At 73.2% G+C, this 57,671-nt stretch carries 40 protein-coding genes and 1 pseudogene (1 of these 41 running past the window's edge); 20 read left to right on the plus strand and 21 right to left on the minus strand.

The genetic code is table 11. From position 1 onward, the window contains the following. The 6 genes from ACZ4VW_RS26315 to ACZ4VW_RS26340 all read left to right on the plus strand — a co-directional run. Nucleotides 1–887: acyl carrier protein (locus tag ACZ4VW_RS26315; protein ID WP_467966510.1), on the plus strand; the 887-nt coding region annotated here is incomplete at its 5' end. A gap of 102 nt (nt 888–989) precedes the next feature. Further along, a complete protein-coding gene (locus tag ACZ4VW_RS26320) occupies nt 990–2,531 on the plus strand; it encodes an MFS transporter (protein ID WP_467966512.1) in 1,542 nt (513 codons plus the stop codon). A 194-nt stretch (nt 2,532–2,725) separates the two neighbouring features. Continuing rightward, nucleotides 2,726–5,623: a helix-turn-helix transcriptional regulator gene (locus ACZ4VW_RS26325; RefSeq protein ID WP_467966514.1), complete on the plus strand. Its 2,898-nt coding sequence runs from the start codon at nt 2,726–2,728 to the stop codon at nt 5,621–5,623. 137 nt (nt 5,624–5,760) lie between these two features. Further along, nucleotides 5,761–6,261: a flavin reductase family protein gene (locus tag ACZ4VW_RS26330; protein WP_467966806.1), complete on the plus strand. Its 501-nt coding sequence runs from the start codon at nt 5,761–5,763 to the stop codon at nt 6,259–6,261. A 40-nt stretch (nt 6,262–6,301) separates the two neighbouring features. Then, nucleotides 6,302–7,072, plus strand: a complete 771-nt coding sequence (locus ACZ4VW_RS26335) for an AfsR/SARP family transcriptional regulator (protein WP_467966516.1) — start codon at nt 6,302–6,304, stop codon at nt 7,070–7,072. Nucleotides 7,073–7,141: 69 nt separating this feature from the next. Further along, complete coding sequence (locus ACZ4VW_RS26340; RefSeq protein WP_467966518.1) at nt 7,142–8,197, plus strand: LLM class flavin-dependent oxidoreductase; 1,056 nt, start codon at nt 7,142–7,144, stop codon at nt 8,195–8,197. Here ACZ4VW_RS26340 and ACZ4VW_RS26345 read toward each other — a convergent pair. From ACZ4VW_RS26345 to ACZ4VW_RS26380, 8 genes and pseudogenes are all read right to left on the minus strand, one after another. Next, nucleotides 8,137–9,216 (minus strand): LLM class flavin-dependent oxidoreductase, encoded by a 1,080-nt coding sequence (locus ACZ4VW_RS26345; RefSeq protein ID WP_467966520.1) that lies wholly within the window; start codon nt 9,214–9,216, stop codon nt 8,137–8,139. The two genes, ACZ4VW_RS26340 and ACZ4VW_RS26345, sit on opposite strands and share 61 nt — an antisense overlap. Nucleotides 9,217–9,230: 14 nt before the next feature. Beyond that, on the minus strand, nt 9,231–10,037 hold the full coding sequence (locus tag ACZ4VW_RS26350; RefSeq protein WP_467966808.1) for an ABC transporter ATP-binding protein: 807 nt from the start codon (nt 10,035–10,037) through the stop codon (nt 9,231–9,233). Between the two features lie 462 nt (nt 10,038–10,499). Beyond that, nucleotides 10,500–11,288 (minus strand): annotated as a pseudogene (locus tag ACZ4VW_RS26355) (ABC transporter ATP-binding protein); the annotation flags it as partial. After that, nucleotides 11,278–12,069 (minus strand): ABC transporter permease, encoded by a 792-nt coding sequence (locus ACZ4VW_RS26360; protein ID WP_467966522.1) that lies wholly within the window; start codon nt 12,067–12,069, stop codon nt 11,278–11,280. The pseudogene ACZ4VW_RS26355 and the gene ACZ4VW_RS26360, both read right to left, overlap by 11 nt. Before the next feature lie 266 nt (nt 12,070–12,335). Beyond that, nucleotides 12,336–13,271, minus strand: coding sequence for an ABC transporter permease (locus tag ACZ4VW_RS26365; protein WP_467966524.1), 936 nt, complete (start codon nt 13,269–13,271; stop codon nt 12,336–12,338). Continuing rightward, on the minus strand, nt 13,271–14,902 hold the full coding sequence (locus tag ACZ4VW_RS26370; protein WP_467966526.1) for an ABC transporter substrate-binding protein: 1,632 nt from the start codon (nt 14,900–14,902) through the stop codon (nt 13,271–13,273). Before ACZ4VW_RS26370 ends, ACZ4VW_RS26365 begins: the two co-directional genes overlap by 1 nt. Next, the gene (locus tag ACZ4VW_RS26375; RefSeq protein WP_467966528.1) at nt 14,899–15,153 is read right to left on the minus strand and encodes a ferredoxin; all 255 of its coding nucleotides are present in this window, start codon (nt 15,151–15,153) and stop codon (nt 14,899–14,901) included. Before ACZ4VW_RS26375 ends, ACZ4VW_RS26370 begins: the two co-directional genes overlap by 4 nt. Before the next feature lie 5 nt (nt 15,154–15,158). Beyond that, the gene (locus ACZ4VW_RS26380; protein WP_467966530.1) at nt 15,159–16,394 is read right to left on the minus strand and encodes a cytochrome P450; all 1,236 of its coding nucleotides are present in this window, start codon (nt 16,392–16,394) and stop codon (nt 15,159–15,161) included. A 351-nt stretch (nt 16,395–16,745) separates the two neighbouring features. Here ACZ4VW_RS26380 and ACZ4VW_RS26385 point away from each other — a divergent pair, with 351 nt between their 5' ends. The 4 genes from ACZ4VW_RS26385 to ACZ4VW_RS26400 are packed head-to-tail and all read left to right on the plus strand — an operon-like array spanning nt 16,746 to nt 20,956. Then, complete coding sequence (locus ACZ4VW_RS26385; protein ID WP_467966532.1) at nt 16,746–17,513, plus strand: 2-oxo acid dehydrogenase subunit E2; 768 nt, start codon at nt 16,746–16,748, stop codon at nt 17,511–17,513. Continuing rightward, on the plus strand, nt 17,510–18,631 hold the full coding sequence (locus ACZ4VW_RS26390) for an alpha/beta hydrolase (RefSeq protein ID WP_467966534.1): 1,122 nt from the start codon (nt 17,510–17,512) through the stop codon (nt 18,629–18,631). Before ACZ4VW_RS26385 ends, ACZ4VW_RS26390 begins: the two co-directional genes overlap by 4 nt. Then, the gene (locus ACZ4VW_RS26395) at nt 18,628–19,506 is read left to right on the plus strand and encodes a TIGR03621 family F420-dependent LLM class oxidoreductase (protein ID WP_467966536.1); all 879 of its coding nucleotides are present in this window, start codon (nt 18,628–18,630) and stop codon (nt 19,504–19,506) included. Before ACZ4VW_RS26390 ends, ACZ4VW_RS26395 begins: the two co-directional genes overlap by 4 nt. Before the next feature lie 4 nt (nt 19,507–19,510). Then, entirely contained in the window at nt 19,511–20,956 is a 1,446-nt protein-coding gene (locus tag ACZ4VW_RS26400) for an FAD-dependent monooxygenase (protein WP_467966538.1), read from the plus strand. Nucleotides 20,957–21,276: 320 nt separating this feature from the next. On the opposite strand, the gene ACZ4VW_RS26405 is transcribed toward ACZ4VW_RS26400, so the two are convergent. Beyond that, nucleotides 21,277–22,311 carry a 3-oxoacyl-ACP synthase III family protein gene (locus ACZ4VW_RS26405; RefSeq protein ID WP_467966540.1) on the minus strand — a complete coding sequence of 345 codons (1,035 nt, stop codon included), beginning with the start codon at nt 22,309–22,311 and terminating at the stop codon, nt 21,277–21,279. Between the two features lie 214 nt (nt 22,312–22,525). On the opposite strand from ACZ4VW_RS26405, the gene ACZ4VW_RS26410 reads away from it, so the two are divergent. The 3 genes from ACZ4VW_RS26410 (at nt 22,526) to ACZ4VW_RS26420 (ending at nt 38,310) form a co-directional block, all read left to right on the plus strand. After that, nucleotides 22,526–34,471 carry an SDR family NAD(P)-dependent oxidoreductase gene (locus tag ACZ4VW_RS26410; RefSeq protein WP_467966542.1) on the plus strand — a complete coding sequence of 3,982 codons (11,946 nt, stop codon included), beginning with the start codon at nt 22,526–22,528 and terminating at the stop codon, nt 34,469–34,471. After that, entirely contained in the window at nt 34,468–37,677 is a 3,210-nt protein-coding gene (locus tag ACZ4VW_RS26415; protein ID WP_467966544.1) for a type I polyketide synthase, read from the plus strand. The genes ACZ4VW_RS26410 and ACZ4VW_RS26415 overlap by 4 nt, the downstream gene beginning before the upstream one ends. A gap of 87 nt (nt 37,678–37,764) precedes the next feature. Beyond that, nucleotides 37,765–38,310: a TetR/AcrR family transcriptional regulator gene (locus ACZ4VW_RS26420; RefSeq protein WP_467966546.1), complete on the plus strand. Its 546-nt coding sequence runs from the start codon at nt 37,765–37,767 to the stop codon at nt 38,308–38,310. A gap of 45 nt (nt 38,311–38,355) precedes the next feature. On the opposite strand, the gene ACZ4VW_RS26425 is transcribed toward ACZ4VW_RS26420, so the two are convergent. Beyond that, nucleotides 38,356–39,111: a thioesterase II family protein gene (locus tag ACZ4VW_RS26425; RefSeq protein WP_467966549.1), complete on the minus strand. Its 756-nt coding sequence runs from the start codon at nt 39,109–39,111 to the stop codon at nt 38,356–38,358. A gap of 564 nt (nt 39,112–39,675) precedes the next feature. On the opposite strand from ACZ4VW_RS26425, the gene ACZ4VW_RS26430 reads away from it, so the two are divergent. Then, a complete protein-coding gene (locus ACZ4VW_RS26430; RefSeq protein WP_467966551.1) occupies nt 39,676–39,894 on the plus strand; it encodes a hypothetical protein in 219 nt (72 codons plus the stop codon). A gap of 56 nt (nt 39,895–39,950) precedes the next feature. Here ACZ4VW_RS26430 and ACZ4VW_RS26435 read toward each other — a convergent pair whose 3' ends face one another. The 4 genes from ACZ4VW_RS26435 to ACZ4VW_RS26450 all read right to left on the minus strand — a co-directional run bounded on the left by ACZ4VW_RS26435 (nt 39,951) and on the right by ACZ4VW_RS26450 (nt 43,152). After that, nucleotides 39,951–40,445: a DUF6099 family protein gene (locus ACZ4VW_RS26435; RefSeq protein WP_467966553.1), complete on the minus strand. Its 495-nt coding sequence runs from the start codon at nt 40,443–40,445 to the stop codon at nt 39,951–39,953. A gap of 215 nt (nt 40,446–40,660) precedes the next feature. Further along, the gene (locus ACZ4VW_RS26440; RefSeq protein ID WP_467966555.1) at nt 40,661–42,115 is read right to left on the minus strand and encodes an AAA family ATPase; all 1,455 of its coding nucleotides are present in this window, start codon (nt 42,113–42,115) and stop codon (nt 40,661–40,663) included. A gap of 55 nt (nt 42,116–42,170) precedes the next feature. Then, the gene (locus tag ACZ4VW_RS26445) at nt 42,171–42,593 is read right to left on the minus strand and encodes a cell division protein SepF (RefSeq protein WP_467966557.1); all 423 of its coding nucleotides are present in this window, start codon (nt 42,591–42,593) and stop codon (nt 42,171–42,173) included. A gap of 103 nt (nt 42,594–42,696) precedes the next feature. Then, the gene (locus tag ACZ4VW_RS26450; protein ID WP_467966559.1) at nt 42,697–43,152 is read right to left on the minus strand and encodes an Lrp/AsnC family transcriptional regulator; all 456 of its coding nucleotides are present in this window, start codon (nt 43,150–43,152) and stop codon (nt 42,697–42,699) included. Nucleotides 43,153–43,278: 126 nt separating this feature from the next. Here ACZ4VW_RS26450 and ACZ4VW_RS26455 point away from each other — a divergent pair, with 126 nt between their 5' ends. Beyond that, nucleotides 43,279–44,340: an asparaginase gene (locus ACZ4VW_RS26455; RefSeq protein WP_467966561.1), complete on the plus strand. Its 1,062-nt coding sequence runs from the start codon at nt 43,279–43,281 to the stop codon at nt 44,338–44,340. 241 nt (nt 44,341–44,581) lie between these two features. Further along, on the plus strand, nt 44,582–45,991 hold the full coding sequence (aspA, locus tag ACZ4VW_RS26460) for an aspartate ammonia-lyase (protein WP_467966563.1): 1,410 nt from the start codon (nt 44,582–44,584) through the stop codon (nt 45,989–45,991). 45 nt (nt 45,992–46,036) lie between these two features. Here the strand turns inward: aspA and ACZ4VW_RS26465 are convergent, their stop codons facing one another. Further along, nucleotides 46,037–46,966: an NADP-dependent oxidoreductase gene (locus ACZ4VW_RS26465; protein ID WP_467966810.1), complete on the minus strand. Its 930-nt coding sequence runs from the start codon at nt 46,964–46,966 to the stop codon at nt 46,037–46,039. Between the two features lie 205 nt (nt 46,967–47,171). Between ACZ4VW_RS26465 and ACZ4VW_RS26470 the strand changes: the two genes are divergently transcribed. Further along, entirely contained in the window at nt 47,172–48,140 is a 969-nt protein-coding gene (locus tag ACZ4VW_RS26470) for a GlxA family transcriptional regulator (RefSeq protein ID WP_467966812.1), read from the plus strand. A 149-nt stretch (nt 48,141–48,289) separates the two neighbouring features. Then, nucleotides 48,290–48,985, plus strand: coding sequence for a type 1 glutamine amidotransferase domain-containing protein (locus ACZ4VW_RS26475; protein ID WP_467966565.1), 696 nt, complete (start codon nt 48,290–48,292; stop codon nt 48,983–48,985). 167 nt (nt 48,986–49,152) lie between these two features. Here ACZ4VW_RS26475 and ACZ4VW_RS26480 read toward each other — a convergent pair whose 3' ends face one another. Beyond that, nucleotides 49,153–49,545 carry a nuclear transport factor 2 family protein gene (locus ACZ4VW_RS26480; protein WP_467966567.1) on the minus strand — a complete coding sequence of 131 codons (393 nt, stop codon included), beginning with the start codon at nt 49,543–49,545 and terminating at the stop codon, nt 49,153–49,155. Nucleotides 49,546–49,634: 89 nt separating this feature from the next. After that, the gene (locus ACZ4VW_RS26485; protein WP_467966569.1) at nt 49,635–50,198 is read right to left on the minus strand and encodes a TetR/AcrR family transcriptional regulator; all 564 of its coding nucleotides are present in this window, start codon (nt 50,196–50,198) and stop codon (nt 49,635–49,637) included. A 113-nt stretch (nt 50,199–50,311) separates the two neighbouring features. On the opposite strand from ACZ4VW_RS26485, the gene ACZ4VW_RS26490 reads away from it, so the two are divergent. Beyond that, nucleotides 50,312–50,998: an SDR family oxidoreductase gene (locus ACZ4VW_RS26490; protein WP_467966571.1), complete on the plus strand. Its 687-nt coding sequence runs from the start codon at nt 50,312–50,314 to the stop codon at nt 50,996–50,998. Nucleotides 50,999–51,047: 49 nt separating this feature from the next. Beyond that, nucleotides 51,048–52,049: an NADP-dependent oxidoreductase gene (locus tag ACZ4VW_RS26495; RefSeq protein ID WP_467966573.1), complete on the plus strand. Its 1,002-nt coding sequence runs from the start codon at nt 51,048–51,050 to the stop codon at nt 52,047–52,049. Nucleotides 52,050–52,184: 135 nt separating this feature from the next. On the opposite strand, the gene ACZ4VW_RS26500 is transcribed toward ACZ4VW_RS26495, so the two are convergent. The 4 genes from ACZ4VW_RS26500 to ACZ4VW_RS26515 all read right to left on the minus strand — a co-directional run. Then, nucleotides 52,185–53,804, minus strand: coding sequence for an MFS transporter (locus ACZ4VW_RS26500; RefSeq protein ID WP_467966575.1), 1,620 nt, complete (start codon nt 53,802–53,804; stop codon nt 52,185–52,187). Between the two features lie 173 nt (nt 53,805–53,977). Further along, a complete protein-coding gene (locus ACZ4VW_RS26505; protein WP_467966577.1) occupies nt 53,978–54,169 on the minus strand; it encodes a CsbD family protein in 192 nt (63 codons plus the stop codon). 106 nt (nt 54,170–54,275) lie between these two features. Further along, on the minus strand, nt 54,276–55,604 hold the full coding sequence (locus ACZ4VW_RS26510; protein ID WP_467966579.1) for a class I SAM-dependent RNA methyltransferase: 1,329 nt from the start codon (nt 55,602–55,604) through the stop codon (nt 54,276–54,278). A 58-nt stretch (nt 55,605–55,662) separates the two neighbouring features. Next, nucleotides 55,663–57,671: the 3' portion of an APC family permease gene (locus tag ACZ4VW_RS26515; protein ID WP_467966581.1), read on the minus strand. The gene runs 43 nt beyond the window's last position; the window shows 2,009 of its 2,052 coding nt (coding positions 44–2,052); the start codon falls outside the window, past its right edge; the stop codon is at nt 55,663–55,665.

Below are 57,671 nucleotides of genomic sequence, written 5' to 3' on the forward strand. Positions count from 1 at the left end.
ACGCCGCCGCCAACACCTTCCTCGACGCCCTCGCCCACCACCGCCACACCCAAGGCCAACCCGCCACCTCCCTCGCCTGGGGACTCTGGGACGAGCGCAGCTCGCTGACGGAGAAGCTCGGGGAGGCGGATCTGGCCCGGATGGCGCGGGACGGCATCCTGCCGCTGGACAACGCCGAGGGGCTCGCGCTCTTCGACGCGGCACTGGCGGGCCGTCAGCCGCTGGCCGTCGGGGTCGGTCTCGACCCGGCGGCGCTCCGCGCGCGGGCCCGGGCGGGCTCCCTGCCGGCGCTCTTCGGCGAGCTGGTCGGCGAGAGCCGGACGGTACGGCGGGCCGCGGGCGGCGCTCCGGGCGGGGCGGCGGACGGCGGCGCCGGGGTGCGGGAGCGCCTGGCGGCGCTGGCCGGTCCGGAGCGGCTCGATCTGCTTCTCGGGCTGGTACGCGGGCATGTGGCGACGGTGCTCGGTCACACGGACGCGGGCGGGGTCGGCACCGAACGGCCCTTCAAGGACCTGGGCTTCGACTCGCTCACCTCGGTGGAGCTCCGCAACCGCCTCAACGCCAGGTTCGGGCTGCGGCTGCCGAGCACCCTGGTCTTCGACCATCCGACGCCGCTCGCGCTGGCCCGGCATCTGCTGACGGCGCTGGCCCCGGCGGAGGAGGACCCGGTCGCCTCGGTGCTGGCGGATCTGGACCGGGTCGAGGCCCGGCTGGTGTCGCTGGGTTCGGGCGACGCGGGCCGGGGCCGGCTGACGGGCCGGGTGCGCGACCTGCTGCTGAGGCTGGAGTCGGAGGGCGCGGAGACGGAGTCCGAGGCGGTGTCCCTGACCTCGGCGTCCGACGACGAGATCTTCGACTTCATCGACCGCGAACTGGGCGTCAACTGACGCGCGCACGCCACCGATTGCTAAACGGGGACGGTCCCTGTATCTTCCCGGTAAGAGAACCGTGGAACGTCCCCGTTTAGCTTTTCGAGGAGATGCCGAATCATGAGTGAAGAGACCGTCACGAGCACCGCGGGCCAGAGCCCGCCCGCCGAGGACGGCGCGGCGAACCGCCGCCCCGGCATGGTGCTCGTCATCGTCCTCGCCCTCCAGACGATGCTCATCCTCGACGTGAACGTGGTGAACATCGCCCTCCCCGACCTCAAGGAGGCGCTCGACTTCACCCCGACCGGGCTCTCCTGGGTCCTCAGCTCCTACCTGCTCACCTTCGGCGGACTGCTGCTGCTCGGCGGCCGCGCCGGAGACGTGCTCGGACACCGCCGGGGCATGCTCATCGGCGTCACGGTGTTCACCCTCGCCTCCCTGCTCGGCGGCCTCGCCAACTCGGCCGGGATGCTGCTCGCCGCCCGCGCCCTGCAGGGCGTCGGCGCCGCCATCGCGGCGCCCACCGTCCTCGCCCTGATCGCCACCCACTTCACCGACGACAAGTCCCGGGCCCGCGCCCTCGGCCTCTACGCCGCGGTCTCGGGCTCCGGCGCCGCCATCGGCCTGATCGGCGGCGGTCTGCTGACGGACTGGCTCTCCTGGCGCTGGGTGCTCTTCATCAACGTGCCGATCGGCGTCGCGCTGCTGATCGCGGCCCCGATGTTCATCCACGAGACCGAGCGCAAGCCCGCCCGCTTCGACCTCGGCGGCGCCCTGACCTCGACCGTCGGAATGACCGCGCTGGTCTACGGCTTCATCCGGGCCGCCGAGAGCGGCTGGAGCGACACCCTGACCCTCGGCTCCTTCGCCCTCGCGATCGTCCTGCTCGCGCTCTTCGTCTTCATCGAGACCCACGCCAAGCAGCCGATCACCCCGCTGCGGCTGTTCGCCGACCGCAACCGCGCGACCGGCTACCTCTCGCTGCTGTTCGTCATGGCGGCCGGCAACGCGATGTTCTTCTTCCTGACACAGTTCCTCCAGGAGGTCCGGGGCTTCACCCCGATCCAGGCCGGCCTGGCGTTCGTGCCGCTGGCCGTGCTGATCCTCGCCACGTCCAGCATCGCCGCCAAGGCGCTGCCCAAGGTCGGCCCGCGCGTGCTGACCGCCGTCGGCGCCGCCGCCATCAGCGTCGGCCTCATCTGGTTCGCCCAGATCACGCCGGAGGCCGAGTACGTCTCCGCGCTGCTCGGGCCGATGCTCGTCGCCGGTCTGGGCATGGGCACCCTGCTCGTCGGCGTCACCACCATCCTGATGTCCGGCATCGCACCGGAGGAGACCGGCGCCGCGTCCGGCCTGCTCAACGTGATGCAGCAGATCGGCGGCGCGCTCGGTCTGGCCATCATGGTCACCGTCTTCGGCGCGGCGAGCCGGGGCGCGGCGGACGAGGTCCCTTCCGGCCTCGACGCCAAGGGCGCGGCGGACTTCGTCCTCACCGAGGGCGTCACCACCGCGTTCGCCTGGGGCGCCGGCTTCACCGCGCTGACCATCCTGCTGACGCTGATCATGCGCACCGTCCCGATGGGCGGCGGCGGTGACGAGGCCGGCGCAGAGCCGGTTCCGGAGCACGGCACGAGCCCCGCGCGCGAGGTCACCGCCCCCTAGCGCCCCTCATGACACCCACAGCGAAGCCCTGGTCGGCACCTGCCGGCCAGGGTTCGTTCGTTGTCCCTTACGCATCCCTAACGCAAAGTACTTTGTGGTTCAGACCACCGTAACAAGCCACTCGTACCATCGTGGTTAAGTGATCATCAGGGTGGAACACAAGATGTCGACTCGAGGGGGAAGGGACCGTCATCGTGAACAAGTCACTCGTCACGGAAAGTTCGTCGCACACGTCATCGGTACGCTGCAAGGAATCGTTACTGCTGCTGGGGGCGCTGCAGGATCTTCAGAACGGCCGGGGTGGCATCGTCGAGGTTCTCGGCGAACCCGGTGCGGGCAAGAGCCGGCTGCTCACCCAGCTGACCTCCGCCGCGCGCGCCCGAGGGGTCGTGACCCTCGACGGCCGCTGCTACCCGTCCGAACAACATGATCCTTTGCATGTCTTCACCCGCGCGCTGAACGGCCTGATGACGGCGGAGCGGTTGACCGCGCTCTCGCCCGACCACGCCGAGCTGCTGCGGGCCGGGCTCTGCGCCCGGCTGGGCGGACGGGGCGCCGAGCTCCCGCCGCTCCAGCTCTCCCAGGCCGTCCACGCGCTGCTCAACCAGGCCGCTGACGGTGGACTGCTGCTCGTCCTGGACGACTTCCACTGGGCCGACCCCCAGTCCCTGGAGCTCGCCGACCACCTGGCCCGCTGGACGTTCCGGGCGCCGGTCCTGCTCGTCATCGCGCACCGGCCGCGGCAGGCGGCGCCCTCCTTGCTCAGCACCCTCGCCCAGGGCGCCGAGCAGGACCGCGTGAACCGGATCGAGCTCCAGCCGCTCAATCTCGAGCAGGCGGCCCGCCTGCTCGGTGTGCGCCCCGAGACCAGCTGGCTCCCCTCCCTCCTCCAGGAGAGCTGCGGCAATCCGTTGTACCTGCTGGCCCAGGGGGATTCGGCACCGCTGGGCCCGGGTCTGACGACCGATCTGCTCAGCGGGCGGCTGGCGCCGCTGGCGGCCGAGCTCTCCGCGCTCGACCCGGCGGAACGACTGGTGGCCGAGTCGGCTGCGGTGCTCGGCGACCGGTTCAGCCGGGACGAGCTGTCGGCCGTCTCCGAGCTGCCCGTCGACGAGACCTGCGCGGTCGTCAACGCGCTCATCCAGCTGGACGTGATGCGGCCGTTGCGCCGCTCCGCCACGCAGCTGGGCTTCCGGCACCCGATTCTGCGCCGCGTGCTGCACGACCAGGCCGACCGCTGCTGGCGATCGCAGGCCCACCGCAGGGCGCTGACCGTGCTCAACCGCCGGGCCGCGTCGGCCTCCGAGCGGGCCGTGCACATCGAACTGTCGACCAGTTCCTTCACCCCGGAGGACCTGGAGACCCTGGCCCGGGCGGGCCAGGAGACGGAGCAGAGCTCCCCGTACGACGCCGTGCGCTGGCTGCTCACAGCGCTGCACGGGCTGCCCGCCGCCGAGCAGGCCACCGGCCGGCTCCTCGGCCTGATTCCGCCGCTGGCACGGGCGCTGCGGGCGGCGAACTACCTGGCCGACGACGCCTCCCTGCGCATGCAGCTGACGCAGGGTTCGGCGCTGGGGCCCGGCGAGGCGCACCGGGCGGCGGTGCGGCTCTGCGTGATAGTCGAGTGCCTGCACGGGCGGTTCAGCGAGGCGGCGGAGCTGGTGACCGCCGAGCTCGGCACCCTGCGGAGGATGGAGGCCGACAACGACCTGCTGGCGCAGCTCACGATCTACCAGGGAATCGTCTCCTCGCTCCGGGGCGACGACGACCTGCCCAAGGTGGCGGCCCAGGCCCTGGTCCTGGCCCGGGCCGGCGGCCGGCGCACCACCCTGGCCGGGGCCATGGCGCTGCACGCTCTGGGCGAACTCGCCGCCGGCCGCACCGAGCAGTGCCTTGCCTCCTACGACGCCGCCGTGCGCCAGATGGACGAGCTCTCGCACACCGAGGTGTACTACCACACCGAGTACCTGGCGCTGCTCGGCTGGTGCGCCATGGCGCTCGGCCGCCCGCGCGAGGCGGAATCGTTCTACGAGCGCGGCACCACGGTGGTCCGGGACTGCTCGCACAACGCGATGCTGCCCGTGCTGCTGAGCGGACTCGCCGAGGCCCAGCTGCGGCAGGGCCGGCTCGAGAGTGCCCGCCGGTCCGCGGCCGAGGCGGCGGAGCTCTCCGGCTATCTGGGGGCGCAGCAGTTGCGGTCCCTGACCCTCGCCCAGGAGGCGCTGTGCGTGACGTACGCCGATCCGCCGGGCAGCAGCCGGGCCTCGGCGCTCACCGAGCAGGCGGTGCACACCCTGCGCCGCTCGTTCGGCCGCTGGCACGGCGCCGCCGTCCTCACGCTCAGCGAGGCGCTGCTGATGCAGGGCAGCCCCGACCGCTGTGTGAGCCTGCTCCTGGAACTCGGCGGGACCGACCTCGACGACCTGGATCCCGCGCAGCGTCCCCGGGGCTTCGAACTGCTCACCCTGGCCTCGCTCTCCGGCGCCACCGGCAGCACCACGATGTGGGCCGACCGCACGGCCGGTGCGGCGCAGGCCCTGCGTCTGCCGCACAACCGGGCGTACGCGCTGCTGTCCCGGGGGCACGTGCTCACCGAACAGGCCGACTGGGACGCGGCGGTGACGCTGTACCAGGAGGCGGAGCGCGCCTTCGACACCGCGCAGCTGCGACTGCACCGGCTGACGGCCCGGATCCGGGCGGCCCGGGCGGCGAGCAACAGCAGCCGTCCGGAGCTGGCCGCGGAGCTGTGGGCGTCCGCGCAGGAGCTGGCCGAGCAGTGGGACGTCCTGCTGCTGGCCCGGCTGAGCCCCGACACGCCGCTGGAGAACTCGCTGGGCCGGGGGTGCCACGCGCTGCTGCCCGCGCCGATCCCGGCCGTGACGGGTCTGGAGGTGCTGACCGAGCGCGAGCGTGAGGTCGCCCGGGTGGCCGGGACGGGCCGGCGGACGCGGGAGATCGCGGAGGCGCTGCGGCTGAGTCCGCGCACGGTGGAGGTCCATCTCTCGCGCATCTACCGCAAATTGGAGATCGGGTCACGGGCGGAATTGGCTCGTTTGATGGCCGTACGTATTTCCACTGATGCCCGTACGTGATCCTTCTGTGAGCCTGAAGGCACAGCAATGAACACCGAGGGTCCGACCGGCCCCGGTTTCCGTACCTTCAGGGGGTCGCAGTGAGTCAAGGTGGGATCGCCCGTCATCATGTCTGGTCCGCGTCCGCCACGTGTCCGATCGGCGGTGCGGTGGACGACGGGCCGATCACCGAGGACGCGTTCCGCGGCGTCTTCCGGACACATCCGGCCGGCGTGGCGATCGTCACGGCGATGGGCGAGGGAGGGCCCGTCGGATTCACCGCGACCTCACTCAGCTCCGTCTCGTCCGCTCCTCCCCTCGTGTCCTTCGGGGTGGGCCGGCGCGCCTCGTCGTGGGCCACGGTCTGCGCCGCGGAGTACGTGGCGGTGCATCTGCTCGGCCACCACCAGCAGGAACTGGCCACGACCTTCGCACGCAGCGGGGCCGACCGGTTCGCGCCCCCGACCCGCTGGACGGCCGGCCCGCACGGCGTGCCGCTCCTCGACGGAGTGCCGGCGGCGCTGGTCTGCCGCAAGGTGTACGACCTGCCCGCAGGCGATCACACCGTGGTGATCGCGCAGCCGGTCCACGCGCTCGCGGGAGACCCGGCGCGTCCACTCGTCTATCTCGACGGTCGCTACGGCTCGGTGTCGCGCTGAGCGCTGTCGGTCCATGCGATCTCCGGAAGGTCATCAAGACATGCGATTCGAAATCTTGGGCAGCCTGCGCATGACTGACGGCGATGATGTTTTCGCCATCAGCGCTCCGAAGGTGGAATGCCTTCTCGCGGCCATGCTGGTCCGTGCCGAGGACGTCATCTCCACCGACCAGCTGTGCGGCGAGATCTGGCGCGACGAACCCCCGCGCCGGGCCACGGCCACGCTGCACGTGTACATATCCCAGCTGCGCAAACTGCTGAAGCGGGCGGACCGCGGCAGAAGTCCCATCGTGACCCGGTTCCCGGGCTACGTGCTGGAGCTGGGCGACAGCACCCTGGACGCGCACGACTTCCAGCGGCTGGCCCAGCAGGGCCGGGCGGCGGCCCGGGCGGGCCGGCACGCCGAGGTCTCGGCGCTGTGCGGCCAGGCGCTGTCGCTGTGGCGCGGGACGGTCCTGGGCGAGCTGCGGGGCGGCGCGATCGTCGACGAGTTCGCCACCTGGGCGGAGGAGACCCGGCTCGAGTGCGTCGAGATGCGCAACGAGGCCGATCTCGCGCTGGGCAGACACCGGGAGCTGGTGGGGCCGCTGTACGCGCTGGTGGCCAAGCACCCGCTGATCGAGGCCTTCCACCGCCAGCTGATGCTCGCGCTGTACCGCTCCGACCGCCGGGCGGACGCTCTGCAGGCGTACCACTCGGTGCGTTCGGCGCTCGACCGGGAGCTGGGGATCAGCCCCTGCCGGCAGTTGCACGAGCTGCACCAGGCGATCCTCCTGGACTCCGGTGCCGTGCTGCTGTCCACGGCAGCCTGAAACAAGCCATGAAACAGGCGCTGCCCAGGGCGTATTGAAAAGTGGGGACAGTCCCCATATTCTCCTGCCATGACCACTGAACTGGGTATCAGCCTGTCCGTCCTGGACACCGCGCCGGTGTGGCGGGGGTCGACGGCGACCGTGTCCCTGCGCAACACCATCCGTCTGGCACGCGCGGTGGACCGGCTCGGCTACCACCGCTTCTGGCTGGCCGAGCACCACAACATGCCGTCGCTGTCGACCTCGTCGCCGGCGATCCTCGCCGGGCAGATCGCCGCCGCCACCACGCGTCTGCGCGTCGGTGCCGGCGGCGTCATGCTGCCCAACCACCCGCCGCTCGTGGTGGCCGAGCAGTTCGGCACGCTGGCCGCCCTGCACCCCGACCGGGTCGACCTCGGCATCGGCCGGGCCCCCGGCACCGACCCGCTCACGGCCAGGGCCCTGCGCCGCCAGGCCGGTCCGCTCGGCGGCACCGACTTCCCCGCGCAGATCAAGGAGCTGGTGCAGTACTTCGCGCCGCCCGCGGGCGGCGCGCCCAGGCCGGCCGCCGGGCGGGCGACGGTCTCGGCCGTCCCGGCGACCGAGCAGACCGTGCCGGTCTGGCTGCTCGGCTCCAGCGGGTACAGCGCGCAGCTCGCCGCCGCCCTGGGGCTGCCGTTCGCCTACGCCCACCACTTCGCCCCGCACGGCACCCTGGCCGCGCTGGACGCCTACCGCTCCGAGTTCCGGCCCTCCGAACACCTCGCCGAGCCGTACGCGATGATCGCCGCCTTCGGCGCGGTGGCCGAGGACGACGCCCGGGGGGAACTCCTGAGCGCCCCGCTGCGGATGATCACCGCCCAGTCCCTGCGCGGCCAGAACCCGTACTTCCCGCCCGCGGAGGAGGCCGCCCGCTTCTCCTTCGCCCCGGAGGAGCGGGCGGTGGTCGACCAGATGTACGACCCTCAGATCTTCGGCGGGCCGGAGACCGTACGGCAGCGGATCACCGAACTCACCAAGGCCACCGGCGCCGATGAACTGATGATGCTCAGCGTGGTCCAGGACCACGACGAGCGCGTACGCTCCTACGAGCTGCTCGCCGAGCTGGCGGGGCTCAAGGCTCCCGCGCCGGCCGACGCCGGCTGATCCACCGCCGGACGCTCCACCGCCTCGGCCAGCAGCCGGAACGTCCGGACCCTGGCCTCGAGGCCGAAGACGGGCGCCGTCGCCAACAGCTCGTCCGCGCCCGTGCGGGCCCGGAAGTCGGCCAGGCGCCGGCGTACCGTCTCCGCTCCCCCCACGATCTGCGGCGCGAAATGGCCGTCCAAGTAAGCCTGCTGGGCCTCGGTCAGCTGGTACTCGGCGGCCTGGTCCGGGGTCCGGAAGAGGGTGAGCGGATTGATCCGTCCCTCCACGTGCGCCACCTTGATCGGCCCGGCCTGGTACTCCGCCTCCTCGTCCGTGTCGGCCGCCACCACCTGGGCCGAGACCGCGACATAGGGCCGTTCCAGCCGCTCGGAGGGGCGGAACTCCTCGCGGTAGCGGGCCACCGCGGCCTCCGTACCGGACGGGTTGAGGTGGTGGGCGAACGCGTACGGCAGCCCCAGCCGGGCCGCGAGCGAGGCGCTGGAGGCGCTCGTGCCGAGCAGCCAGACCGGCAGCGGGCGTTCGGGCGGCGGACAGACGGCGACCGGCGGACGGACGCCCGGGGCGGACGGCGTCAGATAGCCGATCAGCTCGGCCAGCTGCTCCCCGAAGGCGCCCTCGTGGGCCGGGTCGCCGGTGCGCCGCAGCGCCCGGGCGGTGGCGGGCTCGCCGCCCGGCGCCCGCCCGATGCCCAGGTCGATCCGGCCCGGGTGGAAGACGTCGAGGGTGGCGAACTGCTCGGCCACCACGAACGGCACGTGGTTGGGGAGCATGACGCCGCCCGAGCCGATCCGCAGCGTCGAGGTGACGCCCGCCAGCTGCCCGATGAGCACCGGCGGCGTCGAGGTGCCGAAAGCCGGCATGTTGTGGTGCTCGGCCAGCCAGTAGCGGTGGTAGCCGAGGCGCTCCACCGCCGGTGCCAGCTCCAGCAGTTCGCGCAGCGACCGGGCGGCCGGGAGCCCGTTCCAGACGGGCACCGTGTCCAGGACGGACAGACGGAATCCAGCAGTGTCGTTCATGGGGCGACTCACCATCAGGAGACGTGGCCGGGCACCGAAGGCCCGGCCGGGGTGGTTGAGGAAGGGGCGGGCTGGGGCAGCGCGTGGAGGAGCTGCCGCGTCCAGGGGTGCTCGGGCTGGGTGAAGACCCGCTCCACCGGACCGGTCTCGACGATGCGGCCCGCCCGCATCACCGCGACGTGGTCGCTGACGTGGCGTACGACCCCGAGGTCGTGCGAGATGAACAGCAGGGCGACGCCGAGCCGTTCCCGTACCCGCTCGAACACGTCGAGCACCTGGGCCTGGACGGAGACGTCGAGCGCGGAGACCGGCTCGTCGCAGACGAGGACGTCGGGCTCGGGCGCCAGCGCGCGGGCGATCGCCACCCGCTGGCGCTGCCCGCCGGACAGTCCGCGCGGACCGCGGTCGAGGAGTTCGGGCCCGAGGCCCACCAGGCCAAGGAGCTCGGCGATCCGGTCCCGATGACCGCGCGCGGCACGCCGTCCGCCGGGCCCGAGGGCCTCCGCCACGATCCGTTCCACGGTCCACCGCGGGTCGAAGGAGGAGAGCGGATCCTGCTGCACGAGCTGGATCCGCCCCCGCAGCGCGGCACGGGCCCGCTCGCTCCGGCCGGACCAGGGCTGCCCGAGCAGGGTCACCGTCCCCTCGTCCGGCTCCAGGAGCCCGAGCACGACCTGAGCGAGCGTCGACTTGCCGGACCCGGACTCGCCGAGCACGCCGAGCGTCTCGCCGGCGCGGAGCGTGCAGGACACCCCGCTCAGCGCGTCGACACCGCCGCCGGGCCCTCGGAAGCGTTTGACCAGGCCCTCGGCGCGCAGCACGACGGCCCCCGGCGACAGGTCCGCCGGGCGCTCCAAGCGGGGGGCGGGGCGCTCGCGGTGTTCGGGCTGCCGCCGCCGTTCGAGGTGCTCGCCATCGGCACGGCGCGACTGGCCGACGCGGTGGATCTCGATGTGACGGTGTCCGCCCGCGCCCTCCGGGGCGGCCCCGCCATCGGCGTTCCCTCGACCGGGGAGCGGGGCGCCGGCCGGGGGACCGGCTTCGGCGGCACGCGCCGAGACCGCCGACCCCGCCGGCCGCGTGGCCGGGTCCGTGCGCTCCGTGGCCTCGCCGTCAGCCCGGCCGGCCACAGCGGCCGTCGACGATCCCGAGCCCGCCGGGGCTTTCGCCAGGACCGGTGCCGGTGGGTTCGGGACACCGCACGGCAGGCCGGCGGCTCGTTCGGCCTGCCCGAGGAGGACCGGCGCCGGGTTCCGGCGGGGCCGCCGAGCGGAGGGGACCGCGTCGAGGAGGCGGCGCGTGTACGGATGGACGGGCGCCGCGAGCAGCTGCGTGGCCGGGCCGGTCTCCACCAGCCGTCCGTCGTGCATGACGGCGATGCGGTCGGCGAGGCGTGCCACCACCGCCAGGTCGTGGCTGATCAGCAGGAGCGCGGTTCCCGCGTCCCGGCGGGCGGCCAGCAGGTCGAGGATCTGCGCCTGGACGGTCATGTCGAGGGCCGTGGTGGGCTCGTCGGCGATCAGGACGCGCGGGCCGGCGGCGATCGCCGACGCGATCAGCGCCCGCTGCCGCTGCCCACCCGAGAGCTGGTGCGGGAACTGCCGGGCCCGCCACTCCGGTTCGGGAACGGCGACCTCGCGCAGCAGCTCGACGGCACGGCCAGGCCGGTCACGGCGCGTACCGATGCCGTGATTGGCGAGCGATTCCTCGATCTCGGAGCCGATCCGGCGCAGCGGGTCGAGGGAGACGAGCGCGTCCTGGAGCACCAGGCCGATCTCGGCGCCCCGGATCCGGCGCCACTCGCGCTCACCGAGGGCGGTGAGGTCCCGGCCGTCGAACTCGAGCCGGCGGGCGCTCACGGTGGCCCCGGGGCCGGTGAGACCGGCCAGGGTCCGGCCCGTGACCGTCTTGCCCGACCCGGATTCGCCGACGACCGCGAGGCACTCGCCGGCCCGTAGGGTGAGGTCCACCCCGTGGACGACCTCGGTGCGGTGCCGACCGTGGCCGAACGCGATCCGCAGGTCCTCCACCGTGAGGAGCGCCTGCCCGGCGCGGGGTTCGTCAACGCCCATGGCCGTCCCTTCCGTCGATCCTGCGCTGGAGGGCCCGGCCGACGACCGTGACCGCGACGACCGTGACCGTGATGGCCAGGCCGGGGAAGACGGCGGCGGCCCACGCGGTGTCCAGGTGGTCGCGGCCCTCGGCGAGCATGGCGCCCCACTCGGGCGACGGCGGTTGTGGACCGAGACCGAGGAAGCTGAGGGTCGAGCCGGCGATGACGGCGCTGCCGATGTTCACCGTGGCGAGGACCAGGAGCGGCGGCAGGGCGTTGGGCAGCAGATGCCGTACGAAGACGGATCCCCTGCCGCGCCCGATCACCACGGCCGCGCGGACGTAGTCGCTGTCGCGGATGGCCAGCGCCTGGCCCCGGGCGAGCCGCAGGAAGCCGGGCAGCAGGGACGCGCCGATGGCCAGGGTGGCGTTGGCGGTGCCCGGGCCGAGGACGGCGACCACGACCAGCGACAGCATCAGGCCGGGGAAGGCGAGCAGGATGTCGGTGGCCCGCATCAGGATCTGGTCGACGGCCCGGCCGGCGGCGGCCGCGAACACCCCGAGGAGCGAGCCCACGACGACGGCGAAGGCCGTGGCGCCGAAGCCGATCAGCAGCGAGGTGCGGGAGCCGTGCACGATCCGGCTGAGGACGTCCCGGCCCAGCTGGTCGGTACCGAGCCAGTGCCCGTCGCCAGGTCCCGCAAGGGCGTTGACCGGATCGATGACGTCCGGTGGGTGGGTGGCGAGCAGTTCCGGCGCCACGGCGGCCAGGACGACGACGGCGACGACGGCCCCGCCCATGGCGACGCCCACCCGTGGCCGGCGCCGGGCGCCGCGTACGGTACGGGTCCCAGGAACGGAACCGGCCCCCGAGACGGAGTCACGGGCGGCCCTGGCGGCGCCGCCGGGCGCCCGGTCGGACCCGACAGCCGCTGCGGTCGCGGCGGGCCCGCCCGGCCCCTCAGGACCGGCGGCCCCGACCGACCCAGCAGGACCGGCGGCCCCGACCGACCCAGCAGGACCGGCGGCCCCGGCCGGCCCGGTCCCCGCGCGTGTCTCGGACGCGGTCATCCGATGCTCCTCTCGTCGATCCGCGGGTCGACGATCCGGTAGAGCACGTCCACCGCGAGGTTGATCAGGGCGAAGGCGACGGCGGAGACCAGCACCACGCCGGTCACCACGGGCAGGTCCCGGCCGGCCACGGCGCCGGCCGTCACCTGGCCCAGGCCCTGGCGGCTGAAGACGCTCTCCACGACGACCGCGCCGCCGAAGAGCGCGCCCACCGCCCACCCGGCGAGGGTGACGAGCGGGATCAGCCCGTGCCGCAGCGCGTGGCGCAGCCGGATCGCGGTCTCGCCACTCCCCCGGGCCCGGGCGGTGAGCACGAACGGCTGCTCCAGGGCGCGTTCCATCTCCTCCCGCAGCACCTGCGAGAAGACACCGACGAGACCGGCGGCGAGGGTGACGGCCGGCAGGACCAGTCCGACGGCGCCGCTGCCGCCCATCGCCGGGAACCACTTCAGCCGGAAGGACAGCAGCGCCAGCAGGAGCATGCCGGTCCAGAAGGCGGGGGTGGAGGCGGCGACGAGTTCGAGGGTGGAGAGGATCCGCCGGGCGCGCGGCCGGTGCGCGGTCAGCACGGCGAGCGTCACCGCGGTCAGCAGGGCGAGGACGAACGCGGCGGTGGCGAGCTGGACCGTGGGCCACAGCTGCTCGCCGATGACCTGGCCGACGGGCTGCTGGAGCTGGAAGGACTCGCCGAGGTCACCGGTGAGCAGCCGGCGCATGAAGCGCCCGTACTGGACGGCGAGCGGCTCGTCGAGCGCCAGCTCGTGACGGACCTGTTCCACCAGTTCGGGCGTCGGGTTGGTGGAGCCGAGCACGCTGCGCACCGGGTCGCCGGGCAGCAGCCGGAAGGCGAAGAAGACGGCGTTGGCCGCCCCGAACACGACCATGGCGGCCAGCAGCAGTCGGCGTGCGAACCAGCGCAGGGGGAGCCCCATCAGTCCTCCAGCCGGGCGTCGTGGAAGCGGGGATACGCCTGGACGTCGAAGGTGACCCCGCGCACCCGGTCGGCGGCGCCGACGAGGCTGGCCGGCGCGTAGACGGGCAGCGCGAGCGCCTCCTCGTTCACCCGCGTCTGCGCCCGCGCGTACAGGGCCGCGCGCCGTGCGGGGTCGCGGGTGGCGGTGGCCTCGCGGAGCCAGCCGTCGAGAAGGGCGTCCCTGACGCCGAAGGCGTTGGAGCCACCCTTGTCGCCGGTCTGCTCGGAGTCGAAGTAGCTCCGCATGATGTCGGGTTCGGCGCGGTTCCAGCTGAAGGCGAGGATGTCGGCGTCGCGGCCGATCGCCTTCTCCAGATAGGCGCCCGGCTCCAGGGCGGTGAACCGGATCTCGATGCCGGCCCGCTTCGCCTCGGCCTGGATGCCCTGGCCGAGCAGCGCCCGCTGATCGCGCATCAGGCTCGTCATGTACGGCCAGTGCAGGGTGAGCCGCTTGCCGCCCTTGGTGCGGTAGCCGTCCTCGTCCCGCCCGGTCCAGCCGGCCGCGTCGAGGAGCCGCGCCGCCTCCTCGGGGTCGTAGGGCCAACTGCCCTCGGTCGAGCCGGCGTACGCGGCGGTCGCGGGCGTGAGGGTGCTCCAGGCGCGGTCGTACGCGTCCGAGTACAGCGCCTTCACGAGCGCGTCGAGGCGCACGGACCGCTGAAGCGCGCGGCGCACCCGCCGGTCGTCGAGCGGCGCCCGGTTGACGTTGAGCAGCAGCGTGTACGGCGCGCCGGGCTGGGGCGCCCGGAGCAGCCGGAAGCCGTCGGCGTGCCGCAGCCGGCCGATGTGGCTGGGGGGTACGGCCGCGGCCACGTCGACCTGGCCGGAGCTGAGGGCGCCGAAGCGGGAGGCCGCCTCCGGGATGAACTCGACGGTGAGCCCGGCGACGCGCGCGGGTCCGTGGTTCTCCGCCTCCGGGGGCGCCCAGGCGTAGTGCGGGTTGCGGTCCAGGTCGATGCGCCGGTTGCGGGCCCAGCCCGCGAAGACGAACGGGCCGCTGCCGACGGGCCTCAGGCAGGTCCGCCCAGGGTTCGCGCGCAGGGCGGTCGGCGACTGGATGCCGAAGGTGGCGGTGGACAGGACCTGGAGCAGCGGCGCGTACGGACGGGACAGTGCCACGCGCACGGTGCGGGGGTCGACGACGGTCGCGCCCTCGTACATGGAGATCAGTCCGGCGGCGTACTGGGACTTGGTCTCCGGCGCGACCGTGTGGTCGAGGGTGGCCTTGACGGCGGCCGCGTCGAAGGCGGTGCCGTCGTGGAAGCGCACGCCCTCGCGCAGCCGGAAGGTGTACGTCCGCCCGTCGCCGGAGATGTGCCAGGACGTCGCGAGCCAGGGGCGGACGCGGCCCGCGGTGTCCATGGAGACCAACGAGTCGAAGATGTTGCGGCCGAGGGCGGCCGTGACGTCGTAGGGGCTGATCTGCGGGTCGAGGCAGTCCGGCTGGGTGTCGACCGCGTACACGATCCGGCCGTCGCGCCCGTCCCCTCCGCCGGATCCGGCGCCGCACCCGGTCGCGACGGTGGCGAGCGCCAGCGCCGAGACCAGGGCGCGCCGGATCGTGGTGGTGCGATGTGTACGCGGCCTCATGCGCCCCGCAGTCCCTCAATGGTGTTCGCGGTGGAGCCCGCGGTGGTGTCGTCGACGGCGGCCGTGATCCTCAGGGCGGCGGCCGGGCAAAGGTGCTCGGCCTGCCGGGCCAGCTCCACGTCGGACTCGTTGTCGACGGAGTCGGTGAGCAGGGCCACGATCCCGTCCTCGTCCTGGTCGAAGAGGTCCGCGGCGGTCAGGACGCACTGCCCCGCCCCGATGCAGCGGTCGGTGTCGGCGGTGATGCGCACGGGGGTCACCACGTCACCGGCAGTTCGTAGATGCCCTGCACACCGCTCTGCGCGGGCTTGATCTCCACCTCTTCGGCGGGAACGGCCAGACGCAGTTCCGGCATGCGGGAGAAGAGGAGGGTGAGGGCGCTCTCCATCTCGGCCCGGGCCAGGTTCTGTCCGATGCACTGGTGGACGCCGTACCCGAACGCGAGGTGGTGCCGGGCGCCCCGCCCGAGGTCCAGTTCGTCGGCGTTCTCGAACGCCTCCGCGTCGCGGTTGATCTCGGCGGTGGAGAGCATCACGCTGTCGCCGGCGCGGATGGCGACGTCGCCGACGGTGATGTCCTCGGCGGCGATCCGCATGGCCACGTCGCCGATGGAGAGGTAGCGCAGCAGCTCCTCGACGGCGAGGCTCGCGCCGGCCGGGTCGGCGCGGAACGCGGCCAGCTGGCCGGGGTTCTGCAGCAGGGTGAAGGTGCTCAGCGTGATCATGCTGGCGGTGGTCTCGTGACCGGCCATCAGCAGGATGATCCCGAGCCGGATCACGTCGTCGCGGGAGAGCGAGCCCTCCGCCAGGTCCTTGTGGACGAGGGTGTCGAGGAGGCCGTCGCCGGGCTCGGACTCCTTCTCCTTGCGCTCCACCAGGCCGGTCAGGTACGAGCGCAGGTTCATCAGCGCCTGGGTCGCGTCGTCCTCGGTGACCTGGGGCGACACGAGCAGCGCCGACTGCTCCTCGAAGTAGTCGTGGTCCCCGTAGGGAACCCCGAGGATGCCGCAGATGGTGTGTGAGGAGAGCGGCAGCGCCAGACCGCTGAGGATCTCGGCGGGCGGGCCCTGCTCCAGCATGGCGTCGACGAGTTCACCGGCGCGCCGGTGGATCGACTCCGTCAGCTCCCGGGTGCGCCGCACGGAGAAGGCGGAGATGAGCCTGCGGCGGTACGCGGAGTGCTCCGGCGGGTCCATCCCGACGAGGATCGTCGCCTTCTGGATGGCCTTGCGGCGTGGGCTCGGCGAGGGGAAGTCCGGCCGGCTCCAGTCGGAGGACAGGCGCGGGTCGATGAGCAGCTCACGGGCGACGGCGTGGCCGAGGACCACCCAGGTGGGGCGGCCGTCGTAGAGCCGGGCGCGCACCACCGGGCCCTCGGCCTCGCGCAGATCGCGGTAGCCGGGCGGCGGCTGGTACGGGCACTGCCGCAGCTGCGGGAAGTCGGGCAGCGGCTCGGTTCCGGTGGTGAGGCCCACCGCGCTGGGACGTGACATGCGGAATCTCCTGCGAGCGGCGACATTCGGGCTGCGGCAAGCCTGGAACCGGTGTCTTGTGCGGCTCTAAAGGACGCCTGTGGATACCGCCCGGCGACGGCCGGCACACCCCGCCCCGCGCGCCCCGGTCCCCGGCAGGGCCGGGCCGGTCCCGGCCCTGCCCGGGCCGCGCCGGGCCGCTGGGTCGCGCCGGACGGGACCACGCGCCCCGGACCCGGAGGGCCGACGCGCGCGCCTCGTCGGCTCCGGAGAGCTGAGCGAGCGCGGCCTCTTCGTGCGTCCCCGTCTTCCCGGGAGGCGTCTTTAGGTCGCGCTAGGAGGTGCTTAAGACCGGCTGCCGAGATTGGCGGGATGCATATCGCAGCCATCGCCCGGGAGCGGCGTCACACGCTCTTCTTCCTCGACGAGATACGTCCGTTCGCCCCCGTCCACCTGGACACCGAGGTGGACATGTCCGGGGTGCTCGCCCACCGTGAGGCCCATCGCGGCGACAGCCGGCTGTCCCTGGTCACGTACGTGCTGCACTCCGCGGCGCGGGTGATCGCCGCCCATCCCGAGGCCAACGCGGCGATCCGCGGCCGGCTGCGCCCCAAGGTCGCCCGCTACGGCGAGGTCTCCGGGAAGGTCGCCCTGGACAAGCGGGTCGGCGGTCGGCGCGTCGTCGTCTCGGCGGTCCTCCCGGACCTGGACCGGGCCGATCTGAAGGGGATCCAGCACGAGCTGGAGCGCTACCGCGACGGTGATCCGGAGACCATGCCGGAGTTCGCCTCGATGCTGCTGCTGCACCGGCTGCCCGCGGCGCTGGCGCGCGCGGCCTACCGCCGGGCGGTGCGTTCGCTGATCAACCACCCCCGTTTCTTCGGCACCTTCGCGGTCACCTCGCTGGGTCACCGGGCGGTCGACGGCTTCCACTCGGTGGGCGGCACGACGGTCACCTTCGGCGTGGGCCGGATCGTGGAGCGTCCGGTGGTCCGGGACGGCGAGGTGACCGTCGCGCCCGTCATGCGGCTGAACCTCACCTTCGACCACCGGGTCATCGACGGCGCGGAGGCGGCGGACATCCTCACCGAGGTCAAGGAGGCGCTGGAGGGGTTCTCGGCCGAGGAGGGGCTGCGATGAACGACGTCCAGGAACTCAAGCGGTTCGTCGAGGTGCACGGCCGCATCCTCGGCATCCCGGGCGAGCGGCTGCGGCAGGTGTTGCGGCGGATCCGGCACGACCAGGACGGCGAGCCGGGTTCGTGGGCCCGCGAATGGACCGAGGCCGGTGTCGAACTGGAGCGCCGCGGCCGGGAGGTCGAGGCGGGACGGCACTTCAACATCGCCCGGTTCCCGTTCGTCGACGGCCCGGCCCGCGCGGACGCCCAGGAGCGCACGGTCGCCTCCTTCGACCGCTGGCGCTCGGGCGACGCTTCCGGCATCCGCCGCCTCGACCTCGATCTCTCCGGCGGCCGGGTGCGGGCCTGGGCGGCCGGCCTGGACGCGCGGGGCGGGGAGCGTCCGCCCGTGCTGCTGCTGAGCGGCGGCATCGTCAGTGTGAAGGAGCAGTTCGGGCCGATCCTGGCCAAGGCGTCCCGGCTCGGCCTGGCCGTCGTCGCCACCGAGATGCCGGGGGTCGGCGAGAACGAGCAGCTCTACGCGGCGGACAGCCACCGAATGGTCCCGGAGCTCCTCGACGCGCTCGCGGACCGCGCGGACGTGGACCGGACCGTCGCCGTGATGATGAGCTTCAGCGGGCACCTGGCGCTCCGGGCCGCCCTGCACGACAAGCGGATACGGGGCGTGGTGACCGCCGGCGCCCCGATCGGGGACTTCTTCACGGACGCCGCCTGGCGTCCCAGGATCCCGCGCGTGACGGTCGACACCCTGGCCCACCTCACCGGGGGCGCCCCCGATTCCGTACTGACGGATCTCACCGAGTGGGCGCTGACAGCACAGGAGTTGGGCGCGCTGGAGGTGCCGGTGTCGTACACCGTGAGCGCACGCGACGAGATCATCCCGCCGGGCGACCGCCTCCTGCTCGAGCGGCATGTGCGCGAGCTGCGGCTGCTGATCCACGACGATGTGCACGGTTCGCCCTCGCACGTGGCCGAGTCCCGGCTGTGGAGCCTTCGGTCGGCGCTCGAGACACTCGGCGGGTACGGGCCCCAGCGGACCGTGCTGGGGCTGGCCCTGTCGGCGATCCGGCTGCGGGAGCGGCTGACCGGAGCGGCCGGCCCCGCCGAGGGTGGCGCGTGAGCGGCGGACCGGGCCCGGTCTTCCGGCTCGGGGCGAGCGAGATCTCCCCTGACGCCGACTGGCCGGAACGCGCCCGTGAGGCCGAACGGCTCGGCTACGACACCTTCGCGACCACCGACCACCTGGGGCTGACCGCCCCGTTCCCGTCCCTGGTGGCCGCCGCCGCGGCCACCACCCGGATCGAGGTCGCCACCTATCTCACCAACACCGCCCTTTGGGATCCCGAGGTGCTCGCCCGGGAGATCGCCGGCACGGACCGGCTGACCGGTGGGCGGCTGTCGGTGGGGCTGCACGCCGGACAGACCGGCAGCGCGGCGACCGCCTCGCTCACGGCTCGGGACAAGCAGGACCGGCTGGCCGAGACCGTGGACGTACTGGACCGGCTGCTGACCGACCCCGCGCACCGGCCACGCCCACTGCGGTCGCCCCGGCCGCCGCTGATGATCGGCGCCGATGAACCCGACGAGCTCGAACTGGCCGCGCGGCGGGCCGACACCGTCTGCTTCATCGGCGCCGAACTGCCCTCGGGAGGAGGCTTCGTCCTCCTCGGCCCCGAGGACTTCGCCGCGCGGGTGGCCACGGTGCGCGCCCGGGCGGCGGAGCTCGGCCGAAACCCCGAGCTGAACACCGGGGTCAAGAAGGTCGTGGTCACCGACGACCGGCGGGCGGCCGCCGAGGCGCTACGGCCCGCCCTCGCACCCCATCTGACGACGGCGCAACTCCTCGACCTGCCGTCCGTGCTGATCGGCACCCACCGGGAGATCGCCGACCAGATCCGCGCGAGCCACGAACGGTACGGCCTCACGTCGTACATGATCCTCGCCGCCCACCTGCACGACTTCGCCCCCGTGATCCCGCTCCTGCGGAAAGGATGAGCCTGTGACCGATCCAGTGATCGTCGTGGGCACCGGCCCCACCGGCCTGATGCTCGCCTGCGAGCTCGGTCTGGCCGGCGCGCCCGTCGTCGTCGTCGACCGCCGCGACACCCCCGACCCGCACTCCCCCGGCCAGGCGGTCAACGCGGCCGTCATGGGGCTGCTGGAACAGCGGGGTCTCGCCGACGAGCTCCGCGAGTCCGGGCTGCCGCTGCCCGGGGCGCACTTCTCCCTGCTCTGGCTGCGCCCCGAGCTGCTGACCGGCCCGCACCGGGTCGGCGGCGGGCTCCTGGTGCCGCAGCCCAGGCTGGCGGAGGTCCTGGAACGGCGCGCCCGGGAGCTCGGCGTGGACATCCGGCGCGGCCACGAGGTGACGGAACTGCGGCAGTCCGCCGACTCGGTGACCCTGCGGCTGCGCACCGCCGACGGCGAGTCCACGCTGCGCGGCGCGTACGTGGTGGCGGCGGACGGCGCCGCGAGCACCGTACGCACGCTGGCCGGCATCGGCTTCCTCGGCAGCGGCTGGACGGTGTCGGGCATCGTGGGCGACGTGGAGGCCGACTTCTCCGAACTGGCCGTCAACCATCTGGGCGCGCACTACACCGCCTCCGGCGGGGTGTACTCGGGCGCTCCCGCGGGACCCGGAGTCCTGCGGGTGATCACCACGCTCTTCGAGGGCGCGCCGGACGCGGGGACGGGGCCGGTGACGGCGGAGGAACTCCAGGGCGAGGTCGAGCAGCTCACCGGGCAGCGGCTGCCGGCCCGCGAGGTGGTGTGGGCGGAGCGGTTCACCAGCGTCAGCGGCAACGCGGAGCGCTACCGGTCCGGCCGGGTGTTCCTCGCCGGTGACGCCGCGCACTCCTTCTACCCGCTCGGCGGTCTGCGGCTGAGCACCTGCCTGCAGGACGCGGTCAACCTCGGCTGGAAGCTCGCCGCGGACCTGGCCGGCTGGGCGCCGCCCGGCCTCCTCGACACGTACCACGCCGAGCGGCACCCGGAGGGCGAGCGGGCCCGGCTGGCGCTCGACGCCCAGCTCGCCCTGATGCACCCGGTGGCCCGGGCGGCCGGGGCGCGTTCCCTCGTCGCGGACCTCGCCCGGTTCGAGGACGTCAACCGGTATCTGGTGGAGCTGGTGACCGGCGTGGACCTGCGCTATCCCCTCGGCGCCCCGGGGTCCGCCGCACCCGATCCCGCCCTGGGCGGCCGGGCCCCCGGCGCCGCGCCCCTGCTGCACGGGGGCCGCGGCCTGCTGCTCCTGGCCGACGGAGCCGACGGCGACGCGCACTCGCGTACGGCGGCGGGCTGGTCGGACCGGGTCGCCACGGCGGCCGCTCCGGCGGCCGGGGAGACCGGCTCCGTACTCCTGCGCCCGGACGGGCACGTCGTCTGGGCCGAGGGGTCGGGCGGTCTCGAGGCGGCGCTGAAGCACTGGTTCGGCGCGCCGCGCTGAGCAGGTCGGACACGACGAAGCGCCCGCGAACGGTTCGCGGGCGCTTCGTCGTGCCGCCCCCAGGGCGTGTCGCGTCGCGGGCGAGGCGGGACCTCGGCAACAGGCTCAGGCCCCAGGCCGTGTCCGGAAAGTCCCGCCCGGCCCGCGACGCCTGGCACGCCCTCCCCCGTAGCCCTCCGGGCACGGGAGGTGCCCCCACGCCGCGCTGTCGGATCGCCCCAGTACACCCCGTACGAGGGCGGCCCTCCGCCTTGCGATCGCACGCACAGACGCCGCAGGCCCTGCCCTGCGGGCAGACGGCGCTACTTTCCGGACACGGCCTAGGCGAGTTCGAGGGCGAAACCCGCCTTGAGCCACTTGCTGGACTCCACGGAGATCCCGAGGACCCGGTCACCCGGCGCCAACTGCGGCAGGACCTCTTCCAGCTGGAAGAACGGCATCGCGTTGCCGGTGTTGGCGATGGTGTCGACGCGGGTGATCTCCTCCGCCAGCGGCATGTCCAGGCCCTCGACGATCCGCCGCGTCATGCGCCCGGAAAGCTGGGGCGGGAGCAGGTAGTCGACGTCGGGGGCCGTCCAGCCGAGGTCTCCCAGAAGCTCCTCGGCGATCTCCCGGGACATCACCGGGACGGACTCCTCGATCGCCTTGTAGTCCTCCTTGATGTGGGCCCGGTCCGCGTCCGCGCGGTCGAGTGCCCCGGTCCACTCGACGACCTGGCCGGGCTCACGGTTCAGCCCGGTCAGGCGGTTGAGGACCCGGCGGATCACCGGCGCTCCCGGCGCGGGCTCCGCGCTCAGGACGGCCGCGCCGGCCCCGTCGCCGAACAGGACGAAGTTGACCAGCTCGGCCGAGTCGAGCTTCGCGAGGTCGACGCCGGGGTCGTAGTGGCGCGAGCACAGCTCTCCGCCGATCACCAGGGCCGTGCGGTGACCGCCGGCCCGCAGCAGCTGACGGCCGATGTCGAGGGCCTGGAACGCGCCCGCGCAGCCCGACTGGAGCTGGTACGTCGGCACGCCGTCGATGCCGAGCCGGTCCGCGACGACGTTGACGGTGGCGGGCATCAGCTGGTCGGGGGTGGCGGTGCCGAGGACGACGAGGTCGATGTCCCCGGCGCCGACGCCCGCGCTCTCCAGGGCGCGCGCGGCGGCCCGGGTGGCCAGGTCGGCGAGGGTCGACCGGAGCTTCCCGGTGCTCAGATCCACCGACAGGTGCCGGGCCCGGGTGCCGACGAACGCGTCGACCCACTGCTCCCAGATCGGGTCCATGCCGAAGTGGCGGGCCAGGTCCGCGTTGTCCAGGGGATCGCCGGGCAGCGCGGTTCCGACCGACAGGATGTGGATTTCCGAGGCTTCCATTCCGCCACTGTCGGCCGCCCGGCTGACGCCCCGCTAAAGAGCCTCTTAGGGGGTGCCTGGGGATCTTGCCGGGCTCCCGCCCCGGGCTCTCCCCGGGGGCCCGCGCCGCCGCCGGTACGCGACCGGCGGCGGCTTTAGGTCTCGCTAAGCAGCCCGCAAGCCGTGTCGGCGACGTTGCCGAGCACGACCGTCTGGGCACACGAGGGATGGGTTCATGGCCAACGAAGCGAAACTCCGGGATTACCTCAAGCGGGTCACCACCGACCTGCAGCAGACCCGGCAGAGGCTGACCGACGCCGAGGCCGCGGCGCACGAGCCGATCGCGATCGTCGGTATCGGCTGCCGCTTCCCGGCCGATGTGCGCAGCCCCGAGGACCTGTGGCGGCTGCTCGCCGCCGGCGGCGACGCGATCACGGACTTCCCCGAGGGCCGCGGCTGGGACCTCGACCGGCTCCACGCGCCGGACCCGGAGTCCGACGCCCCCGCCACCACGTACGTCGCCAAGGGCGGTTTCCTGCACGACGCGGACCGCTTCGACGCCGAGTTCTTCGGCATCAGCCCGCGCGAGGCCGAGGCGATGGAGCCGCAGCAGCGGGTGCTCCTGGAGACCGCCTGGGAGGCCCTGGAGCGCTCCGGGATCTCCCCGGACACGCTGCGCGGCAGTGACACCGGCGTGTTCGTCGGCGCCATCGCCCAGGACTACGCGCGCCCCGAGGAGGTCCGCCCCGAGCTGGAGGGCTATCTCGTCACCAACACCACGAGCGTGGTCTCCGGCCGGATCGCGTACACGCTCGGTCTGGAAGGCCCGGCGCTCACCATCGACACCGCCTGCTCGGCCTCCCTCGTCGCCCTGCACCTGGCCACCCAGTCGCTGCGCCAGGGCGAGTGCTCGCTGGCGCTGGCCGGCGGGGCGACGATCATGTCGTCCCCCGTACTGTTCACGGAGTTCAGCCGGCAGCGCGGCCTCGCGGCCGACGGGCGCTGCAAGGCGTTCGCCGCCGGGGCCGACGGCACCGGCTTCAGCGAGGGTGCCGCGCTGCTCGTCCTGGAGAGGCTGTCGGACGCGCGGCGCAACGGCCATCCGGTGGTGGCGGTGATCCGCGGCACGGCGGCGAACCAGGACGGCGCCAGCAACGGTCTGACCGCGCCCAACGGCCTGGCGCAGGAGGCGGTCATCCGCCAGGCACTGGCCAATGCCCGGCTGACGGCCGACCAGGTCGACGCCGTCGAGGCGCACGGCACGGGCACGACCCTGGGCGACCCGATCGAGGCGCAGGCGCTGATCAACACGTACGGGCAGGGCCGGGGCGCCGGTGAGCCCGTGTGGCTCGGGTCGATCAAGTCCAACATCGGTCACACCCAGGCCGCGGCGGGCGTCGCCGGCGTCATCAAGATGGCTCTGGGGATGCACCACGGGGTGCTGCCCCGGACCCTCCACGTCGATCGGCCGTCCGATCACGTCGACTGGTCGGACGGGGCGCTGCGGCTGCTCGACGAGGAGCGGCCCTGGCCGGTGGCGGAGGGCCGGCCGCGGCGTGCGGCCGTGTCCTCCTTCGGGATCAGCGGCACGAACGCGCACGTCGTCATCGAACAGGCCCCGGCCGACCACGAGCCGGAGCCGGCGGAACTTCCCGGGATTCCCTGGCTGTTGTCGGCGAAGAGCGACGAGGCGCTGCGCGACCTGGCGCGGCAGCTGCACACGTACGCCGTCGAGCACCCGGACGTTCCGGCCGAGCGGGTCGCCGCCTCGCTGGCCGCCCGTAGCCGCTTCGACCACCGCGCCGTCGTCGACACCACGGACCGTGCCGCCCTCCTCGCCGGCCTCACGGCGCTCGCCGACGGCGCCGAGGCCCCCGGTGTGGTCACCGGTTCCGTGACCCCCGGCAAGACGGCGTTCCTCTTCACGGGACAGGGCAGCCAGCGGCTGGGCATGGGGCGCGAACTGTACGAGACGGAACCGGTGTTCGCCGCCGCGTTCGACGAGATCACCGCTTCCTTCGACCGCCGCCTCGACCGCCCCCTGCGCGCGGTCATGTGGGGGCAGGACGCGGAGCTCCTGAACCGGACCGAGTACACGCAGGCGGCGCTCTTCGCCCTGCAGACCGCGCTGTACCGGACTCTGGAGCACCACGGGCTCAGCCCCGACGCGCTGATCGGTCACTCGATCGGTGAGATCACCGCCGCCCATGTCGCCGGTGTCCTCGACCTGGCCGACGCGGTGACCCTGGTCGCCGCCCGGGGCCGGCTCATGCAGGCCGCCCGCTCCGACGGCGGGATGCTGGCCGTCCAGGCGACCGAGGAGGAAGTCCGCTCCTTCCTCGCCGGGTTCGACGGCAGGCTGACGATCGCCGCGCTGAACGGACCCCGGGCGACGGTCCTGTCGGGTGACGAGGACGCCGTCGCCGAAGCGGCCGCGTACTGGACCGGTCTCGGCCGCCGGGCCAAGCGTCTGACGGTCAGCCATGCCTTCCACTCGGCCCACATGGACGGCGTCCTCGACGACTTCACCGCCGCCGTCGCCGAACTCACCTTCCACGCACCGGAGATCCCCGTGATCTCCAACGTCACCGGGCTCCCCGCCACCGGCGACGACCTCACCACCCCCGCCTACTGGGCCGAGCACATCCGCCGCGCCGTCCGCTTCCACCCCGGCATCCAGCACCTCGAGGCGAGCGGCGTCAGCCGCTACCTCGAACTCGGCCCCGACGCCACCCTCACCACTCTCGCGCAGGACACCCTCGCCACGCCCGCGACGCTGGCGGCGACCCTGCGCGGCAAGGTCTCCGAGCCCCTCGCCTTCGCCACCGCCGTGGCCCGCATGCACACCGGCGGCCACACCCCCACGACGTGGCAGCCCACGCACACCCCCGCCCACCCCGACGACCTGCCGACCTACCCCTTCCGGCGGGACCACTTCTGGGTCGAGCGGACGTCCGCCGGGGCGTCCGACGTCGCCTCCGCCGGGCTCGTCTCCGCCGGACACCCCTTCCTGGGCGCCCTGGTGACCCTTGCCGACACCGACCAGGTCGTCCTCACCGGCCGGATCTCCCTGCGCACCCATCCCTGGCTCGCCGACCACACCATCGCCGGCACCACCCTCCTGCCCGGCACCGCCTTCACCGACCTCGCCCTCCACGCCGCGAGCCACACCGACACCCCCACCGTCGAGGAACTCACCCTCGAAGCCCCGCTGATCCTCGGCGAGCGGGGCTCGGTGGACCTCCAGCTGGTCGTCGACGCGGCGACCGGTTCCGGCCGCCGCGCTTTCACCCTCCACGCGCGGGCTGACGAGGCGGAGTCCTGGACCCGACACGCCTCCGGCACCCTGACCACCGGCGTGGCGGCCCCCGAGGCACTCCCGTGGCCGCCGCCCGGCGAACCCGTCGACCTCACGGGCCTCTACGAGGACGTGCACGCCCACGGCTACACCTACGGCCCGACGTTCCAGGGCCTCACCGCCCTCTGGCGCGACGGGGACGACCTGTACGCCGAGATCACCCTGTCCGAGGAGACCGACCCCCTCGGTCACCCGGTCCACCCCGCGCTGCTCGACGCCGCTCTCCACCCGCTCCTGCTCGATCTGGTGGGCGGCGCGCCGGACGGGGTGCGGCTGCCGTTCAGCTGGTCGGACGTCAGCCTGCACGCCACCGGCGCCGGCCGGCTGCGGGTGCGCCTGACCCGGTCGGGGTCCGACACGGTCGCGCTGACCGCCACCGACCCCGAGGGGGGCGCGGTCCTGACCGTCGGCGCCCTCCTGATCCGCCCGGCCGACCTGGCCTCGGCGTCCGCCGCGTCCGGCGACCGGTCCCACGCCCTGTTCCGCGTGGACTGGCGCCCCGTCCCCGGCGCGACCGACGCCCGGCCCGGGGCCGACACGCGGACCGGGGACGACGCCCGGGCCGCGGACGAGCGGACCGGGGCCCCCGCGCCCGTCCGGGCGGTGGTCGGCCCCGACGTCATCGGCGTCACCGCCGCCCTGGGCGAGGGCGTCGTCCACCACGCCGACCTCGACGCCCTGGCCGCCGCCGAGGGACCCGTGCCGGCCGAGGTGCTGCTGCCCTTCACTCCGGGGCGCCCGTCCCGGGGCACGTACAACCCGGTGGAGATCGCGCGCGAGGCGCCGCACCGCATGCTGGGGCTGATCCAGCGCTGGCTGGCCGACGAGCGGTTCGCCGGCTCCCGGCTGGTCGTGGTCACCCGCAACGCCGTCTCCACCCGCTACGACGAACCGATACGAGACCAGAGCCTGGCCGTGTGGGGGCTGGTCCGCTCCGCGCAGACCGAGCACCCCGGCCGCTTCCTGCTGATCGACCTGGACCGCGAGGAGAGCTCGTACCGCGCTCTCGGGACGGCGCTGGACACGGCCGATGAGACCCAGCTCGCGATCCGCCGCGGCGCCATCCTCGCCGCCCGGCTGAGCGCCGCCGCGCCCGAGGGGCGGCTCGCGGTGCCGGCGGACGCGCCGGACTGGCGGCTCGGCTCGACCGCGAAGGGGACCCTGGAGAACCTGGCGCTGCTGCCCGCCGAGGCCGCCGACGCCCCGCTCGGACCCGGCCAGGTGCGGGTCGCCGTCCGGGCCGCCGGACTGAACTTCCGCGACGTCCTCATCACCCTGGGCCAGTATCCCGGCGAGGCGCCGATCGCCAGCGAGGGCGCCGGCTACGTCCTGGAGACCGGTCCCGGGGTGACCTCGGTGGAGGTCGGCGAGCGGGTGATGGGCCTGTTCACCGAGGGAGCGGCGGGGCCCGTCGCCGTCACCGACCACCGGCTGCTGACCGGCGTGCCGCGCGGCTGGTCGTTCGCCCAGGCCGCCGCGACCCCCGTGGTCTTCCTGACCGCCCTGTACGCGCTGACCGACCTGGCGGACGCCCGCGCCGGCCAGACCGCGCTGATCCACGCGGCCGCCGGCGGTGTCGGCATGGCAGCGACGCAGATCGCCCGCGACCGCGGTCTGGAGGTGTACGGCACGGCCTCACCGGCCAAGTGGGACGCGCTGCGCTACCAGGGCTTCGACGACGCCCACCTGGCCAACTCCCGCACCCTCGACTTCGAGCGGGAGATCCTCGCCGCCACCGGCGGGCGGGGCGTGGACGTGGTCCTCGACGCGCTCGTCGGCGACTACGTCGACGCGTCGCTGCGGCTGCTGCCGCGCGGCGGCCGGTTCGTCGAGATGGGCAAGGCGGACATCCGCGATCCCGAGCGGGTCGCCGAGGCGCACCCGGGTGTCGTCTACCGGTCGTTCGACCTGATGGAGGCCGGCCCCGACCGTATCCAGGAGATGCTGACCGAGCTGCGGGCCCGCTTCGAGGCGGGCAGGCTGGCCCCGCTGCCGGTGGAGGCGTGGGACATCCACCGGGCGCAGGACGCGTTCCGGTACCTGGGCCAGGCCCGGCACGTCGGCAAGGTGGTCCTGACCCTGCCCCGCGCCCTGGACCCCGAGGGCACGGTGCTCGTGACCGGTGGCACCGGCACCCTCGGGCGGCGCTTCGCCCGCCATCTGGCCACCCGGCACGGTGTGCGCCGGCTGCTCCTGACGAGCCGGCGCGGCCCCGAGGCCCCCGGTACGGAGGAGTTGGTGGCCGAGCTCGCGGCGCTGGGCGCCCGGGCCACCGTGGTCGCCTGCGACACGGGCGACCCGGCGGACGTGGGCCGGCTGATCGCGGCGGTGGAGCCCGAACACCCGCTGACCGCCGTCGTGCACACGGCCGGTGTGCTGGACGACGGCACCATCGAGTCGATGACACCGCAGCGGCTCGACACGGTCGCGCGGCCCAAGCAGGACGCCGCCTGGCTGCTGACGGACGCCGTCCGCCCTCTCGACCTGGCCGCCTTCGTGATGTTCTCGTCGTTCGCCGGGATCGTCGGCAACGCGGGTCAGTCCAACTACGCAGCCACCAACTCCTTCCTGGACGGCCTCGCCGCCTACCAGCGCGCCAACGGTCTGCCCGGCGTCTCCCTCGCCTGGGGTCTGTGGGGCGTCGACGACGACGGCTCCGGCGGCGGAATGGCCGGCGCGCTCGCGGACGGCGACCGGGCCCGGCTGGCGGGCGCGGGCCTCGCGCCGATCGACCCGGAGCGCGGCCTCGACCTCTTCGACGAGGCGCTCACCTCCGACGAGCCCCTGCTCGTCCCGCTCCGTCTGGACCTGCCCGCGCTGCGGGCCCGCGCCGAGGCCGGCACGCTGCCGCCGCTGCTGCGCGGTCTGGTCCGGCCGCGGACCCGGCGGGCGGCGGCCGGCCGGACCGCCCCGGCGGGCGCCGCGTCGCTGACCGAGCGGCTCGCCGCCCTCGACGAGGCGGAGCGCGACCGGCAGTTGCTGGCCCTGGTACGGGCCGAGGCCGCGGCCGTCCTCGGCCACGGCGCCGCCGACTCCCTCGCGCCGGAACGGGCGTTCAAGGACGTCGGCTTCGACTCCCTCACGGCGGTGGAGCTGCGCAACCGGCTCAACTCCGCCACCGGGCTGCGCCTCCCGTCGTCGCTGGTCTTCGACCACCCCACGCCGGCGGCGCTCGCCGCCCATCTGCGCACCGGGCTGCTCGGGGACACGGCGCCCGCCCCCGCGCCGGCCGGCACGCGGAAGACGGGCGGACCCGCGACTCCCGGCGACGACGATCCGATCGCCATCGTCGGCATGGCCTGCCGCTACGCGGGTGGGGTCGCCTCGCCCGAGGACCTGTGGCGTCTCGTGGCCTCCGGCACCGACGCGGTGACCGACTTCCCGGAGGACCGGGGCTGGGACACCGAGGGCCTGTACGACCCCGACCCCACCCGGTCCGGGACCTCGTACACCCGGCGCGGCGCGTTCCTGAGCGGGGCCGACCGTTTCGACGCGGCGTTCTTCGGGATCAACCCGCGCGAGGCGACGGCGATGGACCCGCAGCAGCGGCTGCTCCTCGAAACGGCCTGGGAGGCCGTGGAGCGCGCCGGGATCGACCCGACGACGCTGCGCGGCAGCGACACGGGCGTGTTCGCGGGCGTCGTCGCCGGCGACTACGTCACCCGGCTCGGCCACGCTCCCGAGACCGTCGAGGGATACCTGGCGACGGGTACGACCGCCAGCGTCGCCTCGGGCCGTATCGCCTACTCCTTCGGTCTCGAAGGCCCGGCCGTCTCGGTGGACACGGCGTGCTCGTCGTCGCTGGTGGCGCTGCACCTGGCCGCGCAGTCGCTGCGGCAGGGAGAGTGCTCGCTGGCCCTGGCCGGCGGCGCGACCGTGCTGGCGGGTCCCACCAGCTTCATCGAGTTCAGCCGCCAGCGGGCGCTCTCCCCCGACGGGCTCTCCAAGGCGTTCTCGGACTCCGCCGACGGCACGGGCTGGGGTGAGGGCGCCGGCCTGCTGCTCCTGGAGCGGCTCTCCGACGCCCGGCGCAACGGCCACCCCGTTCTCGCCCTGGTGCGGGGCACGGCCACCAACCAGGACGGCGCCAGCAACGGCCTCTCCGCCCCGAACGGCCCGTCGCAGGAGCGGGTGATCCGGCAGGCCCTGGCGAACGCCCGGCTGACCGCCACGCAGGTGGACGCCGTCGAGGCGCACGGCACCGGCACCCGGCTCGGCGACCCCATCGAGGCGCAGGCACTCATCAACACGTACGGCAGCGAACGGAACACCGAACACCCCCTGTGGCTCGGCTCCTTGAAGTCCAACATCGGTCACACGATGGCCGCGGCGGGCGTCGGCGGCGTCATCAAGATGGTGATGGCCATGCATCACCGCAGGCTGCCGAAGACCCTCCATGTCGACCGGCCCACCGCACACGTCGACTGGTCCGACGGCACCGTCCGGCTGCTCACCGAGGACCGCGCGTGGGACACGGCCGGCGAGGAGCCGCGCCGGGCCGGGATCTCCTCCTTCGGGATCAGCGGCACCAACGCGCACGTCATCATCGAGCAGGCCGACGCCGGATCCGCCGCCACCGATCCGGTGGGCGAGGAGGCCCCGGCGCTCCCCTGGCTGTTGTCGGCGAAGACCGAGGAGGCGCTCAAGGACCAGGCGCGGCAGCTCCGCGCGTACGCCACGGAGCATCCCGGCGTCCCGGCCGGGCGGATCGCGGACGCGCTCGCGGCCCGGACCCGCTTCGACCACCGCGCCGTCCTCCACGGCGGCGACCGCGAGGCCCTGCTGTCCGGGCTCGACGCCCTCGCCCGAGGGAAGGAGGCCCCGGGGCTGGTGACCGGCACCACCGTGGGCCACGAGCCCGGCCGCCCCGTGTTCGTCTTCCCCGGCCAGGGCAGCCAGTGGCTGGCGATGGGCCGCGACCTCATGGCGGAGAGCGATGATTTCGCCGGATACGTACGGGAGTGCGCCGAGGCGCTCGCCCCGCACACCGACTGGGACCTGACCGAGGTGCTGACCGGTGACCCGGGGGCCGCCTCGCTCGACCGGGTCGACGTGGTGCAGCCCGCGCTGTTCGCGATGATGGTCTCGATCGCCCGGCTCTGGCGCCGGCACGGCGTCGAGCCCGCCGCCGTGATCGGGCACTCCCAGGGCGAGATCGCGGCCGCGTACCTCTCCGGCGCGCTCACCCTCGCCGACGCCGCCAAGGTCGCCGCGCTGCGCAGCAGGGCCATCACCCGGCTCGCCGGCACCGGCGGCATGCTGTCCGTGCAACTGCCCGCGGACGCCGTGCGGGAGCGCCTGCTCGACGACACGTACGTCGCCGCGGTCAACGGCCCGGCCGCGACGGTCGTCTCGGGCGCCGCCGACGCCCTGGAGAGGCTCAAGGAGCGGCTCGTCGCCGAGAAGGTCCGGGCCAGGATGATCCCGGTCGACTACGCCTCGCACTCCCCGCACGTCGACGCGCTGGAGGACGAACTGCGGGAGCTGCTGAGCGGGGTCGCTCCCGGCGCGGCCGACGTGCCGTTCTACTCCACCGTCACGCACGCCCCGCTCGCGGGGGCGGAGCTCACCGGCGCCTACTGGCTGCGCAATCTGCGCGAGCCGGTGCTCTTCGAGGAGACCGTGCGGCGGCTGCTGGCCGACGGGCACACCACGTTCATCGAGGTGAGCCCGCATCCCGTGCTCGTCACCGCGATCCAGGACACGATCGAGGTGGCCGGGACCCCGGCGGTCGCGCTCGGCTCCCTGCGCCGCGACCAGGGCGGCCTCGGGCGCTTCACCACCTCGCTCGCCGAGGCGCATGTGGCGGGCACCTCGCCCGGCGCGTGGCGCCCCGCGCGGCACCCGGCGGACCCGGCCGGACTGCCCACCTACCCGTTCCAGGGGCAGCGTTACTGGCTGGAGGGGTCCGGGAAGGCCGTCGACGCCGACGGCCTCGGTCTGGACGCGGCCGGGCACCCGCTGCTCGGCGCGAGCGTCCCGCTCGCCGAGGGCGACGGGGTGGTGTTCACGGGCCGGATCTCGCTGCGTACCCACCCCTGGCTGGCCGAGCACGCGGTGGAGGGCACCCCGATCCTGCCGGGCACCGGGTTCCTGGACCTGGCGCTGCACGCGGCGGTGCGGACGGGCGCGGGCGCGGTGGACGACCTCACTCTGGAGGCCCCGCTGACGCTCGCAGAGCAGGGCGCGGTGGCCCTTCAGGTGACCGTCGGCGCCCCGGACGCGGCGGGCGGCAGGCCGCTCGCGATCCACTCCCGTTCCGGTGACGACTCCGGGTGGATCCGGCACGCCACCGGCTCCCTCGCCCCCACCCCAGCCCCCGCCGAACACCTCACCTGGCCCCCGCCCGGCGAACCCGTCGACCTGCACGACGCCTACGACCACCTCGCCACCCGCGGCTACGCCTACGGACCCCTCTTCCAAGGCCTCACCGCACTCTGGCACCACAACGACGACCTCTACGCCGAAGTCAGCCTCCCCGACGACACCGACACCACCGGCCACACCCTCCACCCCGCCCTCCTCGACGCCGCACTGCACCCGCTGGCGCTGGCACCGGTCGGCGGATCCCAGGACACGGAGGAGGTCCTGCTGCCCTTCTCGTTCAGCGGGGTGGCCCTGCACGCCACCGGCGCCAAGGCGCTGCGGGTGCGGCTGACCCGGACCGGGAAGACCACGGTCGCCCTCCGGGTCACCGACCCCGACGGCGTGCCCGTGGCCGACTGCGAGACCTTGGCGCTGCGGCCGCTGCCGGCGGCGGAGCTGGCCGCGCTGCGGTCCCGTGGCGCGGGCGACCTGCCTCTGTACACGGTGGAGTGGACCGGTCCGGGCACCGGCCAGGCCGCGGCCGGGCCGGCCGAGGGTGCGTGGGCGGTGCTCGGGGAGGACACCGACGGCATCGCGGGGGTTCTTGGGGCGTCCGTGTTCGCCGGCCCCGCCGAACTCGGCGCGGCCGTCGCGGACGGCACGGTACGGCTGCCGGACACGGTCGTCGCCTCGTTCCCGGGACCGTACGGCCATGCCGGAACACCGGACACCACGCCGTCGGGCGCCGACCTCCGGGCCGCGCTCACCCCGCTCCTCGCGCTGCTGCGCGGCTGGCTGGACGACGAACGCCTGGCCGCCGGGCGGTTGTTGGTGGCGGTACGCGGCACGGTCGCCGTGCGGGACGGGGAGCGCGTCGACCCGGTGGCCGCCGCCGTGTGGGGTCTCCTGCGTACGGCACGGACCGAGAACCCGGACCGGATCGTGCTGGTGGACCACGACGGGACGGCGGCCTCCCTCCAGGCCCTGGCCTCGGCCGCCGTGGCCGACGAGGGCGAGCTCGCCGTGCGGGAGGGAGCGCTGTTCGTTCCTCGGCTCGCCGCCGCGCCGCGCGTCCCGCGCTCCGCAGGGCAATCGGAGCGGGCCTGGGACCCGGACGGGACGGTGCTGGTCACCGGCGCGACCGGCACGCTCGGCGGTCTGCTCGCCCGTCGGCTCGTCACCGGCCACGGAGTGCGGCATCTGCTGCTGACCAGCCGGCGCGGTCCGGCCGCCCCGGGCGCCGGGGAGCTCGCCGACGAACTCACCGCGCTGGGCGCGGAGGTCCGGATCGAGGCGTGCGACGCGAGCGACCGCGCCTCGCTCGCCGCCCTGCTGGCCACCGTACCGGCCGACCGTCCGCTGACGGCGGTGGTGCACGCGGCGGGGTCCCTGGACGACGGGGTGATCCAGTCGCTGACACCGGAGCGGCTCGACACGGTGCTCGCCGCCAAGGCGGACGCCGCGCTGCACCTCCATGAGCTCACCCGTGAGCTGCCGCTCGCCGCCTTCGTGCTGTTCTCCTCCCTCGCGGGGGTCGTGGGCAACGCGGGGCAGGGCAACTACGCCGCCGCCAACGCCCTGCTGGACGGTCTGGCCGCGCATCGCCGCTCCCTCGGCCTGCCCGCGGTCTCCCTGGCCTGGGGTCTGTGGGCGGACAGCAGCGCGCTGACCGGTCACCTCGGCGACCGGGAACGCGACCGGCTCGGCCGCGACGGTGTCGTACCGCTGACGGCGGAGGACGGTCTCGCCCTCCTCGACCTCGCCCTCCTCGGTGTCGGCCCGGCCGATGGGCCGGCCGCCGTCGTCGCGGCGCGCCTGGACCGCGCGGAACTGCGGCGCCGGGCCGGCGCGGGGCTCCTGCCGCCGCTCTTCTCGGGCCTGGTGAAGGCCCCGGCGCGCCGGGCGGCGGCCGCCTCGGCGTCCAGGTCTCTGGCCGAGCGGCTGGTCTCGGTGCCGGACTCGGATCGCGAGCGGCTGGTGCTCGACCTGGTGCGGGAGACGGCCGCGGTCGTCCTCGGCCACCGTGACACGGCCCTCATCGACGACGAGCACTCGTTCAAGGAGCTCGGCTTCGACTCCTTGACGGCGGTGGAGTTCCGCAACCGTCTGAGCGCCGCCACGGGCCTGCGGCTGCCCGCGACGGTGGTCTTCGACCATCCCTCGCCGGCCGCGCTCGCCGGCCTGCTGCGCGCCCAGGCGGAGGTGGCGGCGAAGACCCCCGACGGGGCGGCTCCGGGGGCTCCGGCGGATCCGGGCGGAAGCCCCGCGTCCGCCCTCGATCCGCTCGCCGGACTCGACGCCCTGGAACGGGCACTGGCCCGGACCCCGGACGCGGACACCGGCACCCGTACAGAGGTCGGCAGGCGGCTGCGGGAACTGCTGCGCGGGCTGGAGGCGCCGACGGCGCCCTCGGCCGACGCGGCACCGGACGTGGCGAGCCGTATCAAGTCGGCGTCGGCCACCGATCTTCTCGACCTCATCGACAGCGAATTCGGCAGGAAGGCCCGGTCGAAGTGACGACGCCGACGAACACCGAGCACACCGAGCACTCCGCGGGCTCCGCCTCCCAGGAGGAGAAGCTGGTCGAGTACCTCAAGTGGATCAGTGCCGAACTGCACGAGACGCGGCAGCGTCTCGACGAGGTCGAGTCCGCCGCGCGGGAGCCGATCGCGATCGTCGGGATCGGCTGCCGCTACCCCGGCGGCATCCGCGGCCCCGAGGACCTGTGGCGGGTCGTCGACTCCGGCACCGATGCCATCGGCGGCTTCCCGGAGGACCGCGGCTGGGACCTCGACGCGCTGTACGACGCCGATCCCGACCGCTCCGGCACCTCGTACACGCGCAACGGCGGGTTCCTGCCCGACGCCACCGAGTTCGACGCGGGGTTCTTCGGGCTCAGCCCGCGCGAGGCGCTGGCGACCGACCCGCAGCACCGGCTCCTCCTGGAGACCACCTGGGAGGCGCTCGAACAGGCCGGGCTCGACCCCCGGGAACTCCGGGGCAGCCGGACGGCGGTGTACGCCGGCCTGATGTACAGCGACTACGCGGCGCGGCTCCCGCACATCCCGGCGGAGGTCGAGGGGTTCATCGGCAACGGCACCGCCCCCTCGGTCGCCACCGGCCGGATCGCCTACACCTTCGGCTTCGAGGGGCCGGCCGTCACCGTCGACACCGCATGCTCCTCCTCGCTGGTCGCCATCCACCTCGCCGTCCAGGCGCTGCGCCAGGGCGAGTGCTCGCTCGCGCTGGCCGGCGGGGCGACGGTCCTGTCGACACCGGGCCTGTTCACCGAGTTCAGCCGGCAGCGGGGGCTCTCCCCCGACGGACGGTGCAAGTCCTTCGCCGCCTCCGCCGACGGCACCGGCTTCGGCGAGGGCGCGGCGCTGATCGTCCTGGAGCGGCTCTCCGACGCCCGGCGCAACGGCCACGACGTCCTCGCCGTGATCCGGGGCAGCGCCACCAACCAGGACGGCGCGAGCAACGGGCTGACCGCGCCCAACGGTCCGGCCCAGGAGGCGGTCATCCGCCAGGCGCTGGACAACGCCCGGCTGGCGCCCGCCGATGTCGACGCCGTGGAAGCCCACGGCACCGGCACGACGCTCGGCGACCCGATCGAGGCACAGGCGCTGGTCCACGCCTACGGCAAGGAGCGGGCCCCGGACCGACCGCTGTGGTTGGGCGCGCTCAAGTCGAACATCGGGCACACCCAGGCGGCGGCCGGGGTCGGCGGCGTCATCAAGATGGTGATGGCGCTGCGCCACGGCGTGCTGCCCCGCACTCTGCACGCGGACGAGCCGACGCCGCACGTGGACTGGGGGAGCGGGACGGTACGGCTGCTGTCCCGGCCCCGCCCGTGGCCGGCGGAGGAGGGCCGGCCGCGCCGGGCCGCCGTCTCCTCGTTCGGGATCAGCGGCACCAACGCGCATCTGATTTTGGAGGAGGCGCCCGAAGCGCCGGAACCGGAGGTCCCGGACGGGGGCCCGGGACCGGATGCGGCCCCCGTACCTCTCCCGGTCACCGCCTGGCCGCTGTCGGGGCGGGGCGCCGAAGCGCCGGCCGCGCAGGCCCGCCGGCTCCTCGACCACCTGGCGGACCATCCTTCGCTCACCGACGCGGAGGTGGCCGCGGCCCTGGCCGCCCGCCCGGCGCTGGAGGACCGGGCCGTGGTCCTCGGCGAGAACCGCGAGACGCTGCTGCGCGGCCTGGCGGACCTCGCGGCCGGGTCCCGGTCGGCCGGTGTCGTGCGGGGCAGGACCGAGCGCAGGGCGCGCACCGCGTTCCTGTTCACCGGTCAGGGCAGCCAGCGGGCCGGTATGGGTCGGGAGCTGTACGGTGCCCACCCGGTCTTCGCCGCCGCGTTCGACGAGGTGTGCGGGCTCTTCGACGCGCACCTGGAACATCCGCTGCGGGAGGTCGTGTTCGCGGCTCCGCGGACCCCTCGGGCCGCGCTGCTGGACCGGACGCAGTACGCGCAGGCCGCCCTGTTCGCCCTGGAGACGGCCCTGTTCCGGACCATGGAACACCACGGCTTCGTCCCGGACTTCGTGATCGGACACTCCGTCGGTGAGCTGGCCGCCGCCCACGCGGCCGGCGTGCTCACACTGGAGGACGGCGTCGCCCTCGTCGCCGTCCGCGGCCGGCGCATGGAGTCGGCGCGCGGCGACGGCGCCATGGTGTCCCTCCAGGCGTCCGAGGACGAGGTCGACGCCTTCCTCACCGAGCGGTACGCCGGACGGCTGACGGTCGCCGCCGTGAACGGCCCGCGGTCCGTGGTCGTCTCGGGTGACGCCGACGCGGCCGCCGAGGCCACCGCCCACTGGCGGGCGCAGGGCCGCAAGACCAAGCGGCTGCGGGTCAGCCACGCCTTCCACTCCCCCCATATGGACGGCATCCTCGACGCGTTCCGCGGCGCCGTCTCCGAGCTGTCCTTCAAGCCGCCGGTGATCCCCCTGATCTCCAACCTCACCGGCCTGCCCGCGACCGCCGACGAGCTGTGCTCCCCCGACTACTGGGTGCGGCACGTCCGTCAGGCCGTGCGTTTCCACCCGGGCGTCCGCCACCTGGAGGACCAGGGGGTCCGGTTCCATGTCGAACTCGGCCCGGACGGGGTCCTCGCGGCGCTCGCCGGGCAGAGCCTGCGGGAGGAGCCGCCGGTCCTCGTCCCGGCGCTGCGGGGCGACCGCCCCGAGCTGCGGACGCTGCTCACGGCGCTCGGCCTGGCATGGGCGCACGGCCGCCCGGTGCACTGGGGCGACACCTCCGGTACCGGCCGGCGCGTGCCCCTTCCCCCGTACGCGTTCCAGCGGCGCGCGTACTGGCTGAACGCACCGGCCCGGCGGCCCGCCGACGAGCCGGCCGCCCTCGTGATCCCGGCGCGGGACGGGGGCCCCGACGTCGTCGATGCCCTCGGACACCCCGTCCTGCGCCGGCACCTCGCCGAGCTCGGCCCCCGGGAGCGGGAGGCGGAGCTGCTCGAGCTGGTCCGGGTGACGGCGGCTTCGGTGCTCGGGCACGAGTCGGCGGCGGAGATCGCCCCGGACGCGACGTTCCTGGAGGCGGGGTTCACCTCGTTCACGGGGCTCGAGCTGCGGAATCTGCTGAGCGACGCGACGGGCCTCGACCTGCCGGCCGCGGTCGTCTTCGACCATCCGACCCCCGCCGCGCTGGCCGGGAGGCTGGGAACGGAGATCGGCGGAGAGGAGTCTCCGGCGCAGGCAGGATAGAATACGGGGCCATACCCCGGTTCTGGTGCCGCTGCCGTCGCCGACGGGAGCGGCACCGTTCCCGCACGGCAAGGAGAAGAAAGCCCGATGCGCGCAGACGCCCGCCGCAACTACGAGCGACTCCTGTCCGAGGCCAGGAAGGCTTTCGACAAGCACGGCATCCACACGTCGCTCGACGACATCGCCCGGCAGGCGGGGCTGGGCAACGCGACGCTCTACCGCCACTTCCCCACCCGCGAGAGCCTGCTCGAGACGATGCTCCGCGACAGCATCTCCGAACTCGGCGACACCGCACGGGAGCTGCTGACCACGGAGCCGGCCGGTGCCGCGCTGGCGACCTGGGTACGGGCGGCGGTGGCCCACGCCACCACGTACCGGGGTCTCGTGACGATGCTGATGGACAGCCTCAAGGACGAGACGTCCGAGCTGAACAACGCCTGTACGTCGATGCAGTCGTCCGGCCAGCAGCTCCTGGAGCGGGCTCAGCGGGCCGGGGAGGTACGGGACGACACCACGGCCTCCGAGCTGTTCGCGCTGATCGCGGCGGCGGCCTGGACCCGGGAGCACGCCCCCGACGAGGCCGACCAGGTGCTGACCGTCCTCATCGACGGGCTGTGGCCCCCACGGCCCTGACCGGGTGGCGGGCCCGCCCTCCCGGCCGGGCCTGCGGGCCTGTGCTCAGCGCGGCAGCCGCGACAGCCTGCGGGTGATCAGCGCGGCGAGCTCGTCGGCCCGGTCCGCCAGGTAGAAGTGCCCTCCACCGGGAAAGACCGTGCTGGCGAACTCCCCGGTGGTGTGGGCCTGCCAAGCCCGCGCCTCCTCCTCCGTCACCCGAGGGTCACGATCCCCGAGAAGAACCTCGACGGGCACCGGGACGACCGCGTCCGGCCCCGGACGGTACGTCTCGATCGCCCGGTAGTCGGCGCGCAGCGGCGGCAGGACCAGCTCACGCATCTCCGGGTCCGCGAGCAGCTCGGCGGGAACCCCGCTGAGCCGCTGCGTCTCCGCGATCAGCGCGTCGTCGTCGAGCAGGTGGAAAGCCTCCGCCCGGTGGGTCGACGGCGCCCGTCGGCCCGAGGCGAACAGCACCGCCGGCTCACTGAGCAGCGCCGCCTCGAACGCGACGATCGCCCCCATACTGTGGCCGAAGTAGGCCGGCCGGCGGTCCGCCCACGGCTCCAGTGCGGCCACCACTCCCGCCGCCAGCTCCCGGACGTCGTCCACGGGAGGTTCCGCCCTGCGGTCCTGACGACCGGGGTACTGGACGGCCAGCACTTCGACGGCGGGGCTGAGCAGCCGCGAGAGCCCGTGGAAGTAACTGGCCGAGCCTCCCGCATGGGGAAAGCAGACGAGCGGTATCCGCTCCGGGGCACCAGGGGCAGGCGCGTGATACCGCCTGATCCACACCTCGCTGTCGACCATGAGGCCCGTCATGCCGTGTACTCCTCGCGTCGGATCGGCTGCAGACCTCGCCGATCCTTCCGCATCTCCCTAAAGTCGCGGTTACGCGCGGGACTTGCCCGCCTCCGCCTCCCTCTGCGGGACCTGCCCGGCTCTCCCTCTCCCTCTGCGCGACCTGCCCGCCTCGCCCCCCTTGCCCCTTGCCCCTTGCCCCTTGCCCCTTGCGGAATCCTTCTCCCTCGCCCCGTCCCCCCGCGAGCCCCGCGCGTCCTCCCCCCTGCGCGATCCGTCTACCTCGCCCCGCCCACCTGCGCGCCCAGGGCACATGAGCCCGTCCCTCACCGCCGGTTTGCCCTTGGCCTTCCGCCAGTCCTTCCGTCAATGCTTCCGTCAGCATCCGATTCGCTCCTGCCCGCGCGGGTGAATACCGGCTCCCTGGCCAGGCGCGTCCGGCCGGGCCAGTGACCAGGGCCCGGCGCGCGTCGTTGGCTCGGGCGGAGCCGGACCGCCCGGCCCACGCGCCGGCGGCCGCTGCCGGTGTGTCGTTCTCACGTGTGTCCCTCCCCCACGGGAAGGGCCTGGGCCGAGGAGGCCGCCATGTCCCAGGAAGCCGCGCCTGAACGGGCGATGCCCGAGCAGCCGGTGCAGCAGTCCGTGCCCCAGCAGAAGGGCGCCGGCGCCCCCAAGGGCCTGCTGCAGCAGATGGAGGAGTTGATGGCGGCGCTCACCGCCGATCTGTCGCAGCTCGACGCCGACCTTCAGTCCTCGGCGGACCGCCATGAGCCCCGTGCGGAGGCCGAGCCCCGCACGGGCTGACAGCGTCCCGGCCGCCCACCGCCCGTCTCCCCGGCCGGCGTCCGCGCGGTTCCCGTTCATGACGGTCCCGCCGGGCCCGCCCGCCCGCGGGCGGCATCGGGCGGCCGGTCCCGCTCCCGCACCGCGAGGCGGCGCAGCATCCCCCGCACCCTGTCGTTCGACTCGTCGGCGGCGTCGATCGCCTCGATGCACTGCCAGTAGAGGCCCTCCTCGTCGGTGACGCAGGCCACCCCGACGAGAGCGATGCCGACCTCTCCCAGCAGTGCCCCCAACGCCGTCAACGCCACACGCGTATCCGCCACTTCCGTCAGCTGAGCCGCCCTCAATCCGCTGGTGCGCGCCGCCGGATGGACGACCGCGCCGCTCCCGCCGGCGGTCTCGCTCAGCCCTCGGGCCTCGCTCCGCAGCTCCAGCGGTCCACAGACCGCCAGATGACTCCCTATCGCCTGGGCGAGGGCCTGCGCCTGCCAGGCCTCCGCCACGATGTCCCATGCTTCCCTGCTGCGCGCCAGCGCGTTCCGCCCCGTCGCGATCAGTCGCTCCGCTTCCATCGACGCCGCCCCCGTTCGTACGACTTACTGCCCACTCAGTCCATTACCCACAGTGAAGGCGCCTGAGCCCCGACGCCAGAGGAATTCGGAAATCTGTGGACAGGAAGCTCGACGGGGAAAACCCGCTCACTCCGAAGAGTGACGATGACCGTGTGCGAGGGCGCCCCGGGCCGTCCCCCGGCCGCACGCCCGGGAGTCCCGCTCCGTACCTCCCGTCACCGCACCAGGTCGACGACCGACACCCCGGGCGTCTCCCGCGCGCTCGCCACGGCGGTCTCCCCGACGGTTCCCACGAGTCTGATGTGCCCACCGGCACAGATGGTCGTGGCGAGGGACAGCAGCTCCCGGAGCTGCCGACGGTCCAGCCCGTGATCCCATCCGTCGGCGAGAACGGTCAACGTCCGCATGGCGTCCGGCACTTCGGCGAGCTGATCCATGGCGAGCACGCCCGGGCCGGTGAGGAGGACGAGGGCCAGCGCGAGATAACGGAGTTCCCCGTCGCCGAGCCGCCCCAGCGGGGTGGCCGTCGGACTCGGCGCGGGGGCCGACACGACAGCCGGCGAAGCGGCCGGCGAGGTGCCCGCCCCCGAGCCCACCCCGACCATCCGCTCCAGCCCCGCCCGCTCCAGCCCCGCCCGCTCCGGCCCCCCACGCTCCGACATCGCTCGTTCCAGGACCGCCCGTACCCGCCCGTCCGGAAGCTCCTCGACACCGAGACCCGTCACCGTCCCTGCGCAACCCGCGCCGGCGACCGAGGCCAACCGGGCGTGCCGGCGCGGGCAGTCGGTGCGGGTGCGGTGCAGCACCTCGGCGAGGTTGTCGCAGCCCCGCCGCAACCGTCCCTCCCCCGCCGGAACGGGAGCGCGCATCAGGTCCGGCCGGGGGTCGCAGACGAACACCGAACGCAGCGCCACCACCACCTGCTCGGCCGCCGCCAGCACCTCCAGCTGCCCCTTGGTCTTGCCCGCGACGCGCAGGGGCAACAGGGCCGTCCCCAGCAGGTCGTCGGGGAAGGGGGCCCGTGTGACGGGAGTGGCTCCCGCCGTGTGCCATTCGGCCTGGACGGCGTCGCGGCCGGGATCACGGAGGGCGGTGGCGAGCAGCGTACGGCCGCGGCAGGTCAGCCGTTCGCCGACGATACGGAGCCGGGGTTCGGCCTGGACGGCGAGGTCGAGATGCACGGGGCCCACCGGGCCGTCGACGGTGCATCCGATCCTGAACCCCCGCCTCCCCTGGGCGTCGGGCCTGGCCCGTTCCGGAACGCAGTCGGCCGCGTCGGGAAAGGCCGTGGCCAGGTCGTCGCCCGCGCCCAGCCGCGCCAGCGCCTCGTACGCCCGCAGCGCGCTCGACTTCCCGCTCCCGCTCGCGCCGGCGAAGAGGGTCACCGGCCCCAGCGGGTGGACGGCGGCGCGGTGGGCGGCGAAGGCGGAGAGGCGTAGTTCCGTGACGGTGGGACGAGCAGGACCGGCGGGGCGTCGGGGCGACCCGCCACCGACCTGTCGTAACGCGTCGCGCGCGGGACCGTGAACGGTTCCCGGGGCAGGGACGCGGGTGACGGAAGGCGCGGTGACGGGGGTGGCGGAAGGTGTGGTGGCGCGGCTGGCGGACGGCGCGGTGGCAGGGGTGGCGGAAGCGTCGGAATCGGGCGTGAGGCCGCCGGTGGAGTACATGCCCGGACGGTACGCAGACCGTCGTATGACGAACCGTTACGCCGTGATGACCTTCCTACGATCGGGGGACGGAGACGCCCTCGTCGTCCTGCGACTCCGTCTCCGGCGCGCCCTCGACCTCGGTGCCTGCCGGGGTCAGCAGGAAGACGTTGCGGTCGACCCGGTGCATGGCGCTGCCGAGCCCGAAGACGACGCCGCTGCTGAAGTCCAGGATGCGCTTGGCGACTTCGGTGTCGGCGCCGGTCAGATCGAGCAGCACCGGGATCTGGGCGATGAGGTATTCGGCCACCTCACGGGCGTCGGCGAAGACCTGCACACGCAGGACGACCATACGGCGCTGCTCGGCGGCCCCGTACGGGTCGGGCATCGCGCGGTGGTCGACCCGGGACGGCCATTCGTCCCGCCCGCGCAGGGGGACGACCTGTGCCAGACCCTCCCACTGCTCGTCGGTGACGTCGTACCTCTCGTACCTACTCATGCACACATCCTCCCGCCCCTCACCCGTTCGGCCCAACACCGACACGAACGACTCGAAGCGGCACCTCGGCGTTCGAACGGCACGTCAGCGCTCGAACGGCACGTCAGCGTTCGACCGGCAACCCGCGCGGTTCCTTGATCCGCTTCATGATGATCTGCGAGTTGACCTCGGTCACCCCGGTCAGTGAGGTCAACCGCTCGATCCAGAGCCGTTCGTACGCGGCGAGGTCCGCGACCGCGATGCGCAACAGGCAGCCGGGGCTGCCGAAGAGGCGGTGCGCCTCGATGACGTCGGGGATGTCCCGCAAGGCGTCCTCGAATGCCTCGACCGTCTCCCGGTCGCGCCGGACCTCGATGGAGACCAGCACCTCGAACCCGCGTCCGACCGCCGCCGGGTCGATGATCGCGCGGTAACCCTGGATCACCCCGTCCTCCTCCAGCTGCCGCACCCGTCGCAGGCAGGCGGAGGCGCTGAGGCCGATGCGCTGGGCGAGTTCCAGGTTGGTCAGCCGACCGTCCTCCTGGAGCTCACGCAAGATACTGCGGTCGATCTTGTCCATCGCACAATTATGCACGCCGATCACCCCGCCTTCCGGCTCTAAGACGCAAGCACATTGCAGACGAGCTGCCCTATCGTTGCGGAGCGACGCCCCTCGCCTCCCCCTCGACCTCCGGGACAGACAGCCATGCAGTGGATACGCGACGACCGGCCCCGCCGGATCACCCTCATCAGCACCGGCGGCACCATCGCCAGCCGCTGGCAGGGCACGGGGTACGCCGCCGACGCGTCGGGGGACGACGTCCTCGCCACCTCCCCGCTCCCGGAGGGCGTGACGGTCGAGGTCGTGGACCTGTTCAACGTCAACAGCTCTCGGATGACCAGCGCGCGCCAGCTCACGCTGCTGTACGCGGTCCACGCGGCGCTCGCCGACCCCGGCGTGGACGGCGTCGTGGTCACGCACGGCACGGACACCCTGGAGGAGTCGGCGTTCTTCCTGGATCTCCACCACTCCGACCCGCGCCCGGTGGTCTTCACCGGCGCGCAGCGGCCGCTCGGCACGGGGGACGGTGACGGCCCGGGCAATGTGTACGACGCCCTGCAGGTCGCCGCTTCGGTACGCGACCTCGGCGTGCTCGTCGTCTTCGACGGCCGGGTCCACGCGGCGCGCGGCACGGTGAAGACGCAGACCCTGGCGGCCGACGCCTTCGGCGACCCGTCCGAGCACGACCTCGGCAAGGTCGGCTTCGGCAGCGTGGACATCCGTCGCAGCCCCGACCGGCCTACTCCCCTTCCGCTTCCCCCGGCCGCCGGCGCGACCCTGCCCCGGGTCGACATGGTCATGCACCACAGCGACGGCGACCCGCTCTTCCTGAAGACCGCCGTCGCGGCGGGCGCGCAGGGCGTCGTCCTGGTCGGCACCGGCGCGGGCAACGCCACCCCCGAGATCGCCGAGGCCGTCGCGGACGCCGTCGCCCAGGGCACCCTGGTCGCCCTCAGCACCCGGGTCGCCGCCGGTCCGGTCGCGGAGATCTACACGGGCGGCGGGGCCGTGGACCTGGTGGCCGCGGGCGCCGTGCCGACCGGGTCGCTCCGTGCGGGGCAGGCCCGGATGGCCGTACTGGCGACCCTCCTGTCCGATGTGACCCCGGACCGCCGCCCCGCGCTCCTGCACGGCCTGCTGAACGGTCCCGCCCGTGCCGAACCCGCCCTGACGGCGGCCGGCTCCCGCTTCTCCGGCGGCTCGTGACGCCGCGCCGTACCGCGTCGCCCCCTCCTCTTGCCGTACCGCGCGCCCCCATCTCCCGCCGTACCGCGTCGCCCCCACCTTCCGGCGGCGGACGCTTCTCCGGCGGCTCGTGACCCCGCGCCGTACCGCGCACACCCCCTCCCCCGCCGTACCGCGCACACCCCCACCCCCGCCGTACCGCGTCGCCCCCACCTCCCGCCCACCGCGCGCACCCACCTCCCCCTCGAAGGCCATGACCTCCATGAAGACTGCCTCCCGCCGTGAGCACGACCTCCTCGGAGAGCGGGAGGTGCCCGCGGACGCGTACTGGGGCATCCACTCCCTGCGCGCCATGGAGAACTTCCCGATCACGGGAACGCCGATCTCCGTCTATCCGCAGCTGATCGACGCACTGGCCGCCGTCAAGGAGGCCGCCGCGCTGGCCAACGAGGAACTGGGCCTGCTGGCCCCGGAGAAGGTGGCCGCCATCGTCGCCGCCTGCCGGGAGATCCGTACCGGAAAGCTGCACGACCAGTTCGTCGTCGACGTCATCCAGGGCGGCGCCGGCACCTCCACCAACATGAACGCCAACGAGGTCGTCGCCAACCGCGCCCTCGAACTCCTCGGTCACACCAAGGGCGACTACCGTCACCTGCACCCGAACGAGGACGTCAACCTCAGCCAGTCCACCAACGACGTCTACCCGACGGCCGTCCGGATCGCGGCGATCACGGCGGTCCGCGGGCTGCTCCAGGCCACGGCCGTACTGCAGGACGCCTTCGCGGCGAAGGCCCTGGAGTTCCGGGACGTGCTGAAGATGGGGCGTACGCAGCTCCAGGACGCGGTGCCCATGACGCTGGGCCAGGAGTTCTCCACGTACGCGGTGATGCTGGACGAGGACCGCAACCGGCTGGCGGAGGCCATCGAGCTGATCCACGAGATCAATCTGGGTGCCACGGCGATCGGTACGGGTCTCAACGCGCCCGCCGCCTATGCGGAGACCGCCCGCCGTCACCTGTCCGAGATCACCGGGATGCCGCTGGTGACCTCCGCCAACCTCGTGGAGGCGACGCAGGACTGCGGCGCCTTCGTCCAGCTCTCCGGCGTCCTCAAGCGCCTCGCGGTCAAGCTCTCCAAGACCTGCAACGACCTTCGCCTGCTGTCCTCGGGGCCGCGCGCGGGCCTGAACGAGATCAACCTCCCCGCCGTGCAGGCCGGTTCGAGCATCATGCCCGGCAAGGTCAACCCGGTGATCCCCGAGGTCGTGAACCAGGTCGCCTTCGAGGTGATCGGCAACGACATCACCATCACGATGGCGGCGGAGGGCGGCCAGCTCCAGCTCAACGCCTTCGAGCCGGTCATCCTGCACTCCCTGGCGAAGAGCATCACCTCTCTGCGGGCGGCCTGCCTCACCCTCGCCGAACGCTGTGTCGTGGGCATCACGGCGAACACCGACGCCCTGCGCGCCACCGTGGAGAACTCGATCGGCCTGGCCACGGCCCTCAACCCCCACATCGGCTACACGGCGGCCACCGCGATCGCCAAGGAGGCCCTCCTCACGGGCCGCGGCGTCGCCGAACTCACCCTGGAGAAGGGCCTTCTGCCCGCGGCCCGCATCGCGGAGCTGCTCACCCCCGAGCACCTGACGGGCACGACGCGGCCGCTGCGCTAGCAACTCCGCCCAGCGTCACCGGTCGGCGTGCCCGCCTGCACGGTGTCAGACCACCAGGACGATCTTGCCGGTCGTACGCTCGGTCTCGCCCAGGGCGTGGGCCTTCGCGGCTTCCGTGAGGGGGAAGGTGGCCTGCACATGGGCGCGCAACGCGCCCGTCTCCACGAGTCCGGCGATGGCGTTCATGCCCGCGTGGTCGGCCTCGACGAGGAGGGTCGCCACCCGAACGCCCAGCGTCTCCGCCTTCCGCGCCTCGTCGGGGTCGGTGGGCGGCAGGAGCGAGACCAGGACGCCGCCGGGCCGCAGGACCTCCAGGGAACGGGCACGGGTCTCGCCCGACATCACGTCGAGCACCACGTCGATGTCGCGGGCGACGTCACGGAAGTCGGTGGTGCGGTAGTCGATGACCTCGTCCGCTCCGAGGGAGCGGACGAAGTCGTGCTTGGGCGCGCTCGCGGTGCCGATCACGTACGCGCCCCGGGCCTTCGCGATCTGGACGGCGAGGTGGCCGACGCCACCGGCGGCCGCGTGGACGAGGACCCGCTGCCCGGGGGCGACCGCGGCGGTGTCGACGAGCGCCTGGTACGCGGTGAGCGCGGCGAGCGGGAGGGCACCGGCCTGGACGTGGTCGACACCGGCGGGCTTGTGGGCGAAGGCACGGGCGGGGGCGGTCACGTACTCGGCGTGGGAGCCGACTCCGTAGGGGTAGGGCAGCATGCCGAAGACCTCGTCGCCCGGCTTGAAGAGCGTGACGCCGTAGCCGACGGCCTCCACGACGCCGGAGACGTCCCACCCGAGGACGAGCGGCAGACGGTCGAGGAACAGTCCCTGGGAGCGGTGCTTCCAGTCCGTCGGGTTGACGCCGGCCGCGCGGACGGCGACCAGGATCTGACTGGGGCCGGGGACGGGCCGGGGCAGCAGGACCTCCTTGAGCACGTCGGGGGTGCCGTGGGTGTCCTGGCTGATGGCGCGCATGGTGTCGCGCAGGGTGGCGTTGTTCGTCATGCGTCCAGCTTCCTTGCCGGCCCACCAGGCGTACCATGGCATGATTGCCATCTTTCGACAGGATCGTGCCATGCAGGACCGCGCCTCCCAGGATCACGCCATGCAGGGTCACGCCGCCCAGGACCATGCCTCCCAGGACCGCGCCGCGCCGGAGCACGCCACACCGGAGCACGCCATGCCCCCGCGTGCTCGCCCCCACCGCGTCGTCGTCCTCGCCCTGAACGGGGTGTACCCCTTCGAACTCGGCATCCCCAGCCGCGTCTTCGGGGCGGCGGACGGCCGGTACGAGGTCGTGACCTGCTCCGTCGACGGCGGCCCGGTGCGTACCAACTCCGACTTCTCCGTCACGGTGGAGCACGGGCCTGAGGCGCTGCGCACGGCGGACACGGTCGTCCTCCCGCCCTTCGACACCGCCGAGATCACCCGCGAACCGCGGCCCGAGGTCGTCGAAGCCCTCGCCGCCGTCCGCCCGGGCGCGCGGATCGTGTCCATCTGCACCGGGGCTTTCGTCCTCGCGGCGGCGGGGCTCCTCGACGGCCGGCCGGCCACGACGCACTGGGCGCTGGCGGAGGTGTTCCGCGCGTGGTTCCCCCGGGTGGACCTGGACGCGGACGTTCTCTTCGTCGACGACGGAGACGTGCTGACCTCGGCCGGCGCGGCCTCCGGGGTGGACGTCTGCCTGCACCTCGTACGGAAGGACCACGGCACCGCGCTCGCCAACCGGGTGGCACGGCTCTGCGTCGTACCGCCATGGCGGGACGGCGGCCAGGCCCAGTACATCGAGCAGCCCGTGCCGGAGCCCGACGCGAACGGCACCTCGGCCACCCGTCAGTGGGCCCTGGAGAACCTTCACGAGCCGCTGACCCTGACGGAGCTCGCCGACCACGCGCGGATGAGCCTGCGCACCTTCGCCCGCCGCTTCAACGAGGAGGTCGGCATGAGCCCGGGCCGCTGGCTGATCCAGCAGCGCGTGGCGCACGCCCGGCAGCTGCTGGAGTCCACCGACCTGCCGGTGGACGACATCGCGGGCCAGGTCGGCTTCGCCACGGGGACCTCGCTGCGCCAGCATCTGCACGCCGCCATCGGGGTCTCGCCGCTCGCCTATCGGCGGACCTTCCGGGGCGGTCTGTCGCCTCAGCGCTGACGGCCGGCGCCGGCCGGCGGCGGCGCCGGAGTTTCCGGATCCCGCCCCGCCGTGCGATTCCCCGTTGGAAAGCTGTCGGCGACAGGCATAGCGTCGAGGAGATCACCCATCCGCGGGCCTCAGGCCCTCGCCCTCCGGAGTGACTCAGCATGTCGAAGATTCTTTTCGTGATGACCGGCGCCGACCACTGGACGCTGGCCGACGGTACCAAGCACCCCACCGGTTTCTGGGCGGAGGAGGCCGCGGCGCCGTACGAGGCGTTCAAGGCCGCCGGGCACGAGATCGTCGTCGCCACGCCAGGCGGCGTCGTCCCCACCGTCGACCGGGGCAGCCTCGCGCCCGAGGCGAACGGCGGACAGGAAGGCGCCGACAGGATCGCCGCCGTCCTCGCGTCCTTCGCCGAGCTCCAGCACCCGATCCCCCTGGAGGACGTGAACCTCGACGACTACGCGGCCGTCTTCTACCCCGGTGGCCACGGCCCGATGGAGGACCTGGCCGTGGACGCCACCTCCGGCAGGCTCCTGATCGACGCCCTCGAGTCCGGTAAGCCTCTCGCCGTCGTCTGCCACGCCCCGGCCTCGCTCCTCGCGGCCACGAAGGCCGACGGTACGAACGCCTTCGCCGGCTACAAGGTCGCCGCCTTCACCAACGCCGAGGAGACCCAGGCCGGCCTCGCCGACAAGGCCGCGTGGCTCCTGGAGACCCGCCTGACGGAAGCGGGCATCGACGTCCGGACCGGCGAGCCGTGGGCCCCGCACCTCGTGGCCGACCGCAATCTCCTCACCGGCCAGAACCCGGCGTCCGCCGCCCCGCTCGCGAAGGAACTCCTGAAGAAGCTGCCCTGACGCCCACGGACCTGAGCCTCCGCGGACCTCACGGACCTCACGGAACTCACGGAACTCACGGACCTCAGCCCTCACGGGCCTGATCCCTCACGGAGCGGACGGCCCTCCCCCGTCCCGGAACCTCCCGCCCCCCTCACAGACTCGTGCCGTCCCGCCCCTCACGCCCCTCACGCGTCGGCGGCCTCCTTGGCGATGCGGTCGAACTGCGCCCCCATCGCCTCGGCGAGCGCCTGCGCCGCCGACAACGGCCGGACCATGACGGTGAAGTCGTCGATCCGGCCGTTCTCGTCGAAGTGGAGGAAGTCGCATCCTTGGATCTGACGCCCGTTCACGGTCGCGGTGAACACGAGGGCGTGGTCCCGGCCGTCGGTGTTCGCGATCTCGCGTACGTAGGCGAAGTCCTCGAAGACGCGCAGCACACCGCGGAGGATCGCCGCGGTGATGGCCTTCCCTGCGTACGGCTTGAACGCGACCGGACTGGTGAACACGACATCCTCGGCCAGCAAGTCGGCCAAGGCGTCCGCGTCACGGTTCTCGACAGCTTGACGAAACGGGTGCACGCACGCTCCCCATACACACAACAAGTTGATTAGGTGCATGGGAGGCTATGGCCGCGTCGACGGTCTGTCCACCCCCTGGACCGCACCGCTCAACCCCCGGCTTCCGTCAAGGCCGCGCGGGCGGCGGCGAGGATCTCCTCGGACAGGGGGGATCCCTTGGTGGCCCGGGCCAGGACGAGTGCGCCGAGCATGGTGCACAGCCGGGTGATGCCGTCCTCGTCTTCGGTCGTGAGCCACTCGGCGAAGTCACCCACGCCCTCCGTGTAGACACGACGGGCCTCGCGATCTCCGGATTCGCGCGCCATGTCGGTGACCAGCGCGGCGGCCGGACACCCGTTCGCCGCGCTGTCGCGGTGCTCGACCGAGAGATAGGTGTCGATCAGCGTCCGCTGGGCGGCGTCGCGCTGCCCGTCATGCCGCTCGAGTCCGTCCTCGCGAAGCCGGGTGAGTTCGGCGAACGCGTGGGCGGTGGCTTCGTCGACGAGCGCCTCCTTGGAGGCGAACTGCTTGTAGAAGCCGCCGTGCGTCAGGCCGGACGCCTTCATGAGGTCGGCGACGCTGACGTGGGTGCCCCGCTCCCGGAACAGCCGGGACGCGGTCTCCACGACGCGTCGGCGGTTCTCCTCCGCCTGCGCCTGCGATACGCGGCCCATGAGCCACCTCCCGATTGGATGTCGTTTGACATCTATCATAGACCAGGCGTTAGATTGCAGTCGTCATCTAATTAGCGTGGGTGGGCTTGCCACCCGCAACCCTGGGAGTCGACATGGAATTGAAGGACGCGGTCGCGGTGGTCACCGGAGCCAACCGGGGGCTCGGACGGCATCTGGCCGCCCAGCTCACGGAGCGGGGAGCGAAGGTGTACGCGGCGGCCCGCCGCCCCGAGACGGTGGACCTGCCGGGCGTCGTCCCGCTGCGTCTGGACGTGACGGACGAGGAGTCGATCCGGGTCGCGGCCGGCATCGCGGCCGACGCGACGCTGCTGGTGAACAACGCGGGCATCTCCACCGCCACGCCGCTGATTCTGGGCGGCCTGGACGCGGTGCGCCTGGAGATGGAGACGAACTTCTTCGGTCCGCTCGCCACGACCCGGATCTTCGCCCCCGTCATCGAGGGCAACGGCGGCGGCGCCGTGCTCAACGTCCTGTCCGTCCTGTCCTGGATGCACCCGGCCGGCCTCGGGTCCTACGCCGCGGCCAAGGCGGCGGCCTGGGCGCTGACGAACGCGGCCCGCGAGGAACTGGCGCCGCGTGGCATCAGCGTCTCGGCGCTGCACGTCGGATACATGGACACCGACATGGCCGCCGGCGTCCCCGCCGACCAGAAGTCCGACCCCGCCGATGTCGCCGCCCAGGCGCTGTACGGCATCGAGACGGGGCAGCCCGAGATCCTCGCCGACGAGACCACCCGGTTCGTCAGGCAGAGCCTGGCCGCCTCCCCGAGTGCGGCGTGAGGCACCCCCGCGGCTGAAGCCCTGACGAACCGAGACCGAAGAAGAAGCCATGAAGACCTTCATGATCGAGCGGTACGGCAAGGCCGGCGTGCGCGCCGCCGAGATGCCCGACCCGCAGGTGGGCGCCGACGACGTCCTGGTCCGGATCCACGCGGCGAGCGTCAACCCGCTGGACCTCAAGATCCGCGACGGGGACTTCAAGCTGATCCTGCCGTACCGGCTGCCGCTCGTGCTGGGCAACGACTTCGCCGGGGTGGTGGTCCGGGTCGGAGCGGCCGTCACGCGGTTCGCGGTGGGAGACGAGGTCTACGCCCGGCCCGACAAGGACCGCATCGGCACGTTCGCCGAGCTCATCGCCGTCCACCAGGACGACCTGGCGGTCAAACCGGCCACGCTCACCATGGAGGAGGCGGCGTCCCTCCCCCTGGTCGCCCTGACCGCGTGGCAGGCCCTGGTCGAGCGGGCCCACGTACGGCCGGGCCAGAAGGTCCTCGTCCACGCGGGCTCCGGCGGCCTCGGCACCATCGCCGTCCAGCTGGCGAAACAGCTGGGTGCGCACGTGGCCGCCACCGCGAGCACGGCCAAGGTCGACCTGGTGCAGGAGCTCGGCGCGGACGTCGTCGTCGACTACAGGAAGCAGTCCTTCGAGACGCTCCTCCACGACTACGACGTGGTCCTGGACAGCCTCGGCGGCGAGACGCTCGAGAACTCCCTGCGGGTACTCAAGCCCGGCGGAAAGGTCATCAGCGTCGCGGGCCCTCCCGACGCCGCCTTCGCCCGCGAGCTGGGAGCGAACCCGGTCCTCCGACTGGCGATGAGCGCCCTGAGCTTCAGGACCCGGCGCCGGGCCAGGCGCCGCGACGTGACGTACTCGTTCCTCTTCATGAAGGCCGACGGGGAACAGCTGAGCAAACTCACGCCGCTCATCGACGCCGGAAAGATCCGTCCCGTCATCGACCGGGTCTTCCCCTTCGAGCAGACCCGCGAGGCCATGGAGTACGTCGAGAAGGGCCGGGCGAAGGCCGGCAAGGTCGTCATCACGATGGCCTGAGGACAGCCCCGCCATCCGCCGCTGGGGCCTCCAGCGGCCGCCGGGCCTGTCGCGTGTCCGCCGTCCGGCCCTCGTGGCGAACGGGGAGAGCGACCGGATGTGCCGGAAACGAGTCGCGGCCGCTCCGCCCGGGAGCTACGCCGCCTTCGGCGCGTGCGGCTGGGTCGTCGGGATCCGTGACGTGAAGAACAGGGCGAGAAGAGCGGCAAGGGCAAGGGCGGCGAGGGCGGCCCTCAAGCCGTCGAGCCTCGCTGCGGCGTTCGCGTCGAACACGTCCTGGGACACCTCCGCGCTCACTCCGGCATCGTCGAGTGCCTCCTTCAGCTGCGCGTCCGACAGGAAGGGCGCACCGCTCTGCAGCTGGACGGACGCCTGACTCTTGACCTGGTCCGGTACCGCCGGGTTCTGCTCGACGCTGGTGAGGAACGAAGACGTGAGCGCGGCGATCATCATCGACCCGGCGAGCGCGGTTCCGATGGAGGCGCCGAGGTTGGTGACGGCGTTCTGAACGCCGCCGACTTCCGCGCTCCGCGCTGCGGGCACCGCGGACACGGTAACCGAACCGAGCTGGGACGCCAGGGCGCCCATGCCGAGCCCGATCAGCAGAAGGGGGACGGTGACGATCTCTCCACCGGCGTCCGCGTCGAGCGCGGCCATCAGGGCCACCGCTCCCGCGAGGAGCGCGAGGACTCCGAGCCGCACCACCCGCCGCGGCGAGACGTCCGGAAGGAAGCGCGGGATCAGGATCGCGGCCGCCAGCAGGGTCAGCGAGAGGGGCAGGATGCGGGCGCCGGTCTGGAGCGCGGACATGCCCAGGGCGACCGACAGATAGAGCGGTACGACGAAGAACACGCCCATCTGTACGAGGTATTGGAAGAAGAACATCGTCAGGCCGCCGGTGAGCTGCTTGTTGCGCAGCATGGCCGGGTCCACGAGCGGCTCCCCTCGCCGGTCCGCCACGCGGGCCTCCCAGCGGAGGAACAGCCAGATCAGGAGCAGGCCGGCCAGCATCAGCCATACGACCAGCGAGACCCCGAGCCACGAAGGAGCGCCGGGCCTCGGCCGGAACCAGCCCCACTCGTCCGACCGGAGCACCCCGTAGACGAAGGTCCCGAGCCCGGCGGCGGAGAGCACCGCCCCGACGATATCGATACGACCGCGCTCGCCGAGCGGCGCGTCGGCGATCCGGCGGGCCAGCAGCACGATGCCGAGCACCATCACGACCTCACCCGCGAACACCCAACGCCAGGAGAAGTAGGTGGTCGCGAGACCTCCGATGAGCGGCCCCAGCGCGATGGCCACGGCCCCCGCGGCAGCGACGAGTCCGTAGGCGGCGGGACGACGTTCCACGGCGAAGTTGCTCGCCACGAGCGTCACGATCGCGGGCAGGATGAGCGCCGCTCCGATGCCTTCGAGGAACGCCCATCCGATCAGCAGGACGGTCAGGTTCGGTGCGAGCGCCGTCGTCAGGGAGCCGCAGCCGTAGACAGCGCAGCCGATCATGAACGCGCGTCTGCGGCCGATCAGAGCACCGACCTTGCCACCGGGGATCATGAACATCGCCATCACGAGGGTGTAGGCCGTGATGGCCCCTTGGATCCCGGTCACCGGCGTGTCCAGGTCCTCTGCCACGGTCGCGATCGACACGTTCATGACAGAGCTGTCGAGCGCCATCAGGAACTGACCCGACGCCAGTGTCAGAAGGACGAGGCGCTCTGCGGCCGGCCTCGCGGCAACGTCAGCAGGAGTGGGCATGGATGCATGATGGCAGTGGATCCCAGGAGCACCCTGCGACCCGCCACGGGGTCAGTCGCATGGCGGCGACACTGCCGCGACGCGCCGCCCGGCGTTCGAGCCCACTTCCGCCGTCCGTCCCCTCGTGCCCGCCGGCCGGCTCCCGTCTTCGGGGCTCCTGCGACCGGCGAGCGTCAGGAGTGGTCGCGTCTGAGTGACTCCTTGATGCCTTCGGCGCGGTGGCGCATACGGGTCGCCTTCTGGCGGATCCTGGCTTTCACCTCGTCCGTTCTCCCTTCGGCCTCGAGGCGCTCGTGCCCGGTGACCTTTCCGGCGATCACTTTGAGTCTCGCCTTGGCCTTGTCGAGGGCGTCGTTCCGTCCCATGAGGGTCCCTCCGTCGGCTCGGGTACCAGAATCCACGCTAGGTCCGAGCGAGCCACCGCGCTTGTCGTCGAGAACTCGGCGGGAGGCACAGCGAGCGGGCGGCAGGTCAGGCGTCCTTCTTCACCGGCTCCAGGATCGCCACGCACTCCACGTGGTGCGTCATCGGGAACAGGTCGAACGCCCTCAGCGTCCGCACCTTGTACCCGCCCTCCTTGAAGTACGCGATGTCCCGGGCCAGCGCCGCCGGGTCGCAGGCGACGTAGGCGATGCGGCGGGCGCCCAGGCCCGAGAGGTGCTTCACCGTCTGCTTGCCGGCGCCCGCGCGCGGGGGGTCCAGGACGATCAGGTCGACCTCGGTGATGCGGGTGCGCGGGAGGACCGTTTCGACCTTGCCCTGTTCGATGCGGACGCGGTCGTAGTCCTGGAGGTTGTGGCGGGCGTCCTCCACCGCGCGCTTGCCCGACTCGATGCCGAGGACCGCGCCCTCGTCGCCCACGCGGTCGGCGATCGCGCCCGCGAAGAGGCCGACGCCGCAGTAGAGGTCGAGGGCCGTGTCGCCCTTGCGGGGCAGCAGGCCCTGCATCACGGCGAGGACCAGCGTCTGCGCGGCCTTCGGGTGGACCTGCCAGAAGCCGCCGTTGCCGACGCGGTACGTGCGGTCGTCGGCGCGTTCCCGGACGAACGGGCGGCCGTGGACGCGGTGGACGCCGCCGTCCTTCTCGTCGACCCGGAGGACCGAGACCGGCTTGTCCAGCTCGACCAGGGGAAGGCGGGCGCCGGGCCTCGGGGTCAGGACGACCTGGCGGTCGCCGGAGCCCGAGGCGGCGATGGCCTCGACCGAGGCCATGCCCTCCCAGCTCCGCTTCTCGATGCCCAGCTCGCTGACGCCCTCCGCCGCGATCATGCAGTGGTCGATCACCTCGACGTCGTGCGAGCGGTGCTTGCGCAGACCCGCGTGGCCCTCGGCGTCCACCGCGTACTGGACGCGGGTGCGCCACTGCGGGACCTCGCCCGCCGGGAGCTTGTCGCCCTCGGCCGGCATGACGGTGCCGTCCCAGCCGGCCTCCTCGGGGGTCAGCCCGGCCAGCCGCTGGAGCTGCTCGGCGATGACCTCGCCCTTGAGGCGGCGCTGGGCGCCCGGCTTGGCGTGCTGCCAGTCGCAGCCGCCGCACTTGCCCGGTCCCGCGAAGGGGCAGGGGGCCTCCACGCGGTCCTTGGAGGCTTCGAGTACGGAGACGGCGTCCGCGCGCAGGAAGCGGGAGGTCTCCTCGCCCTCGGTGACGCGGGCGACGACCCGCTCGCCCGGCAGCGCGTGCCGGACGAAGAGGACCCGGCCCGCCTCCGTCCGTGCGATGCAGTGACCGCCATGGGCCACCGGTCCGACCTCGACCTCGTACTCTTCCCCGACCAACGAAGAAACAGGTGCGTTCTGCATGACGGGGTGACTCCAGAGAAAGAGAGAGGTGGGGTGCCGCGGGCGGCAGCCCACCAGTCTACGTGCCCTTGCCGGACGATTCCTTCGCCCGCTTCTCGACCGGGCCCCGGCGCACCGCGCCCGGCGCGTTCCAGTCCTGGTGCTTCCTGGCGCGCTTCTTCGCGGCCTCGGAGGACCGCAGCTGGTACGGGACCGACGTCACCATCACGCCGGGGGTGAAGAGCAGGCGCCCCTTGAGCCTCAGCGCGCTCTGGTTGTGCAGCAGGTGCTCGTACCAGTGGCCGACGACGTACTCCGGGATGTAGACGGAGACGGCGTCGCGCGGACTCTCGCGGCGGATGTTCTTGACGTACTCGATCACCGGCCGGGTGACCTCGCGGTACGGCGAATCGAGGATCTTGAGCGGCACGTTGATCCCGCGCCGCTCCCACTCCTCGCGCAGCGCCTTGGTCTCGGCCGGGTCGACGTTGACGCTCAGCGCCTCCAGCTCGTGCGCGTGCAGCAGCTTGGCGTAGGCGAGCGCGCGCAGCGTCGGCTTGTGCAGCTTGGAGACGAGGACGACGGAACGGACGCGCGAGGGGCGTACGTACTCGTCGGGGCGCTCCTCGGCGGCGGCGATCTCCGCCGACACCGAGTCGTAGTGCCGGCGGATCGCGGTCATCGTCCCGTAGAAGATCACCATGCCGAGCAGGGCGACCCAGGCGCCGTGGGTGAACTTGGTGGCGAGGACGACGACGAGGACGAGGCCGGTGAAGAAGGCGCCGAAGGTGTTGATCGCCCGGGAGCGGATCATGCGGCGGCGCTGCGCCGGGTCCCGCTCGGTCTTCAGGTGCCGGTTCCAGTGCCGGACCATGCCGGTCTGGCTCAGGGTGAAGGAGACGAAGACGCCGACGATGTACAGCTGGATGAGCTTCGTCGAGTCGGCCCCGTAGACCCACACCAGGAGGGCGGCGGCGCCGGCCAGGAGCACGATGCCGTTGGAGAAGGCGAGGCGGTCGCCGCGGGTGTGGAGCTGGCGCGGCAGGTAGCGGTCCTGGGCGAGGATCGAGCCGAGGAGCGGGAAGCCGTTGTACGCCGTGTTGGCGGCCAGGAAGAGGACGAGCGCCGTGGCCGCGGCGAGGACGATGAAGAGGAAGGTGCCGTCGCCGAAGACGGCGGCCGCGACCTGGGAGATGACCGGGTCCTGGACGTAGCTCTCGCCGACGGGGACACCGTTGAGCAGCAGGTCCTCGGCGGGCTTCTCGGCCATCCGTACGTCGGTGGCCATGGCCAGGAAGATGATGCCGCAGAACATGGTGACGGCCAGGCCGCCCATGAGGGCGAGGGTGGTGGCCGCGTTCCTCGACTTCGGCTTGCGGAAGGCGGGGACTCCGTTGGAGATCGCCTCGACGCCGGTGAGGGCGGCGCAGCCGGAGGAGAAGGCGCGCAGCAGCAGGAAGACCAGCGCGAAGCCGGCCAGCCCCTGGTGCTCGGGCTTGATCTCGAAGGCGGCGGTGGGCGCCTTCATCGTCTCGTCGAGGACGATCCCCCGGAACGCGCCCCAGGCGATCATGAGGAAGACGCCGGCGACGAAGACGTACGTCGGGATGGCGAAGAGGCTGCCGGACTCCCTCACCCCGCGCAGGTTCATCACGGTCAGCAGCACGATGACGGCGACCGCGCAGGCGACCTTGTGCTCGACGACGAACGGGATGGCCGAGCCGAGGTTCTCGATCCCGGAGGAGATGGAGACGGCGACGGTCAGGACGTAGTCGACGAGCAGGGCGCTGGCGACCGTCAGTCCCGCCTTGGGGCCGAGGTTGGTGTTGGCGACCTCGTAGTCGCCGCCGCCGCTCGGGTAGGCGTGGACGTTCTGCCGGTAGGAGGCGACGACCGTGAACATCAGGACGACGACGGCCAGCGCGATCCACGGGCTGAAGTGGTACGCCGACAGACCTGCGATGGAGAGGACGAGCAGCACCTCACCGGGTGCGTAGGCCACCGAGGACAGCGGGTCGGAGGCGAAGACGGGGAGAGCGATGCGCTTCGGGAGGAGGGTCTCCCCGAGCTTGTCGCTGCGCAGAGCCC

Source organism: Streptomyces sp. NPDC029139 (assembly GCF_055564335.1).

Excerpts from the sequence above, each read along its gene's own strand:
- ACZ4VW_RS26495 (WP_467966573.1), top strand. The coding sequence starts at position 51,048 with ATGAAGACCTTCATGATCGAGCGGTACGGCAAGGCCGGCGTGCGCGCC.
- ACZ4VW_RS26445 (WP_467966557.1), bottom strand. The coding sequence starts at position 42,593 with ATGAGTAGGTACGAGAGGTACGACGTCACCGACGAGCAGTGGGAGGGT.
- ACZ4VW_RS26385 (WP_467966532.1), top strand. The coding sequence starts at position 16,746 with ATGCATATCGCAGCCATCGCCCGGGAGCGGCGTCACACGCTCTTCTTC.
- ACZ4VW_RS26470 (WP_467966812.1), top strand. The coding sequence starts at position 47,172 with ATGCCCCCGCGTGCTCGCCCCCACCGCGTCGTCGTCCTCGCCCTGAAC.
- ACZ4VW_RS26435 (WP_467966553.1), bottom strand. The coding sequence starts at position 40,445 with ATGGAAGCGGAGCGACTGATCGCGACGGGGCGGAACGCGCTGGCGCGC.
- ACZ4VW_RS26425 (WP_467966549.1), bottom strand. The coding sequence starts at position 39,111 with ATGACGGGCCTCATGGTCGACAGCGAGGTGTGGATCAGGCGGTATCAC.
- ACZ4VW_RS26340 (WP_467966518.1), top strand. The coding sequence starts at position 7,142 with ATGACCACTGAACTGGGTATCAGCCTGTCCGTCCTGGACACCGCGCCG.
- ACZ4VW_RS26490 (WP_467966571.1), top strand. The coding sequence starts at position 50,312 with ATGGAATTGAAGGACGCGGTCGCGGTGGTCACCGGAGCCAACCGGGGG.
- ACZ4VW_RS26405 (WP_467966540.1), bottom strand. The coding sequence starts at position 22,311 with ATGGAAGCCTCGGAAATCCACATCCTGTCGGTCGGAACCGCGCTGCCC.
- ACZ4VW_RS26410 (WP_467966542.1), top strand. The coding sequence starts at position 22,526 with ATGGCCAACGAAGCGAAACTCCGGGATTACCTCAAGCGGGTCACCACC.
- ACZ4VW_RS26440 (WP_467966555.1), bottom strand. The coding sequence starts at position 42,115 with ATGTACTCCACCGGCGGCCTCACGCCCGATTCCGACGCTTCCGCCACC.
- ACZ4VW_RS26455 (WP_467966561.1), top strand. The coding sequence starts at position 43,279 with ATGCAGTGGATACGCGACGACCGGCCCCGCCGGATCACCCTCATCAGC.
- ACZ4VW_RS26320 (WP_467966512.1), top strand. The coding sequence starts at position 990 with ATGAGTGAAGAGACCGTCACGAGCACCGCGGGCCAGAGCCCGCCCGCC.
- ACZ4VW_RS26505 (WP_467966577.1), bottom strand. The coding sequence starts at position 54,169 with ATGGGACGGAACGACGCCCTCGACAAGGCCAAGGCGAGACTCAAAGTG.
- ACZ4VW_RS26390 (WP_467966534.1), top strand. The coding sequence starts at position 17,510 with ATGAACGACGTCCAGGAACTCAAGCGGTTCGTCGAGGTGCACGGCCGC.
- ACZ4VW_RS26475 (WP_467966565.1), top strand. The coding sequence starts at position 48,290 with ATGTCGAAGATTCTTTTCGTGATGACCGGCGCCGACCACTGGACGCTG.
- ACZ4VW_RS26380 (WP_467966530.1), bottom strand. The coding sequence starts at position 16,394 with ATGTCACGTCCCAGCGCGGTGGGCCTCACCACCGGAACCGAGCCGCTG.
- ACZ4VW_RS26420 (WP_467966546.1), top strand. The coding sequence starts at position 37,765 with ATGCGCGCAGACGCCCGCCGCAACTACGAGCGACTCCTGTCCGAGGCC.
- aspA (WP_467966563.1), top strand. The coding sequence starts at position 44,582 with ATGAAGACTGCCTCCCGCCGTGAGCACGACCTCCTCGGAGAGCGGGAG.
- ACZ4VW_RS26370 (WP_467966526.1), bottom strand. The coding sequence starts at position 14,902 with ATGAGGCCGCGTACACATCGCACCACCACGATCCGGCGCGCCCTGGTC.
- ACZ4VW_RS26450 (WP_467966559.1), bottom strand. The coding sequence starts at position 43,152 with ATGGACAAGATCGACCGCAGTATCTTGCGTGAGCTCCAGGAGGACGGT.
- ACZ4VW_RS26500 (WP_467966575.1), bottom strand. The coding sequence starts at position 53,804 with ATGCCCACTCCTGCTGACGTTGCCGCGAGGCCGGCCGCAGAGCGCCTC.
- ACZ4VW_RS26485 (WP_467966569.1), bottom strand. The coding sequence starts at position 50,198 with ATGGGCCGCGTATCGCAGGCGCAGGCGGAGGAGAACCGCCGACGCGTC.
- ACZ4VW_RS26430 (WP_467966551.1), top strand. The coding sequence starts at position 39,676 with ATGTCCCAGGAAGCCGCGCCTGAACGGGCGATGCCCGAGCAGCCGGTG.
- ACZ4VW_RS26345 (WP_467966520.1), bottom strand. The coding sequence starts at position 9,216 with ATGAACGACACTGCTGGATTCCGTCTGTCCGTCCTGGACACGGTGCCC.
- ACZ4VW_RS26360 (WP_467966522.1), bottom strand. The coding sequence starts at position 12,069 with ATGGGCGGGGCCGTCGTCGCCGTCGTCGTCCTGGCCGCCGTGGCGCCG.
- ACZ4VW_RS26365 (WP_467966524.1), bottom strand. The coding sequence starts at position 13,271 with ATGGGGCTCCCCCTGCGCTGGTTCGCACGCCGACTGCTGCTGGCCGCC.
- ACZ4VW_RS26335 (WP_467966516.1), top strand. The coding sequence starts at position 6,302 with ATGCGATTCGAAATCTTGGGCAGCCTGCGCATGACTGACGGCGATGAT.
- ACZ4VW_RS26465 (WP_467966810.1), bottom strand. The coding sequence starts at position 46,966 with ATGCGCGCCATCAGCCAGGACACCCACGGCACCCCCGACGTGCTCAAG.
- ACZ4VW_RS26510 (WP_467966579.1), bottom strand. The coding sequence starts at position 55,604 with ATGCAGAACGCACCTGTTTCTTCGTTGGTCGGGGAAGAGTACGAGGTC.